Here is a 49,261-nt window from a genome sequence, read left to right on the forward strand (position 1 = left end):
TGACGCCCGTGGCGGACTTCCGGGCGTCGTTCGAGGCGTCGATGCGGCAGCTGCGGGCCGGGGCGCCCAAGGCGCAGGTGTACGTCTCCAGCGTGCCGGACCTGAAGCGGCTCTGGTCGACCGGGCGGCTGGACGAGGGGGCCAAGCGGATCTGGAGCCTCGGGATCTGCCGGTCGATGCTCGCGGAAGCGGATGACCTGGGGCCCGCGGCCGTGGCGCGGCGGGACGCGGTGCAGGAGCGGGTGGTGGCGTACAACGGGGTGCTGCGGGACGTCTGCGCGAAGGACCGGCACTGCCGGTACGACGGCGGGGCGGTCTTCGGCTTCCGCTTCACCGGGGCGCAGCTGAGCCCGTGGGACTGGTTCCACCCCAGCCGCGATGGCCAGGCCCGGCTGGCGGAGATCGCCTACCGGAACATCACGGCGGCCGAACCTCCCGCGTAGCCCGGGGCCCCGGGCCGAACCCTCTGGCCGCTCCGGCCTCGCACCCGCCCCTACGGGTGGCGCGAACCCGCTCTCCCCCTTCACCATGGACAGCGTGATGTGCCGGTCCGCGACCGAGGGTGGTTGATCATGACGACAGTGGAGCGGAGGCCCGGTGCGCCGGCCGCCGAGGACACCGCCCCGCTCGTCTCACCGGTCGGCTCGCACAACGAGTGGGACCCGCTGGAGGAGATCATCGTCGGGCGGCTCGACGACGCGACGATCCCTTCCAGCCATCCGGTGGTCTCCTGCAACATCCCGCCGTGGGCGGCCCGCATCCAGGGGCTCGCGGCCGGCCGCACGTACCCGCGCCGGCTGATCGAGCCCGCGCAGCAGGAGCTGGACGGGTTCGTCTCGCTGCTCCACTCGCTCGGCATCACCGTCACCCGTCCGGACGCGGTCGACCACCGGCGGCGGTTCGCGACCCCCGACTGGGCCTCGCGGGGCTTCTGCAACACCTGTCCGCGCGACAGCATGCTGGTGATCGGCGACGAGATCATCGAGACCCCGATGGCGTGGCCGTGCCGGTACTTCGAGACGCACTCCTACCGCCGGATCCTCAAGGACTACTTCCGGCGCGGGGCGCGCTGGACCGCCGCTCCGAAGCCGCAGCTGACGGACGAGCTGTTCGAGAAGGATTTCCGCACCCCCGGGGCCGATGAGCCCATGCGGTACATCCTCACCGAGTTCGAGCCGGTGTTCGATGCGGCCGACTTCGTGCGGGCCGGGCGCGATCTGTTCGTGACGCGCTCCAACGTCACCAACGGCATGGGCATCGAGTGGCTGCGCCGCCATCTCGGCCCCGGCTACCGCATCCACGAGATCGAGAGCCGCTGCCGGACGCCCATGCACATCGACACGACGTTCCTCGTCCTGGCGCCCGGCAAGGCGCTGGTCAACCCCGACTACATCGACGTCGACCGGCTGCCCGCCGTCCTGGACTCCTGGGACATCCTCGTCGCCCCCGAGCCGGAGCCCGTCAAGGATCTCGTGCTCCGGACCACCTCGATGTGCGGCAAGTGGCTCAGCATGAACATCCTCATGGTCGACGAGACCCGCGTCATCGCGGAACGCCACCACACCGGGATGCTGCGCGCCCTCGAACGGTGGGGCTTCGAGCCCATCCCGTGCGACCTGATGCACTACGCGCCGTTCGGCGGCTCCTTCCACTGCGCGACGCTCGACGTGCGGCGGCGCGGGACGCTGGAGTCCTACTTCGACTGACCGGCGGTGACCTCCACCGTCGTGGTCGCGCGGACGTCCGTCAGGGAGCGGGCGGCCTGGACCGTGTAGGTGCCGGGGAGCGTCTTCCAGCCGTACGCCTCCTCGTCCCAGACCTGGTACGCGCGCCGCTCGACCGGGACGGTCACCTCCACGCTCTCGCCGGGGGCGGCGGTGACCCGGGCGAAGCCGGCGAGCCAGCGGGCCGGGCGCGCGGGGGCGGTGGGGGCGGGCTCCGGAGCCAGGTAGATCTGGACGGTGTCGCTGCCGGGGCGGGGGCCGGTGTTGCGGGCGCGCACGGTGACCGAGTCGGGGGTGGCGGTGACGGTGTCGTACTCCCAGGTGGTGTAACCGAGTCCGTGGCCGAAGGCGTACGCGGGGGTGGTGCCCGCCTGCTCCCAGGCGCGGTAGCCGATGAAGACGCCTTCGGTGTAGGGGAGTTCGCCGTTGGTGGGGGTGGTGGCGGAGACCGGGACGTCGGCCAGGGCGACGGGCCAGGTGGTGGGGAGGCGTCCGCCGGGCTCGTACTCCCCGCGCAGGACGTCGGCGAGCGCGTGGCCCGCCTCCTGGCCGGGGAACCAAGTCAGCAGGACCGCGGCGACCTCGTTCCGCCAGGGCAGCTCCACCGGGGAGCCGGAGTTGACGACGACGACCGTACGGGGGTTGGCGGCGGCGACCGCGTGCACCAGGGCGTCCTGGTGGCCGGGGAGCCTCAGGTCGGTGCGGTCGAAGCCCTCGGACTCGACGCGTTCGGTGGTGCCGACGACCACGATCGCGGTGTCCGCCGTACGGGCCGCCTCGACGGCCTCGGCGATCAGTTCGTCCGGGTCGCGGAGCGGGGCGAGGTGGACGAGCGAGAAGGCGACGCCCTTGAGGGGGTGGCCGGTTCCGGGGCCGGGGCGGTGGTTGAGGGAGACCCCGACGGGGGTGTGGGCGGCGAGGGGGAGGCGGCCGCGTTCGACCGGCTCGTTGAAGAAGGCGCCGAGCGGGTCGGTGCCGGGGGCGCGGTCCTGGGTGCCCTCGAAGAGGGGGCGGTCGTCGACGGTGAGGGCGAAGGAGCCGGTGCCCCGGGTGCCGAAGGTGTGCTCGCCGCTCTCGCGCGGGGTGAAGGTGCCGGTGATCTCGACGGTGTCCAGGGTGTCGTGGGTGACGCCTTCGGGCAGGTCGGCGCCGATCCACTGGATCTGGCCGCTGGGCAGCGGGACGGTGGCGAGGACGGTCCCCTCGGCGTCGCGGCAGACGGCGGTGAGGTCGAACCCGGCCTCGGCGATGGCCAGTTCGTCGCTGGGGTCGGCGCCGACGGTGTAGCTCAGAGCGCCTTCGGGGAGGGCGGCGGTCAGCCCGTCCAGCGGGGAGACCACATGGTCGGGGAAGACCAGGGCCGAGCCGCCGCCGAGCACCCGGGCGTCCCGGGCCAGTGCGCCGGAGAGGGCGACGGTGGTGCCGGGGGCGAGCGGGAGGACGGCGGCCCCGTCGCGTACCTCGTCGCGTACCCCGTCACGAACCTCGTCGCGGGCTTCGTCACGTACCCCGTCGCGTACCTCGTTGCGTACGAGCACGAAGGAGCGGCGGGCGATCTCGCGGGCCAGCGCCTCTCCGTCCACGGTGGCGGGGAGATCGGCGGGGGCCACAGCGGGCGGGGCGGACTCCAGGGCGCCGGTGCGGGCGGCGAGCAGCAGGATGTTCCGTACGGCGATGTCGACGATCTTCTCGTCCACCTCACCGGCCCGCACGGCGTCGGCCAGCGCCTCGCCGTAGACCGTGCGCGGGCCGGGCATCGCGGCGTCGAGCCCGCCGGTGATGGCGCCGACGGTGGTCCGGGCGGCGAGCCAGTCGGAGACGATGAAGCCGTCGAAGCCCCATTCGCCGCGCAGCACGGCGTTCTGCAGGTAGCGGTGCTCGGTCATCGTGGAGCCGTTGACCTGGTTGTAGGCGGCCATGATGCCCCAGGGGTGGGCGTTTCTGACGATCCGCTCGAAGGGGGCGAGGTACAGCTCGCGCAGGGGGCGCGGGGCGACCACGTTGTTCACGGTGAAGCGGTCGGTCTCGGCGTCGTTGGCCACGAAGTGCTTGACGGTGGTGCCGACGCCGCCGTCCTGGACGCCCCGGACGTAACCGGTGCCGATCTCGCCGGTGAGGTAAGGGTCCTCGCTGTACGCCTCGAAGTGGCGGCCGCCGAGCGGGGTGCGGTGCAGGTTGACCGTGGGGGCGAGCAGCACGTGGACGCCCTTGCGGCGGGCCTCCTGGGCGAGCAGCCGTCCGGCGCGGCGGGCCAGCTCCGGGTCCCAGGTGGCGGCGAGAGCGGTGGGCGAGGGCAGGGCGATCGAGGGGTCGGCGGCGGTCCAGCGGACGCCCCGGACACCGATCGGGCCGTCCGACATCACCAGGGAGCGCAGGCCGATCGCGGGCAGGGCGGGCAGCGACCACAGGTCCTGACCGGCCAGGAGGCGCGCCTTGTCGTCGAGACCGAGGGCCGCGAGGGCCGTGTCGACGGCCTCCCGGCGGAGCGCCTCGGAGTTGCTGGTGCTGGACGCGGCTGCCACGGCCGTACCTCCTGGTCGAGTCCGGTGGACCGGTGGACCCCTCCATGGTGACGCGCCGACCGGTAGCGCGGTAGGTTTTGTTATGCATTCGTTACATTACGGGGTGGCGGGTGCGGTGACGACGTACGGTTCGGGTGAGCGGGACCGGCGTGAGGCCGGGCGGCAGGGAAGGGGCCGGCGATGGCACGGGCCAGGAGCGAGGAGCGGCGGGCCGAGATCATGCGCGCCACCCTCGAAGTGATCGCCGAGCGCGGCTACCGGGGCGCGACGCTGGGGGCGGTGGCCGAGCGGGTGGGCCTGACCCAGCAGGGGCTGCTGCACTACTTCCCGACGAAGGAGGCGCTGCTGGTGGCGGTGCTGGAGGACCGGGACCGGTGGGACACGGGCGGGGGCCGGGGCGGTGACGAGGAGGGGGCGTGGCGGCTGGAGCTGCTGGGCTCGCTGGTGGAGTACAACGCGATGCGGCCGGTGATCGTGCAGACCTTCTCGGCGCTGCTCGGCGAGAGCGTGACGGAGGACCACCCGGCCCGGGAGTTCTTCACCCGCCGCTACACCCAGGTCCGGGCGGGCATGGCCGCCACCCTGCGCGCCGAGTACGGCGACACGCTGCCGGGCGGGCTGAGCCCGGAGCGGGCGGCGGTGCTGCTGGTGGCGGTGATGGACGGGTTGCAGTACCAGTGGCTGCTGGACCCGGAGGCGGTGGACATGCCGGGGGCGTTCGGGGACTTCCTGGGGCTGCTGAAGGGGCCCTCGGACGGGCCGGAGGCCCCGTAGAGCATCAGGGGTTCAGCGCGCCAGGCCCAGGGTGACGCCGAGGCCGACCAGGACCGAGCCGATGGACCGGTTCAGCGCCTTCTGGCGGCGCAGCATCGCGCCGCGCAGCCGGGAGTGCGAGAAGAAGAGCGCGACCAGCGCGAACCAGCCGAGGTGCGCCGCCGACATGAAGAGTCCGTAGCCCGCCTGCTGCCAGAGGGCGGTCTCCGGGCCGACGACCTGGGTGAAGGTCGCGACGACGAACAGGGTCGTCTTCGGGTTGAGCGCGTTGGTCAGGAAGCCGCTGCGCAGCGCCCCGAAGCGGGTGAGCCCGGGCCGGTCGGTGAGGTCGACGTCAAGGTCGGCGCGGGCCAGGAAGGTGCGTACGCCGATGTAGATCAGGTAGGCCGCACCGGCGAGCTTCACCGCGGTGAACAGGGCGGTGGAGGAGGCGATGAGCAGCCCGACGCCGAGCATCGTGTACGTGACGTGGACCAGGACGCCCGCCGCGACCCCGGCCGCCGCGAGGACCCCGGTGGTGCGCCCGTACAGATAGCTGTTGCGGACGACCATGGCGAAGTCGGCGCCCGGGCTGATGACGGCGAGAACGGTGATGGCGGCGACGGCCAGCAGCTCGGTCATACGGCCCACTCCTTCGGGGCGGTCGTGTCACCGCTGCCGGCCGGGTCGACCAGCTCGCGGGCCAGGAGGGTGGCCCCGGCGACCGCTCCCGGCATCAGGAACACCGCGACGAACGGGACCAGGAACGAGAGGGCGAGCGGGACGCCGAAGCCGAGCACCAGCAGCCGGCGGGTGCGCAGCAGGCCCAGCCGCTTCTTCAGGTGCAGCCCCCGGCGTTGGAGGGCCACGCCGGTCAGCTCCTGGGTCAGGAAGTAGCCGGAGACGCAGAGGCCGAGCGCGGGCACGACGGTCTGGCCGACGACCGGGATGAAGCCGCAGGCGAAGAGGACGATCCCGAAGAGGGCGACGCGCAGCAGGATGCGTACGGAGTCCCGGGCGGAGATCCACAGTTCGCGCCAGAGCGGCAGCCCGGACTCGTGGACCTCGCCGCCCTCGCTGCGCTCGACCTCCTCGGAGAGCGACTCGTAGAACGGCTGGCCGACCAGGAGCGTGACCGCGGTGAAGGTGATGACGGCGAGGAAGAGGCCGAAGACGAAGACCAGCGCGGTCAGCGTGGTGCGGAGCAGGCCGAGCCAGGGTGAGGACCAGTCGTCGGCGAACGGGGTGGCCCAGGCGACGAAGTCGTCGGCGCCGTAACCGAGTCCGACCAGGGCGCCGGCGTACACGACGAGGGTGATGAGTCCGGGCAGCAGCCCGAAGCCGAACCACCGGCCGTGCCCGAGGACCCAGCGCTGGCCCTTCATCAAGTAGCCGAAGCCTGCCCCGAGATCGTTCATGGGCGTCAGCGTACTGGCGTACGGAAGCAGTACGGAAACGGCGAGGACCGCACCCCGGAGCGGGGTACGGTCCTCACGCGCGAAGGCTGCTGCCGGGTCAGGCGACCGAGAGCTCGACCTTGATGTTGCCGCGGGTCGCGTTCGAGTACGGGCAGACCTGGTGGGCCTTCTCGATGAGCGACTGGGCGGTGGCGGCGTCGACGTTGGGGATGGTCGCGCTGATGGCGACCTCCAGGCCGAAGCCGCCGGCCTCGGTCTTGCCGATGGACACCGAGGCGGTGACCGTCGAGCCGGAGATGTCGGCCTTCTCCTGGCGGGCGACGACGCCCAGCGCGCCCTGGAAGCAGGCGCTGTAGCCCGCCGCGAAGAGCTGCTCCGGGTTGGTGCCCGCGCCGCTGCCGCCGAGCGCCTTCGGCGGGTTGACGACCACGTCGAGCTGGCCGTCGTCCGAGGAGACGCGGCCGTCACGGCCGTTCTCGGCGGTGGCGACAGCGGTGTAGGCGACGTCGATCTTCTGGATGGTCATGATGTGAGGATTCCTCCTGTTGGTGCGCCGCGACTCGCGCCCACGATCGCGACGGCCTGGCATGAGCCTAACGCGTGACCGGAACGGGCCGGGGGCGGGTCGGGGGCGGACCCGGGCCGGGCCCGGGGCGGGTCAGACGAGCGAAACGATCATCTTCCCGGTGTTCTCACCGCGCAGGAGGCCGACAAACGCGTCGTAGCCGTTCTCGATGCCCTCGACCGTCGTCTCGCGGTACTTCAGCTCGCCGGAGGCCAGCCAGCCGGCGACCTCCTCGACGAACTTCGGCTGGAGGTCGGCGTGGTCGCCGACGAGCATGCCCTGGAGGCGCAGCCGCTTGCCGATGATCAGCGCCATGTTGCGCGGGCCGGGGGTCGGCTCGGTCGCGTTGTACTGCGCGATCATGCCGCAGATGGTGGCGCGGCCGTGCACGTTGAGCGCGCCGATGGCCGCTTCGAGGTGGTCGCCGCCGACGTTGTCGAAGTAGACGTCGATGCCGTCCGGGGCGGCTTCCTTGAGCTGGTCGCGGACGGGCCCGTTCTTGTAGTTGAACGCGGCGTCGAAGCCGTACTCCTCGGTGAGGAGCTTGACCTTCTCGTCGGAGCCCGCGGAGCCGATGACCCGGGAGGCGCCCTTGAGCTTGGCCAGCTGGCCGACCTGGCTGCCCACGGCACCGGCGGCGCCGGAGACGAAGACCGCGTCGCCCTCCTTGAAGGAGGCGACGTCGAACAGGCCCGCGTAGGCGGTGAGTCCGGTCATGCCGAGCACGCCGAGGTAGGCGGAGAGCGGGGCGAGGTCGGGGTCGACCTTCACCGCGTGCTTCGCGGGCACGTCGGCGATCTCGCGCCAGCCGAGGCCGTGCAGGACGTGGTCGCCGACGGCGAAGCCCTCGGCGTTCGAGGCGATGACCTCGCCGACCGCGCCGCCGTCCATGGGGTGGTCGAGCTTGAAGGGCGGGGTGTACGACTTCACGTCGTTCATCCGGCCGCGCATGTACGGGTCGACGGAGAAGAACTTGTTGCGGACGAGGATGCGGCCTTCGGCCGGAGCGGCCACGGCGGCCTCACGCAGTGCGAAGTCCTCGGCCTTGGGCCAGCCGTGGGGGCGGGCGACGAGGTGCCATTCGCGGCTGGACGTGGGAAGTGCTGCAGACATGGGCTCGGGGTCTCCTCAATGTCCTACGGGGGAAGCCTTGGGGGAAAGCTTCATGACATGAAACAACCGTGCACCTGAATATTTCATATTGTCAAGTAAATCGGTACGCTGGTGCCCATGGCCACCCGCACAGACCCCCTGACCCTTGAGGTCGTCGAGCTCATCGGCACCGTCGTGGCGCGCTACCACGAGGAGTACGACCGGGCCGCCGCCGAGCACTCCCTCACCGGGGCACAGGCGCGGGTCCTCGGGCTGCTCGCGCTGGAGCCGACCCCGATGCGGAAGATCGCCGTCAAGCTGAAGTGCGAGCCGTCGAACGTGACCGGCATCGTGGACCGCCTGGAGACCCGCGGCCTGGTCGAACGCCGGGCGGACCCGGTCGACCGCCGCGTGAAGCTGGCCGCCGCGACGGAGGCGGGGCGGCGGACGGCCCGGGAGCTGCGTGACTCGCTGAACTTCGCCCGGGAGCCGCTGGCCGAGCTGTCGGACGCGGAGCGGACCGTTCTGCGGGATCTGCTGCGGCGGATGCTGGGCGAGGGCTGATCCAGACGAGAGGCGCTACGTGCACCACCACAGGAAGCGGGTGCAGGTCGGCGACGGTGTCGGGGAGGGCGTGGGTGCCGGGTCCTCGGTCGGGTCGCCCGGCGGGGGCGGAGGCGCCGGTACGGTCGGCGGCTCCTGCGGGTCCTCCGGCTCGACCGGCCCGGACGGGTCGGCCGGCGGGCTGTCCGAGGCGTCCGGCGGAGAGGCGGGGGTGGTCGTCGCCTCGTCGGGTTCGGGGTCCTTCGAGGCCGTGGGGGCGGCCGTGGCGTCGGGGGCCGGTGACTCCGCCGGGTCGGCCGCCGTCGCGCTGCCCGACGGCGACGGGTCCACGGGTCTGCCCCGGCCGGTCGTGACCGGGCCCGGATCCTGCGGCGGCTCGCCGGAGACGGAGTCCGGGACGGCCGGATCGTCGGGGCCGCGCGGCGCATCCTCCACGAAGTCGGCGGCGGTGTCGTCCCGGCCCGGCTCCATGGCCAGCTCCGCCAGGCTCAGCGCGCCCGCCGCGAGGACCAGACCGCCCACCGCGAGAAGCACCGTACGGCCGCGTCTGCGGTGGCTGCCCCGCGCACGCCGGCGCGACCGGGCGGCGGGCGCCGGCGCGGCGGCATCGGCGGGGGCGTCCTGCGCGTGGCCCGCGAGGGTCGGCGCGGGTACCTCGAAGGGGCCCAGTGCCTCGGCGGGAGTCCCGCACCCGGCGCAGGCCAGGGCTCCGTTGAGATGCCGTCGGCACGGGTGGCAGTAATCCATGGCGCCCGCAGATTAGACGCGCGGAGATCGACTCAGGAAGCGGACCAGGTGAGGATCCTGTGAGGAACACGGGATTCCGCGGACGGCCGGTCCGATACGCCTGACCTGCGGGAGGATGGGCGGCATGACCGCTCCCACCCCCTTCGGCCCCCTGGAATTCCAGCTCGTCCTGCTGCGCCGGATGGCCGACCACCAGCCCGATCTGGTCGAGGAGGCACGGCAGGAGCTGAGCGCCTCGCTCGCCGACATGCGGGAGGCCAACCGCCGCTGGCAGGCCATGGTCCGCGCGCCCCGGGGGCGGGGATCGCTGCGGCGCTACCGCTCGGTGCTCGGTGAGCCGGAGCTGACGCTGAAGCGCCGGGTGGGCGACCTGGAGTGCGAGGCGCTGCTCTGGCCGGTGCCGCTCTGGCCGGACCTCCGGTTCGAGGTGATGGCCGCGCCGGGCGGGGCCGTGTGGAACGAGTGGCTCGTCCGGGCGCCGGGGGCGGCGGGCCCCGAGCTCACCTCCGTACCGTCTCTGCGTCCCTGGTCGTGCACCGTGGACGAGGTGGCCCGGGCCTTCCCCCCGGCCCGGCCGATGGAGGGCAGCGCACCGACCCGGTGGGCGCTGGCCCTCACCGACCCGGGCAGCGGGGAGCCGTACATCGCCGAGTTCACCTGGGGGCTGTTCCAGCGGCTGCTGCCCGGCTGAGGGGGCTGTGCCACCTGGCGGGGCGTCAGCTCGCGACCCTCGTACGGCGCATCCCAGCGCGCGCGGCCCGGTGGGGAACGCGACGATGCGATGAGAGGCCGGCTGCCGCCGGTACCCCCATCCGTGCTCTCGGGAGAACCTGCCGTGACCGTCAGCCTTGAGCAGTTGCAGCGTTGCCACATCGCCGTCGATCTCGGGGCCGCGAGGACCCGTGTGTACGTCAAGGGGCTCGGGCTCGTCGTCGACGAACCGAGCGTCGCCGCCGTCAACACCCGTACGGGATCGCTCATCGCGGTCGGTGTGCTCGCCGAGCAGATGACCGGCCGCACCCCCGAATACATCCGGGTGGTCCGCCCGGTCTCCGGCGGAACCGTCGTCGACATCGAGATGGCCCAGCGGATGCTGCGCCACCTGCTCGGCGACAAGCTCCGCCGCCAGCTGCGCCGCAAGCCCCGGCTGCGCGCCGCCGCCTGCATCCCGCACGAGGCCGATCCGCTGGCCCGGCGCGCCACGGTGGAGACGCTCACCGGGCTCGGCGCCCGGCGGGTCGAGCTGGTGGACACGCTGATCGCGGCGGCGGCCGGCTGCGGGCTGCCGGTGGAACAGCCGACCGCGACCATGATCATGGCGTGCGGCGCGGCCACCACGCAGATCGCGGTGCTCTCGCTCGGCTCGATCGTGACGGCCGTCCGGCTCCCGGTCGGCGGCAACGCCATCGACGAAGCGGTGATCCAGCACCTGCGCCAGCACCACGCGCTGATGCTGCCGAGCCAGTCCGTGCGCCCGCTGCAGCTGGCGCTGCACGGCAACGGCCTCCAGCTCACCGGGCCCGCGCTCACCGAGATCCACGGCCGGGACGTGGCGACCGGCCTGGCCCGCTCGGTGCAGGTCGACACCGCCGCCGTACGGAAGGCCATCCACACGCCACTCACCGCCGTCCTGGACGGCGTCGGCAAGGTGCTGCGCGAGTGCCCGCCCGATCTGGTCGCCGACCTCGCGGACCGCGGGATCATGATGGTGGGCGGCAGCGCGCTGCTCCCGGGGTTCGACGAGATGCTCCGGGACGCGACCGGCATGCCGGTGCACATCGCCGACCGGCCCGACGTCTGCTCGGTGCTCGGCCTCGGCGCGATGCTGGACGGCAGGATCCAGCCGATGGTTCTGAACCCGCTGGCGGGTTAGGGGCGCCTTGACCTCCGTCGGCCGACTGCCCCTCCTGCTGGAGGCCGTCCTCAGCATCGGCAGCGACCTCGGGCTGCGGGCCACCCTCCAGCAGATCGTGGACACCGCGACCACCCTGACCGGGGCCCGCTACGGCGCCCTCGGCGTGCTGGAACCCGACCAGGACCGGACCGAGGCGCTGTACACGACCGGGATGACCGAGGCGGAGCGGCAGCGCGTCGGCCGGCTCCTCCCGGAGCGACGGGCGGCTCTTCCTCCCGAGGAGGGAAGGAAGGCACCGCCCGCCCCGGCCTTCCTCACCGCCCCGATCCAGGTGCACACCCAACTGTTCGGCCACCTCTGCCTGGCGGAGAAGAGTTCAGGCCCATTCTCCGAGACGGACCGGGCCCTGCTGCACGTCCTCGCCTCCCAGGCGGGCATCGCCATCGGCAACGCCCGGCTCTACGAGAGCGCCCGGCAGCGGGAGCGGTGGATCGAGGGGGCGGCCGCCGTCACCACGGCCCTGCTGACCGGCACGGACGCGGCCGACGCCCTGATGACCGTGGCCGAGAGCGCCCGGGTGCTGGCCGGTGCCTCGGCCGGGGTGATCCTCCAGCCCACCGAGGCGGGCGGGATGGAGATCGTGACCGCCTCCACGCTCGACGACCCGGCGGGCATCGTCGGCACGACCATCGCCCCCGGCTCCCCCGTCCTGGTCCAACTGCTCGGCGGCGAGCCGGTCTTCATCGACGACTCCGCCACCGACCCCCGGATGACCACCGACGTACGGTCCCGGTTCGGGCCCAGCATGATGCTGCCGCTCCAGAGCGGCGGCCGGCTCATCGGCACCCTCGCGCTGCCCCGGCGGCGCGGCGCACCCCCGTACACGGCGGTCGACCGGCTGCTGGCGACCCAGTTCGCCTCGCAGGCCGCCCTGGCGCTGGTGATGGCGGACGCGCAGGCGGACCGGGAGCGGCTCGCGGTGTACGAGGACCGCGACCGGATCGCGCGTGACCTGCACGATCTGGTGGTCCAGCGGCTCTTCGCGACCGAGATGATGCTGGAGTCGACGCGCCGGCGGGCGGCCACGGAGGAGGACGCGAGCGAGCTGCTCGGGCGGGCCGTGGACGAGCTGGACTCCACCATCCAGGAGGTCCGCACCGCGATCTTCGCCCTCCAGCAGCCGCCGGCCGAGGCCCCGAGCACGTTCCGGGGCCGGGTGCTGCGGGAGACCGGGGGCGCGGCGGCGCTGCTGGGGTTCCCGCCGTCGGTGCACTTCACGGGGGCGGTGGACGCGCTGGTGGGCGAGGGGACGGGCCGGGAGCTGCTGGCCGCGCTGCGCGGGGCGCTGGCCGCCGCGCACCGCAGGCCCGGGATCTCGGCGATCGATGTGGCGGTGGACGCGACGGTGCGGCTGCCCGACGGGCGGAGCGCGGTGCGCCTGGTGGTGGCCGATGACGGGGACGACGCGGAGGCGGGGGGCGGGTCGGCGGCGGTGACCTGGGAGGCGCCGCTGTAAGCACCGCCGAGGAGGTGCGATCAGTGCTTCGGGGCCGCCCGCAGCGCGATCCGGGTGGTGGAGTGGGCCACCCCCGCCTCCCGTTTCAGCCGCCGCAGCAGCGAGTCCAGCGCCACCGGGTCGGCCGCCGTGGCGCGGATCAGGTAGTCGTGGCCGCCCGTCACGTGCACCACCTCCGTGATCCCGGGCAGCATCAGCACCGAACGCTCGAACTCCTCGTTCGTCGTGTCGAGCCGCAGCGTCACATCGATGAAGACGACCAGGCCCGAACGGGTGTCGGCGGCCGGGTCGACGATGACGGTGAAGCCGCGGATCACCCCGTCCTTGCGCATACGGCGGACCCGGTCGCCCGCCGCGTTGGCGCTGAGCCCCACGCGTACGCCCAGATCCCGGTACGAGATCCGCGCGTCCTCCTGGAGAATGCCGAGGATTTCCCTGTCCAGCCGGTCCATACCGCGATTGTCCCAGCTTGTGGCGATATCGGCTGAGGGGGGGGCGGAAAGGAGCCCTCGGGGAGCCTCGGGAAGCCGCTGTCGCCCGGTCGGCGCAGTCCGGCGGGCCGTGCGCTTCCCCGCGGCCTTGACTTGCCGTGTGGATACCGCCGTCAAGCAGTCCCCCGAGCCTCCGGACGCCTCCGCCCCGGCGGCCCCCGCGCCCTCCCCGGCCGCGTACTGCAATCTCGCCATGGCGACGATCGGCTTCGCCCTCACCTTCTGGGCGTGGAACCTGATCGCGCCGATGTCCGGCGACTACAAGGACCGGCTCCAGCTCAGCTCGTTCCAGCAGTCGTTCCTGGTGGCTGTGCCGGTCCTCGTCGGGTCGCTCGGCCGGATCCCGGTGGGCGCGCTGACCGACAAGTACGGCGCGAAGCTGATGTTCCCGCTGGTGTCGGCGCTGACGATCGTGCCGGTGCTGCTGCTGATCCCGGCGAAGAACTCGTACGGGGCGATGATCGCGGTCGGCTTCCTGCTCGGGCTCGGCGGGACGACGTTCGCGATCGGTGTCCCGCTGGTCAACTCGTGGTTCCCGCCCGCCAAGCGGGGGTTCGCGCTGGGCGTGTTCGGGATGGGCATGGGCGGGGTGGCGCTGTCCGGCTACTTCACCCCGCGCATCGCGAAGCACGGCGACAACCTGCCGTTCCTCGTGGTCGCGGGCGCGCTGGTGGTGTTCGCGCTGCTCGCCGCCGTCCTGGTCAGCGACCACCCCGACCGGAAGATCCCCACGGACACGTTGGTACACCGGCTGGGCGAGGCCGGGAAGCTGCGGGTGACCTGGGAGCTGTCGGCGCTGTACGCGATCGGCTTCGGCGGGATCGTGGCGTTCGGGGTCTATCTGCCGACGTACCTGAAGACCTGGTACGAGATGTCACCGACCGAGGCGGGCACCAAGGCGGCCGGGTTCGCGCTGGTCACGGTCGTCTTCCGGCCGATCGGCGGCTGGCTCTCGGACCGGATCCACCCGGCGCTGGTGACCGCCGGGGCGCTGCTGCTGGCGGCCCTGATGGCGGTCGCCCAGGCCTTCGAGCCGCCGCTGAATCCGGTCGGCACCATCGCTCTGCTGGCCATGGCGGCCGGGCTCGGCACCGCGAGCGGCAGCGTCTTCGCCCTGGTCTCGCAGGTGACCCCGCAGCCGAAGGTGGGCAGTGTGACGGGCATCGTCGGCGCGATGGGCGGGCTCGGCGGTTTCGTGCCGCCGCTGGTGATGGGGGCGATCTACAGCGCCAAGGACAGTTACGCGATCGGCTTCATGCTCCTGTCCGATCTGGCGCTGGCGGGGTGCGTGTACGCGTACGGGCGGATGCGGAACATCCAGCGCGACGGGTGAGGTCCTCGGACGTGAAGAACGGCCGCGTTCCCGCCGGAACGCGGCCGTTCGTCTGTGGGCCCGCCCGGTGAGGGCTTCCTGGGCTGCTACCCGCGCCGCTGTTCGAAGCGGTCCGCCCAGTACGCGGTCCGGTCCAGGTAGGCCGTCTCGGCGGCCGCCCCGGTCTTGCCGTAGGCCCCCTCGAAGGTCTCGTAGCCGTGGCCCGGGGGCGGGTCGGAGGCGGCCGGTTCGATGGAGCTGCCCTCGTGCCACTCGTTGAACGAGGTGACGGAGACCCAGGTGGGGTCACCGCCGATGGCCGGGTCCAGGGCGTTGTTCCACTGGCGGTCGTAGGAGGCGCCGTCCGCGCGGCCCAGGGTGGGGGTGGTGTTGCCGGGGACGGCCCGGTCGTCGATGTAGCCGGGGGCGACCGAGGGGGCCCAGACCAGGCCGTTGGCCTTGGCGTAGTCGCCGGCCTGCTTCCAGCCGGGGGCGGTGGCGCCCGCGATGCCGTCGTAGGTGTAGATCCCGCCGAAGTGGGCGACCTTGGTGGTGTCGGTGGTCTGGGCGAGGACGATGGCGGTGTCCTTGACGGCGTCCAGCGCCGACCAGTCCTGGATCCGCAGGCTCTCGAAGACGTAGTAGGCGTTGCGGTCGCCGTGGGCCGCGTCCCGGTAGAAGGCGGGATGGTCGCCGAACTCCCCTTCCAGGTAAGCGATGTCGTCGACGACGGAGGCGGCGGTGCGGCCGGTGTACGGCTCGATGTGCCAGGCGACCTCGATGCCGTGGCGGGCGGCGGCGTCCATCACGTCACCGGCGAGGCCGTCCTCGTAACTCCCCTGCCCCCACCAGCTGTAGACGATGACGCCCGCGCCGGACCGCTGCACCCACTTCATGTGCTGGTCGACCGCCCCGGCGATGTCCCCGGAGTCGTACGGGCCGAGCTTGGGGTAGAGGTCGGCGCCGATGGAGGCGGGCGGGGTGTGGCCGCCCTGCTGCCAGTGGCGCCAGCTCCCGGCCGGGCCTTGCGGGGTGCCGTACCAGGGGTAGTAGAAGAGGTGGACGCCCAAGGAGCCCTCGTCCTCGGTGGCCGGGGTGCGGGTGAGGGTGAAGCGGTCGACGTCGAAGAGGGCGCCCGCTCCCCCGGTGAACCGCAGGAACAGCGGGCCCGCGCCCGGTGCGGCGGCCGTGAGGGGGGTGGTGACCTCGGTGAAGGTGTCCCAGCCGCCGGTGGGCGTGACCTCCGCCGAGCCGAGGAGCGGACCGGTGGCGGAGCCGGCGCGGACCTCGATGGTGCCGCCCGCGCCGGCCGAGGAGACCCGCGCGGTGAAGGCGGTGGCCCCGGCCGGGTCGAGGGAGGCGTAGCCCGCCCAGTCGCCGTGATCGATGTAGCCGAGGGTGGCGCCGCCGCTCGCCGCCGCGTGCGGGGCGATCTGGACACCGGAGGAGGAGGTGTACGCCTCCGCCTCGGCGCTGTCCCCGCCCTGGCCGGGCTCCCCGGTGGAAGAGCAGTCCGCTTCGACGGCTCCGGCCGCGTACTGGATACCGCCCAGGAGGAGTTGGCGGATGTCCGGGTCGGCGAAGGACTCGATGGTGTGGCCGAGGCCGGTGTAGAAGGAGCGGCCGTCCTGCTGCGGGTGGCACCAGGTGATGGGGTGGTCGCCGGCCATCTCGCCGCCGCTGTAGCTGGATTCGTCGAGCGACTGGAGGACGTGGACGTCTCCGCGCGGGTTGGACCGGTAGTTGTACCACTCGTCCGTCCGCGTCCAGGTGTCGTCCAGGTGCGCGGTGGCCGGGTGGACGTGGTCCTCGGTGGTGAGGCGGGCCTCCTGGATCGCCGGGTGGCTCTGGAACCAGGCGCCCACCAGGTCCTCGTACTCCGGCCAGTCGTACTCCGTATCGGCCGCGGCGTGGACGCCGACGAAGCCGCCGCCCCCGTCGACGTACCCCTTGAGGGCGTTCTGCTGGCTGTCGTTCAGGACGTCGCCGGTGGTGGAGAGGAAGACGACGGCCTCGTACGCGGCCAGGTTCTGCGGGGTGAAGGCGGTCGCGTCCTCGGTGGCGGTGACGGTGAAGTCGTTGGCCGCGCCCAGCTGTTGGATGGCGGTGATGCCCGCCGGGATGGAGTCGTGGCGGAATCCGGCGGTCTTGGAGAAGACCAGGACCTGGTACGGGTCGGCGGCTGCCGCACTCGGGACGGCCGGGCTCAGGAGGGCCGCTCCGAGGGCGAGCGCTGCGGCGCAGGCCAGGCGGCGGATGCGGGATCGTCTCATCGGTTGCTCACCTGTGCTCCCTGCGTGCTGAATCCCTGTGTGGTGAAGGTGAAGGCGTCCAGGTCGAAGAGGCTGCCCTGGCCTGTCGGGCCGGTGAAGACGAAGAACAACTCGGTGGACCCTGAAGGCGCGTTGTTCACGTCGGCCGTGACATCCACGTAGTTCTCCCAGCCGCCGGTCGGGGCGACGGGCAGAGACGCGAGCAAGGTGTCCGTCGGAGAGCCGGCTCGTACCTCCAGGGTGCCGCCCGCGCCGCCCGAGGCGACCCGCGCCGTGATGGAGGAGGCGTTGGACAGGACGTACGGCTTGAAGGAGACCCAGTCGCCGTTGTCCGTGTAGCCGACCGCCGCGCCGCCTTCGGCCGGCCCGTGCGGAGCGACCTCGATGCCGGACTGGGCGGCGAAGTGCTCGCCCTGGCGGTGGCGGGGCTGGAGGATGGAGTCGCTGTGGGTGGTCAGCCCGCCCGCGTCGGTGTACTCGGCGTCGAAGACCCCGTAGATGTTGGCGGCGCTGTCGTGCTCGCCGTCCACGGGCACGTCGATGGTGCCGGAGCAGCCGTTCTTCGAGGTGATCTGGTGGCGGTGGCTGTCATGGCCGAGGAGGTAGGTGACCTTGACCTTGGAGCAGTCGACCGTGCCGTCCTCGGGGTCGCTGACGGTCACGGTGAACGGGACGGAGTCGCCGAAGGAGAACAGGGTGCCGTCGGCCGGGGTGGTGAGGGTGACCGTGGGCGCGGTGTTGCCCGCCGTCACGACGAGGCTCGCGGTGCCGGTGAGCCCTTCGGGGTCGGTGACGGTGAGGGTCGGATTGTAGGTCCCGGCGGTGGTGTAGGTGTGGCCGGGGTTCGGGTCGGTGGAGGTGGCTCCGTCGCCGAAGTCCCAGGCGTAGGTGAGGTTTCCGCCCTCGGGGTCGTTGCTGCCGGCCGAGGAGAAGGAGACCGCGAGCGGGGTGGGCCCGGAGGTCCTGTCGGCACCGGCCCGGGGGACCGGGGAGCGGTTGCTGCCCGCGAGGTACTCGATGCGGTAGAGGGCCTGGTTGCCGGCGCCGGTCCCGTAGTCGAGGACGTACAGCGCCCCGTCCGGTCCGAACGCGGAGTCCATCACCTGGGTGCCGGTCCACGGGAAGGTGTCGATGGTGCCGGGCGATCCGTCGGCCTTCACCTCGACCGGCTTGATCCACTTGCGGCCGTACTCGGTGGCGAAGAACCGGCCGTCGAGGGAGGCCGGGAACTTCACGGCGGAGTCGAGGTCCGGGTCGAAGTCGTATACGGGTCCGGCCATCGGGGACTCCGAGCCGCCGCCGAACTCCGGCGGGGAGCCCGCGTCACCGGCGTACCGGATCCAGGCGGGCTGGGCGGGAGGCAGGGTGGCGAGACCGGTGTTGCGGAAGGAGTTGTTCGCCGGGCCGGCCGCGCAGTCGTACTTCGCTCCGGCGGGGCCGCTGGGGAAGGCGTACTCGCCGTACGTCTCCGTGGGCGTGTTGGTGCCCGTGCAGTACGGCCAGCCGAAGTTGCCGGGCTCGGTGACGCGGTTGAACTCGACCTGGCCGCTGGGGCCCCGGTTCGGGTCGGTGGTTCCGGCGTCGGGGCCGTAGTCGCCGATGTAGACGGCTCCGGTCGACTTGTCGACGGACATCCGGAACGGGTTACGGAAGCCCATCGCGTAGATCTCGGGGCGGGTGTTCGCGGTACCGGGGGCGAAGAGGTTGCCCGCCGGGACGGTGTAGCCGCCGTCGGCGGTCGGCTTGATCCGGAGCAGCTTGCCGCGCAGGTCGTTGGTGTTGCCGGAGGACCGCTGGGCATCGAACTGCGGGTTGCGGTCGGTGCGTTCGTCGATGGGTGCGTAGCCGCTGGACTCGAAGGGGTTGGTGTCGTCGCCCGTGGTCAGGTAGAGGTTTCCGGCGGCGTCGAAGTCGATGTCCCCGCCGACGTGGCAGCACTGGCCCCGGTCGCTCTCGATTTCGAGGACGACCTTCTCGCTGGCGGTGTCGAGCGTGCCGTCGGCCTTGAGCACGAAGCGGGAGAGGTTCAGGTGCCCCTTCCACGGCTCGAAGTCGGCGGCGGATCCGGTGGTGGGGGCGTCGCCGGGCGGGGTGTCCAGGGCGGGCGAGTAGTAGAGGTAGACGTACCGGTTGGCCGCGAAGTCCGGGTCGACGGCGACGCCTTGGAGGCCTTCCTCGTCGTGCGTGTAGACGTCGAGCTTGCCCGCCGTCTTTGTCGAACCGGCCGCGCCGGTGAGGCGCAGTGTGCCGTCACGGGCGGTGTGCAGGACGGACCTGTCGGGCAGCACGGCGAGGGACATGGCCTCGCCCAGTTCGGCCGGGCCGAGGGCGAGTTGGACCTGCTGGTAGTCGGCGGCGGGGATGTCCGCGGTGGGGATGTCGACGGCGGCGCGTGGGGCGCGGGCGTCGGGGCCGTCGGCCGTGGCCGTGGCGGTGGGGACGGCCAGGGCGGTGGCCAGCAGGGCGGCGAGCGCGGTGGCGTATCTGGACCAGCGTGGGGGTGCAGGTGACATGGTGTGGGGTGGTTCCTTCCTGACGGTACGTGGGGTATGTCAGGCAAGGCGCGGTCGCGCTTTGCGACGTGCAGGGGGCACTCGGGCGCTCGGCTGCGGGCAGCTTTTTCCTTCTGGAGAGCGCTCCAACTCCCTTACTAAGCAAGCTTTTTGCATGCTGGCAACGCAAAATTAATTTGTCAATGCTGTGTCGAAATTGCGGTTCGATGCTCCGTGCAGCCATGTGGCGGACGGGGCCGGCCCTCCGGAAGCCCGACCCGGGGCTTGTCGAAAGCCCGACCTGGGGTGACGCTGCCCTCATCGGTCTCCGGGTCCCGGCGAGTCCCGCGCCGACGCCCTAGGCTTCCCGGCGTGACCCTCCTTCTTCCTGCGCTCCAGTCCCCCACCGGCCCGGCAGCCTCCCGGGAGGCCGTCCGCTTCGGTGCCCTCTCCCTGACCTACGGCGAGCTGGCCGCCGCCTCCACCGCTCTCGCCGCCCGGATCGCGGACGCGGGCCGGGTCGCCGTCTGGGCCACCCCGACGGCGGAGACGGTGATCGCGGTGGTGGCGGCGCTGCGGGCCGGAGTGCCGGCCGTGCCGCTCAACCCCCGTACGGGCGAAGCCGAGTTGGCGCACATCCTGGCCGACAGCGAGCCCACCGCCGTGCTGGCGGGCCCGGACGACGCGCCGCCTCCGGCGCTGGAGAAGCTGCGGCGGGTGACGGTGGACGCGCGGGCGACGTCGTCCGAGGCTCCGGAGGGGTACGGACCGGGCGAGGCGGCCGACGAGGCCCCGGCCCTGATCGTCTACACCTCCGGCACCACCGGCCCGCCCAAGGGGGCCGTGCTGCCCCGCCGGGCCATCGCCGCGTCGCTGGACGCGCTGGAGGACGCCTGGGGGTGGACCGGCGACGACGTCCTGGTCCACGCGCTGCCGCTGTTCCACGTCCACGGGCTGATCCTGGGCGTGCTCGGCCCGTTGCGGCGGGGCGGCTCCCTGCGCCACCTGGGGAAGTTCTCCACGGAGGGGGTGGCCCGGGAGCTGGGGTCCGGGGGCACGATGCTGTTCGGCGTACCGACGATGTACCACCGGCTGGCCGAGGTGCTGGACGCGTCGGCGGGTGGCGCCGAACGGGGGGAGTTGGCCGGGGCGCTGGCCGGGGCACGGCTGCTGGTCTCCGGTTCGGCGGCGCTCCCCGTCCATGACCACGAGCGCATCGCGGCGGCGACCGGGCGGCGCGTGATCGAGCGGTACGGGATGACGGAGACCCTGATGAGCACGGGGATCCGGGCGGACGGCGTACCGCGCCCGGGGACGGTCGGCCCGCCGCTCGCCGGGGTGGAGCTGCGCCTGGTGGAGGAGGACGGCACAGTGCTGGAGGGGCCGGAGGCGATCGGCGAGATCCAGGTGCGCGGCCCGAACCTGTTCACCGGCTACCTGAACCGGCCCGACGCCACGGCCGCCGCGCACACGGCCGACGGCTGGTTCCGTACGGGCGACGTCGGCACGGTGGACGGGGACGGGTACGTCACGATCGTCGGGCGCAAGGCCACCGACCTGATCAAGAGCGGCGGCTACAAGATCGGCGCGGGCGAGATCGAGAACGTGCTCCTCGGCCACCCCGGCGTCCGGGAGGCGGCCGTGACCGGCGAGGCGGACCCGGACCTGGGCGAGCGGGTCGTGGCGTGGGTGGTCGCGGCCGACCCGGACTCTCCGCCCCGGGCCGAAGAGTTGGCGGACCATGTGGCGGGCCAGCTGGCCCCGCACAAGCGTCCGCGCACCGTGCACTTCCTGGACGCGCTGCCCCGTAACGACCTGGGGAAGATCATGAAGAGGTCGCTCCATGCCCGCTGACCCGTCCTCGCGCATGACGGCCCGGGAGGCGATCGCGCTGCTCACGGGTGGTGCGGGCTTCACCGAGCACCGCCCGCCGCCGCGCACCCTGCCGCCGGACGGCCCGCTCGGCTGGGCGGGGTACGACGCGGCGCGGGAACGTGCCTCGGCCCGGACCGGCGAGGAAGAGTCCGTGGTGTACGGCACCGGGGTCGTCGGAGACCGCGCGTGCGTGCTCCTCTCCTTCGAATTCGGCTTCCTGGGCGGCTCGTTGGGCCAGCTGACGGGCGACCGCCTGGAAGCCGCGTACGAACTCGCGCTGTCCCGGCGGCTCCCGCTGCTCGCGCTCGTCGCCACGGGCGGCAGCCGGATGCAGGAGGGCATGGTCGCGCTCACCCAGCTCCAACGCGTGGCGGCAGCCTCCACCCGGCTGCGGGCGGCGGGGCTCCCGCAGATCGCCGTGGTCCGCGACCCCACGACCGGCGGCGGCTGGGCCACGGTGGGGGCGGGCGCGGATGTGGTGCTGGCCCTGCCGGGCGCCCAGGTCGGGTTCGCCGGGTCCCGGGTAAGGCCGCCGGACGCGGATCCGTACGCGTACGGCGCCGAGGGCCAGTTCGCGGCGGGCCAGGTGGACGCGGTGGTCCCGGCCGGGGAGCTGCGGGGGACGGTGGGGCGGTGGCTGCGGGCGCTGGGACCGCGTGAGGCACACGAGGCACCCCCGTCCGCCGCCCCCCTCCCCCGCGCCCAGCCGTCCTCCCCCTCCGGGCTGCCGGCGAGCGGCCGGGAGGCGGTGGAGCGGGCCCGCGCCGCGCAACGCCCGCGCGCGGAGGCGTACTTGGCCGACTACTTCACCGTACGGCTCCCCCTCCACGGGGACAGGTGCGGCGGTACGGACCCCGGGCTGCTGACCGGCTTCGGGCTCCGGGCGGACGGGCAGCCGGTCGCGTACGTCGCCCAGTGCGGGACCCCGACCCGCCCGGCCGGGTACCGCGCGGCGGCCCGCACGATCCGGCTCGCGGACCGGCTCGGCGTCCCCGTCCTCACCCTGGTCGACACCCCGGGCGCCGCCAACGACGCCGAGGCGGAACGGGCGGGCGCGGGCGCGGCCATCGCGGACACCTTCGCGGCGATCGCGGCGGCCCGGGTCCCGGTGACGACGCTGGTGATCGGCGAGGGCGGCTCGGGTGGTGCGCTGGCCCTCGCGGCACCGGGCAACACCCATGTCACGGCGGACAGTTACTTCTCCGTCATCGCCCCCGAGCCGGCGGCGGCGATCCTCAAGCGCGCGCCGTCCGAGACGGGAGCCACCGCAGACCAGCTCCGCCTGCGCCCGCAGGACCTGGTGGAGCTGGGGATCGCCCGCTCGATCGTCACGTAAGGCAGGGCAGGAAGGCACTCACGGCTGTGGGGCCGCCGCCGTCCCCACCAGGGAGTCCCACAGGGCGACGGCGCGGTCCACGGTGGCGCCGAGGCGCTCCAGGGACACGCCGTCGCGCGCCTCGACGGAGAGTCCGTGCAGGATGGTCGCGTAGAAGGCGGCGACGGAGGGGACGTCAACATCCGGCCCCAACTCCCCTTCCCTGACGGCCCGTTCCAGCCGGGCTTCCAGCTCCGCGACCGCCGCCCTGCGGCACTCGGCCAGGTACCCGGCGACCTCCCGGTTCTGCTGGGAGCAGCTGGCGGCGGCGAGGACGATCATGCAGCCGGTGGGGGTGGCGGGGTCGGCGAACGTGTCGATGTTGCCGCGCAGCATGGCCTCGACGGCGCCCCGGGCCGTCGGCTCCTCCCGCAGGGCGCGGCCGGTCGCCGAGCCCGCGGTGGCGCCGTAGAGGGCCACGGCCTCACGGAACAACTCTTCCTTCGAGCCGAAGGCGTTGTAGAGGCTGGCGGAGTTGATGCCCATGGCGGCGGTCAGATCGGTGAGCTTGGTGCCCTCGTACCCGGACTCCCAGAACGCCTCCATGGCACCACGCAGCGCCGTGGCGCGGTCGAACGCGCGCGGCCGCCCTTTTTCGGCCATCTCCGCCTCCTCCTAGGGGGGTTGCCTCGCACCCACCCCACCTGTTTAGTATTTCTGGATCGTCCAACCTAAAAATAGCTCAACGTGGCAGCGGAAGGAACGACATGGAAGGAACGACATGCCTCGATTAGCGGGCAAGGTGGCGCTGGTGACCGGGGGGAGCCGCGGGATAGGCGCCGCGATCACCCTCCGGCTGGCCGAGGAGGGCGCCGATGTGGCGCTGACCTATGTGAGCGCGGCCGACCGGGCGAAGGAGGTCGTGGCGGCGGTCGAGGCGTCGGGGCGCAGAGGCCTGGCCATCCGGGCCGACAGCGCGGACCCGGAGGCCGTCGTGCGCTCGGTCGCGGAGGCGGCGGGCGCGTTCGGGCGGCTCGACATCCTGGTGAACAACGCCGGGATCTTCCCGTACGGCCCGGTCGAGGACGTGACCCTGGCCGAGATCGACCGCACGCTCGCCGTCCATGTGCGGGCGGTCTTCCTCGCCACCCAGGCCGCCGTTCCCCACATGGGACACGGCGGGCGCGTCATCAGCATCGGGAGCTGCTGGGCCACCCGCGTCCCCGTGCCGAACGTGACGCTGTACGCGATGAGCAAGTCGGCGCTGATCGGCTTCACCAAGGGCCTGGCGCACGACCTGGCGCCCAAGGGGATCACGGCGAACATCGTGGACCCCGGTCCCACGGTCACCGACATGAACCCGGAGGGTACGGACGAGGCCGAGGAGGAGCGCCTGCGGACGGCCGCGAAGGTTCTGGGGGCCGGGGCGGACACCGCGAACGCCGTGGCCTTCCTGGCGGGCCCGGACGCGCAGTGGATCACCGGCACGTCGCTGGCGGTGGACGGCGGATACACGGCCTGACGGCGTCGCGTCCCGGCGTCCCGGCGGGCGCGAAGGCCGAGGCCTAGGGCGTGTCCGGCGGATCAGGGCCGGATAGGCCGCGGCGTCTGGTGCGGTGCATCGCAAGGCGCTGGAACGTCCTCATCGCGGAGCGATTCGGGCGTGGTCTGTGGCCGGTAAGCGCGGGTGAGCTTGCCGGTCGCGCCGAGGTCGGCCAGGGCGGCTTTCCAGGCCAGGCCCTTGCGGTAGGCCCAGGCGTTGTCCGTGAGCACGCGTTCGATGCGCGGGATGCCGTGTGCGCGGAAGAAGGCGGCCGCGCGGGTGAGGAAGCCTGCGCAGGTCGTGACCTTCTCGTCGGGGTGGATCTCGCTGTAAGCGAGGCGGGAGTGGTCGTCGACGGCGGAGTGGACGTAATCAAAGCCGACGTTGCTGCGGGTGGCCCGGCCGGCCTGGCGGCCCAGGGCCCGGTGGCCACCGCCGTCGGGAATCCGGCCGAGCTTCTTCACATCGATGTGGATCAGTTCTCCGGGGCGGTCGCGTTCGTAGCGGCGGATCACGGTCCCGGTCGGGCGGTCGAGCCAGGAGAGCCGGTTCAGCCGGTGACGGGTCAGAACGCGGTGCACGGTCGAGGTGGGCAGTCCCAGGGCCGGGCCGATCCGGGCCGGTCCGAGCTTGCGGTCGGTCCGCAGCCTGCAGATACGTGCCTCGATCTCCGCCGGGGTCCGGTGCGGTGTGCGCAGGGGCCTGCTGGAGCGGTCGGCGAGGCCTGCCTCGCCCTCGGTCCGCCAGCGGCGCAGCCACTTATGGGCCGTTGCTCGTGAGATGCCCATCTCGGCCGCGACATGCGCGACCGGCCGGCCGGAGCAGACACGTTCGACCAGCAGATTCCTCCCGAAAACGGTCAGCCGGGCATTACCGTGGGACATGAAGGCCTCCGTGCGGTGAAGATTCGACACCTCCACCACAAACGGAGGCCTTCGCCATGATCAAGCCCGGCCCGTGTCAACAACGCTCGTGATCAATACACCTAGGTCCTACGGCTGCGGGTCCCGGGCGTCGTAGCGGGCGAAACCGCGCCACTTCAGGGCGAGCAGAGAGACGGCGACGACACACGCGACACCTCCGCCGACGACGGCCACGGCGGGCGAGGCGAGGTCGGCGACCGAACCGGCCAGGAAGTCGCCGAGCCGGGGCCCGCCCGCGACGACGACGATGAACACGCCCTGGAGCCGGCCGCGCATCTCGTCGGGGACGGCCGCCTGGAGCATGGTGTTGCGGAAGACCATGGAGACGGTGTCGGCGCACCCGGCGAGCGCCAGGAAGAGCAGCCCGAGCCAGAGGTGCCGGGTGAGCCCGAAGACGGCGATGGCGGCGCCCCAGCTGCCGACGGCCAGCAGGACGGCGAGGCCGTGCAGCCGTACACGGCCGAGCCAGCCGGAGAACACCCCGCCGAGGAGCGCCCCGAGCGCGGGGGCGGCGACGAGCATGCCGGTGGTCCGGGCGTCACCTCCGTACCAGACGATGGCGACGACCGGGAAGAGCGCCCGGGGGTGGGCGAGGACCATGGCGCACAGGTCGGTCAGGAAGGTCATCCGGAGGTTGGGCCGGCCTCCCAGGAACCGCAGCCCGTCCAGTACGGAGGCCCGTTTGCGCGCCCCGCTGCCCTCCCGGTCCTCCCGGTCGGGCAGCATCGAGGGCAGCCGCCACATCGCGTAGAGGGAGGCGGTGAAGGTGAGGGCGTCGACGGTGTACGCGGCGCGGTACCCCCACCAGCCGACGATCAGCCCGCCCAGCATCGGCCCGATGAGCGCGCCGGTCGTGCTGGTCATGGAGCTCAACGCGTTGGCGGCGGGGAGCTGTTCAGGCGGTAGCAGCCGGGCGACCATCGAGGAGCGGGCGGGGGCGTTGAGCGCGAAGCAGACGGCCTGGAGGGCGACGATCGCGTACAGCAGGCCGACGTTCTGGATGCCCGCGAAGGTGGCGGCCATCAGGACGAGGGCCAGGGAGAACGACCCCGCCGCGCTGAACAGCCCGAGCTTGCGCCGGTCGACGGTGTCGGCGACGGCACCGCCGTAGAGCCCGAACACCACGAGCGGCACGAGCGAACAGAACCCGATGAGTCCCACGGAGAACGCGGAGCCGGTGATGTCGTACACCTGGAGCGACACGGCGAGGGCCGTCATGCCCTGCCCGATCCAGGACACGGTGTTGCCGAACCAGAGCCGCCGGTAGTCGGGCGAGGACCGCAGCGGGGTGAGGTCGGCGAATATCCGCGTGCGGTGTACAGGTGGTTCGCTGGTTTCGGTCACAGGGGATGGTAGCCACGGCCTGTTGCGGCGGGTCCGACGGGCTCCGGGGCGCGGGTCACCCTCCGTCGCGACAGTCTCGGTCCTTCGCCGCGGCGGGCCGCGTCAGCGTCACATCCTCCAGCCGCACGCTCATGGCCCTGCCCTGGTCGGACCCGCTTCCCTGCCGGGACGGGGCCCAGAGCCAGACGCGCTCGCCGGAGGCGCCGAAGGTGACGACGGGGCGATCGGTGACGAGCGGCCCGTTGTAGACCGGGATCTCCGGCCCCTTCGGCTCCACGCACATCAGAGTGCCCCGCAGTCCGTAATACCCGGGCGGCGTCCGGCCCTCGCGCACCGCGCCCACGGCATCCCCCCATGCGGATCCGGCGGAGAGCACTCCGAAGAGGAGTGCGGTGACGATGTACTGCAACGCGGACAGCCAAAGGAGGAAGGTCGGGGACGACTCACCGGGTATCCGGCCCCAATGGAGGTGACGGGCCCATCCGGCCACGCCGACGAAGAACAAGGCAAAGCCCGCCGCTACGGCCATCGGCTTCAGCGCCGCGTACATCATCGAGTACGTCGTCACGGGCACCGATTCCACCGGGATCCCGAACCCCATGGTCAGGTAGACCGTGTAGAGCAGCCGGCCGAACCAGGGCAGGAGCAGCAGCAGGGGTGCCAGGAGCGCGGGCACCAGCCAGTTGGCGTGCCGGCTGAACCACGAGGGCACCAGCGACCGGTAGACGCCGTACCCGACGGCCAGGGCCAGGAGCCCGAACAGAGGCATGATCACCGCCCTCAGCACGATGGTGCCGCCGGTCTCGTCCGTGACGGCGAGCAGCTGATGGCCGGCGTAGACCAGCACCGCACCCACCGCGGCGCTGCCGAGCAGAGCGAGCGGCCATGGGCGGCGCGGGGGTGTTGCGGCGATGAGTGCCGCACTTGCCACCGCCGCGCCTGCCACGGGCACGAGGCCCAGCCACCGCCAAGGTGTGTCGAGCGCCTGGATGAGCCCGCCGACGGCCAGACAGACCAGCATGCTCAGGAGGACTCCGACCACGGTGAGCGCCAACGACCAGAGGCCACCAGGCGTCTCGGGGTCGAGCCACGGATCGGGCGGGACCGCGTCGCCCGGCAGGTCGGGTGGACCGGTCAGCTCCTCCCGCTCGGGATCGAAGGGCCGTCCACCCAGCCGGCTCGCTCCCAGCTCGTTCAGGGCACGCGCCCGGTCGGGCGGACCGGGCAGGGACAGCGCACGCTGATCGTGCGAACCGTCGATCTGCCGTACGAGGCGGAGCAGCCGCCGGGCCGCGAAGGTCCCCTGGTCCGGCGGACGCAGGCGGGTCCGGTAGAGCGTCCGGCGCTCCCTCGGGTGCTCCAGCAGGACCGACTGCCGCACCCGGAGCGGTGCCTTGGCCCGGGAGGCCAGCGACTCCACCCTCCGCACCGCGGCCTGGCGCGCTCCTCTGCGCGCACCCCGCAGTCGTACCTCGACGATCCTCCCGGTACGGGGAAAGGCTATGGAGGCCCGCTCCTCGACGGTCGCCTCCCGCACGGGCCACCCCTGGGCCGTGAGCAACTCCTCGACCAGTGCGGTCTCGTCCGGTTGGTTGGGAACCTCGATGAGGAGGCGGACGCGTCGGTTGAAGGAATGACCCGGTTCTTGGTCCATGAAGGGATTCTGCCGGGCAGCCCCTTGAAACACCGATCCCCAGGTCAGAACGATTCTGCCTGGGGTCACTCGGTGGGGCGGGTGGGACTCGAACCCACGGCCGACGGATTATGAGTCCGCTGCTCTAACCGGCTGAGCTACCGCCCCGTCTCGGCGTGGCGCGTACAAGTGTGCGCACCGTCTGCCGCAGCATAGCCGGTCATACGATCTCTCGCTTCGGATGGTCGACTTCGCCTGATCTTGAGGACGGCGCTGTGTGCTGCCCGGTTGCAGGGGAGATCAAGAAGACCCGAAAGAGTCGTTCCGGGGTCCTTCGGGGGTCCCGGAGCGGCATCGGCCGGGCACGCGAAAGAGGACCCCGAAGGGTCCTCTTCCGTTCCGCTCCCCCGACTGGACTCGAACCAGTAACCCTCCGGTTAACAGCCGAATGCTCTGCCAATTGAGCTACAGGGGATCGCGCTCCCCCGACTGGACTCGAACCAGTAACCTGCCGGTTAACAGCCGGCTGCTCTGCCAATTGAGCTACAGGGGATTGCTGCGTTGCTTCGAAATCGTACCTGCCTGGCGGCTGCCGGGCGGCGCGCGTTCGCTGCGACACATACATTAGCGCAAGCAGGGGGGTGCTCCGCCAATCGGTATCGCCCGGGGTGATCTCGGGTGCTCGCGGGTAGGCGGGCTGCACACGTCGTACCAAGCGTAGGAAGGGTGGCAGCCATGCGGTACCGGCTCACGTTCATCGCCGGAGTGGCCCTCGGTTACGTGCTCGGCACGCGAGCCGGGCGCGAGCGTTACGAGCAGTTGAAGAAGTCGGCCCGGCAGTTCACGGAGAACCCCGCCGTGCGCAACGCCGCCGAGAGTGCCGCGCACAGCGGCCGGGACATCGCCGGGAAGGCGTACCACTCGGTCAGCGACAAGGTCGGGGACAAGGTGCCCGCCTCCGTCGCCGAGCGCGTCCGGTCGCTGAAGGAGCGCAGCAGCCAGAACGGCGGCGCCGAGGACGACTGGGGGACGACCAACACCTAGGAAGCCCGTCGCACAAGGCGGCTGTTACGGGAAAGTCCCGCGGTGCGGCAGAATCTCCCTATGGGCATAGTCGCGGGGCTGGACAGTTCTTCCGCCTTCACTCACATCGTCGTCTGCGACACGGACTCGGGCGCCGTGCTCCGGGAGGGGTATGCCGCCCACCCGGTCGAGGCCAAGGCCTCCGAGGTCGATCCGCAGGCCTGGCTGCTCTCCCTCGGTGAGGCGGCCTCCGGCGGGCTGCTCGAAGGAGTGCAGGCCATCGGTGTCTCCGCCCAGCAGCACGGGCTCGTCCCGCTGGACCGGCAGGGCAACCTCGTGCGTCCCGCGCTGCTCGGCAACGACCGGCGGGCGCAGGTCGCCGCGGCCGATCTCGTCGACGCGCTCGGGGGCCGGCAGGCCTGGGCCGAGGCGGTCGGGGCCGTACCTCAGGCCTCGCAGCCCGTGGCGAAGCTGCGGTGGCTGGCGCGGACCGAGCCGGAGAACGCCCAGCGGGTCGCCGCCGTGATGCAGCCGCACGACTGGCTCGTGTGGCAGTTGCTGGGGCGGCCCGCCCGGCGGACCACGGACCGGGGCGCCGCATCGGGGACCGGTTACTGGTCGGCCGGGTCCGCCGCCTACCGGCCCGATCTGGTGGAGCTCGCGCTCGGCCACCCCGCCGCCCTGCCCGAGGTGCTCGGCCCCGCCGACTCCGCCGGGACCACGCCCGAGGGGCTCCTGATCTCCGCGGGGACCGGCGAGACCATGGCCGCGGCCTTCGGGCTCGGGGTCGCCGTCGGCGACGCGGTGGTGTCGCTGGGGGCCTCCGGCTCCGTCATGGCGGTGCACCACGAGGCGCTCGCCGACCCGCACGGCATGATCACCTCCTTCGCCGACGCCACCGGGATGCATCTGCCGGTGGTGCATGTGTCCAATGCCGTACGCGCGTTGCGCGGGACCACCGAGATGCTCGGCCTGGACGGGCTGGAGGAGTTGTCGGCGCTGGCCCTGAAGTCCACGCCGGGCGCCTCCGGGCTCGTACTGCTGCCGTACCTGGAGGGCGAGCGCACCCCGCAGCTCCCGCACACCGCCGGCACCCTCAGCGGGCTGCGGCGTGAGTCGATGAGGCCGGAGCACCTGGCGCGGGCCGCGTTCGAGGGGATGCTCTGCTCACTGGCCGACGCCCTGGACGTCCTGCGCGGGCGGGGGGTGGAGGTGCGGCGCGTCTTCCTGCTGGGTGCGGCCGCCGAGCTGCCCGCCGTACAGGCGCTGGCCCCGGCGGTGTTCGGCACGCAGGTCGTCGTACCGCAGCCCGCCCAGTACGCGGCGCTCGGCGCGGCCCGGCAGGCGGCGTGGGCGCTCGGGGTCTCGCAGGGCACCCTCGACCCGCGCACTCCCCCGGCCTGGCAGGGCGCCTCCGCCCAGGTGCTGGAGCCGGGCGAGGAGCTCGCGGTCGGGCGGGCGGTGCGTCAGCAGTACGGGGCGACGCGGGATCAGATCCATCCCGGCGCCTTCGGTGGCGGCCAGTAGGAGGACGGGACCCGCCCCAGCCTTGACCGGAGTTTGGGGAAAAGGGTTCGCCCTGGAGTACGGCGTACGCGAAACTTGGTCGGCCTCTGCCCTTCGCCGACTCCGAGAGACACGCGTGCTCATAAAACTCCTGCGGGCCCACCTGAGCCCGTACAAGAAACCCATCGCGCTGCTGGTCCTCCTCCAGCTGCTCCAGACCTGCGCGACCCTGTATCTGCCCAGCCTGAACGCGGACATCATTGACAACGGTGTCGTCCGGGGCGATACCGGCTACATCCTGGAGTTCGGCGGTCTCATGATCGCCGTCAGCGTTCTCCAGGTGCTCTGCAATGTGGGGGCCGTCTTCTACGGGGCCCGCACCGCGTCGGCGCTGGGCCGGGACGTGCGGGGAGCCGTCTTCGACCGGGTGCAGTCGTTCTCGGCCCGGGAGCTGGGGCGCTTCGGGGCACCCTCGCTGATCACCCGGACCACCAATGACGTCCAGCAGGTCCAGATGCTGGTGCTGATGGCGTTCACGCTGATGGTGTCGGCGCCGATCATGTGTGTCGGCGGCATCATCATGGCGCTCGGGCAGGACGTCCCGCTCTCGGCCGTGCTGCTGGCGGTGGTGCCGGTGCTCGGGATCTCGGTGAGCATCATCGTGGTGAAGATGCGGCCGCTGTTCCGGACGATGCAGGAGCGGCTGGACACCGTGAACCGGGTGCTGCGCGAGCAGATCACCGGTAACCGGGTGATCCGCGCGTTCGTCCGTGACGGTTACGAGGAGAAGCGGTTCCGGGGGGCCAACACCGAGCTGACCGATGTGTCGGTGGCGACCGGGCGGCTGATGGCGCTGATGTTCCCGACCGTGATGACGGTGGTCAACCTGTCGTCCGTCGCGGTGGTGTGGTTCGGCGCGCACCGCATCGACAGCGGCGGGATGCAGATCGGTGCGCTGACCGCGTTCCTCGCCTATCTGATGCAGATCGTGATGGCCGTGATGATGGCCACCTTCATGTTCATGATGGTGCCGCGCGCCGAGGTGTGCGCCGAGCGCATCGAGGAGGTGCTCGGTACGGAGTCGAGCGTCGTGCCGCCCACCGCGCCCGTCACCGAGCTGCGCCGGCATGGGCATCTCGAGGTGCGGGGCGCGGAGTTCCGGTACCCGGGTGCCGAGGAGCCGGTGCTGCGGGCCGTGGATCTGGTGGCGAGCCCCGGGGAGACCACCGCGATCATCGGGTCGACCGGCAGCGGGAAGTCCACGCTGCTCGGTCTCGTACCCCGGCTGTTCGATGTGACGGACGGCGAGGTGCTGGTCGACGGCGAGGACGTGCGGACGCTCGATCCGGTGCTGCTGGCGAAGACGGTGAGCCTGGTGCCGCAGAAGCCGTACCTCTTCTCGGGGACGGTCGCGACGAACCTGCGGTACGGGAATCCCGACGCGAGTGACGAGGAGCTGTGGCACGCGCTGGAGGTGGCGCAGGCCAAGGGGTTCGTGGAGGGGCTCGAGCACGGGCTCGACGCGCCGATCGCGCAGGGCGGCACCAATGTGTCGGGCGGTCAGCGGCAGCGGCTCGCCATCGCCCGGACGCTGGTGCAGCGGCCGGAGATCTATCTCTTCGACGACTCGTTCTCGGCGCTGGACTACGCGACCGACGCCGCGCTGCGGGCGGCGCTGGCGCGCGAGACGGCCGGGGCGACCGTGGTGATCGTGGCGCAGCGCGTCTCCACCATCCGCGACGCCGACCGGATCCTGGTGCTGGACGAGGGGCGGGTCGTGGGCAGCGGCAGCCATCACGAGTTGATGGACGGCAATGAAACGTACCGGGAGATCGTGCTCTCCCAGCTGACGGAAGCGGAGGCCGCGTAATGGCCGGTCCGGGCGGACGGATGATGGCCGGGGGCGCGCCCACCGAGCGATCGATGGATTTCAAGGGGTCGAGCAAGCGGCTGCTGAGACGGTTCGGCCTGGAGAAGGCCTCGCTCTGGCTGATGCTGGGCGCGGTGACGGCCAGCGTGGCGCTGTCGGTGGCCGGGCCGAAGATCCTCGGGAAGGCGACCGACCTGATCTTCGCCGGGGTGGTCGGCCGGCAGATGCAGGCGGGCACGACGAAGGCGGAGGCGATCGAGGGGCTGCGCGCGGAGGGCAGCGGATCGATGGCCGACATGCTCTCGGGGGTGGACTTCACCCCGGGGCAGGGCATCGACTTCGGTGCGGTGGGCGGTGTTCTGCTGGCGGTGCTGGTGATCTACATCGCCGCCGGGGCGCTGATGCTGGTCGCCACGCGGCTGTCGATCCGGGTGATCAACCGGATCGTCTTCCAGCTGCGGGAGGACCTCCAGACGAAGCTCGCGCGGCTGCCGCTGTCGTACTTCGACCGGGCCAAGCGCGGTGAGGTGCTGAGCCGGGCGACCAACGACATCGACAACATCTCGCAGACGCTCCAGCAGACGATGGGGCAGCTCATCAACTCCCTGCTGACCATCGTCGGCGTACTGATCATGATGGTCTGGATCTCGCCGCTGCTGGCCCTGGTGGCGCTGGTGACGATCCCGCTGTCGGTGGTCGTGGCGACGCAGGTCGGCAAGCGGTCGCAGCCGCAGTTCGTGCAGCAGTGGCGGGTGACGGGGAAGCTCAACGCCCATATCGAGGAGATGTACACCGGGCACACCCTGGTGAAGGTCTTCGGGCGGCAGGAGGAGTCCGCGCGGGACTTCGCGGAGCAGAACGACGCGCTGTACGAGGCCGGGTTCAAGGCGCAGTTCGCCAGCGGGCTGATGCAGCCGCTGATGTTCTTCATCTCGAACATCAACTATGTGCTGGTGGCCGTCGTCGGTGGTCTGCGGGTCGCGTCGGGCACGCTGTCGATCGGTGACGTGCAGGCGTTCATCCAGTATTCGCGGCAGTTCTCGATGCCGCTGACGCAGGTCGCCTCGATGGCCAACCTGGTGCAGTCCGGCATCGCGTCGGCCGAGCGGGTCTTCGAGCTGCTGGACGCGGAGGAGCAGGGTCCGGACCCGGAGCGCGGTGAGCTTCCGAAGGAGCTGACCGGGCGGGTCTCGCTGGAGAAGGTCTCCTTCCGTTACGAGGCGGAGAAGCCGCTCATCGAGGATCTGTCGCTGAGCGTGGAGCCGGGGCAGACGGTCGCGATCGTCGGTCCGACAGGCGCGGGCAAGACCACGCTGGTCAATCTGCTGATGCGGTTCTACGAGGTGACCGGCGGGCGGATAGCGCTCGACGGGGTCGATGTGGCGACGATGTCCCGGGACGATCTGCGGTCGCGGATCGGCATGGTGCTCCAGGACACCTGGCTGTTCGGCGGGTCGATAGCCGAGAACATCGCGTACGGCGCTGCGCGCGAGGTCAGCCGGGAAGAGATCGAGGAGGCGGCCCGGGCGGCGCACGCCGATCGCTTCATCCGGACGCTGCCCGACGGGTACGACTCGGTGATCGACGACGAGGGTTCCGGGGTCAGCGCGGGCGAGAAGCAGCTGATCACCATCGCCCGGGCGTTCCTCTCCGACCCGGTGATCCTGGTCCTGGACGAGGCGACCAGCTCGGTGGACACCCGGACCGAGGTGCTGATCCAGAAGGCGATGGCGCGCCTGGCCCACGGGCGTACGTCGTTCGTGATCGCGCACCGGCTCTCCACGATCCGGGACGCGGACGTGATCCTGGTGATGGAGAGCGGGTCGATCGTGGAACAGGGCACGCATGACGAGCTGTTGGCGGCGGGCGGGGCCTATGCCCGGTTGTACGCCGCGCAGTTCGCGGAGGCGCTGGCGGAGGTGGACTGAGGCCGGGGTGCCTAGCCGGGATCAGTCGAGGTAGCCGCGGAGTTGGTCGGCGAAGGCGTGGTCCCGCAGCCTGCTGAGGGTTTTGGACTCGATCTGGCGTATGCGTTCGCGCGTCACGCCGAAGATCCGTCCTATCTCCTCCAGGGTGCGGGGCCGCCCGTCGTCCAGGCCGTAGCGGAGCTGAACGACCTTGCGTTCGCGCTCGCCGAGGGTGGAGAGGACCGCCTCCAGGTGTTCGCGCAGGAGGAGGAAGGCAGCGGACTCGACGGGTGAGGCGGCGTCGCCGTCCTCGATGAGGTCGCCGAAGGAGACGTCGTCCTCCTCGCCGACGGGGGCGTGCAGGGAGACCGGCTCCTGGGCCAGGCGCAGGACTTCGGTGACCCGCTCCGGGGTCAGGTCGAGCTGGGCGGCGACCTCTTCGGCGGTCGGCTCGTACCCGCGCTCCTGGAGCATCCGGCGCTGGACGCGGACCACGCGGTTGATCAGCTCCACGACATGGACGGGGACGCGGATCGTACGGGCCTGGTCGGCCAGGGCGCGGGACATGGCCTGGCGGATCCACCAGGTCGCGTACGTGGAGAACTTGTAGCCCCGGGCGTAGTCGAACTTCTCCACCGCCCGGATCAGGCCGAGGTTCCCCTCCTGGACCAGGTCGAGCATGGTCAGGCCCCGGCCCACGTACCGCTTGGCGACGGAGACGACCAGGCGGAGGTTGGCCTCGATGAGCCGGCGCTTGGCAGTGCGGCCCATGACCACGAGCCGGTCCAGGTCGCCGGCGAGCCGGGAGTCCAGGTCCGGGGTGTTGGCGAGGCGCTCCTCGGCGAAGAGCCCGGCCTCCACGCGGCGGGCCAGCTCGACCTCGTCGGCGGCGGTGAGCAGCGGGATGCGGCCGATCTCGCGGAGGTACTGCCGGAAGAGATCGGAGGTGGGGCCGCCGCTGTCCGTCCGGCTCCGCGCCTCGCGGGGTTCGGGGGCGTGCTCCGCTTCCTCCATGACGGCCTCGGGTGCGCTCGCTCGCGGGTGGGCCGCGGTCTCCGGGAGATCCTCCGGACGGCTCTCCGGGTGGTGGACGGCCCGGTTCTGCACGGGAATCGCCGACATGTGCTCGGTCGTGGTCGACACGGTCCGGGTCTGCACGGGGGCGACCTCCAGGTGATCGCTGCCGGATGACTCTGGCAGCCCCAGTGTGGGGCACGGCACAGGGTTGCCACGAGGGGCGTGCGGGGACTTTTTGATTCCGGTCGGTCACCGGCCGGTTACTGCTCCCGAGGTCCGTCCCGGAGGGACCGGTACGCGCTCAGAGGGCGTCGGCGCCCTTCGCCCGCAAGGACTGGGCGTACTGCTGGAGCACCCAGACCTCGTTCTGCGCGGCCGCCAGGTCGTCGGGGGCCACGTTGCTGCCGAGGCGGGCGAGGCTGCCCTGCACCTCGTTGATCCGGCGGTCGACGGCGCGCAGCCGGACGTGGACGAGCTGCATACCGGCGTACGTCTCGTCGATCGTCCGGCCCATGAAGACCTCGACGGCCAGCTCGGTGACGAGGGAGCGGACGGTGTTGTTGGGGGCCGCGTCCATCACGGCGACCAGATACTCGCGGTTGTCGCCGAGGCCCCGCTCGGCGCCGCCCGCCTCCGCGATGCACTGGCGCACCGCCGCGTAGGGCGGGGCGGTGAACTCGTCCGCGCCGTACGCGTCGAAGGCCGGGGAGACCAGGGCGGGCTTCTGGAGGGCGAGCTTGAGGAGCTCGCGCTCGGTGCGGTGGGCGGGGCTGCGGAGGTTGAGCGCGGGGCCGGAGGGGGCGGCGGGGGTCTGGACGGGCTGCTGGGGGGTGCCGCCGCGCCGGTCCTGGGGGCCGCCCGGTCCGCGGCCGCCGCGTGGGTCGCCCCGCCCGTCGCCGCCCTTGTCACGGGCCCAGCGGGCGAGCTGGGCGACGCGGCGGACCACGAACTCCTGGTCCAGGATGCCGACGAATCCGGCGAGCTGGACCGCCACCTCACGCTGCACACTGCTGGTCTTGATCTTGGCGACCACAGCCGCGGCCTCGTCGAGCGCGGCCGCCCGGCCCGCCGGGGTCTCCAGGTCGTACCGGCCGACGATCTGGCGCAGCGCGAACTCGAAGAGCGGGGTGCGCGGCTCGACCAGGTCGCGTACGGCGTCGTCGCCCTTGGCGAGCCGCAGGTCGCACGGGTCCATGCCGTCCGGGGCGATGGCGATGTACGTCTCGGCGGCGAACTTCTGGTCGTCCTCGAAGGCGCGCAGCGCGGCCTTCTGACCGGCCGAGTCGCCGTCGAAGGTGAAGATCACGCGGGCGCTGCCGTTGTCCATCAGGAGGCGGCGCAGGATCTTGATGTGGTCGTTGCCGAAGGCGGTGCCACAGGTGGCGATGGCGGTGGTGACCCCGGCGAGATGGCAGGCCATGACGTCGGTGTACCCCTCGACGACGACGGCCCGGCTGGCCTTGGCGATGTCCTTCTTGGCCAGGTCGATGCCGTACAGCACCTGGGACTTCTTGTAGATCGGGGTCTCGGGGGTGTTCAGGTACTTCGGGCCGTTGTCGTCGTCGCGGAGCTTGCGGGCGCCGAAGCCGACGATCTCCCCGGCGGTGTCGCTGATCGGCCACATCAGCCGGCCGCGGAAGCGGTCGATGGGGCCGCGGCGGCCGTCCTGGGAGAGGCCGGAGGTGATCAGCTCCTTGTCGCTGAAGCCCTTGCCGCGCAGATAGCGGGTGAGGTGGTCCCAGCCGGCCGGGCTGTAGCCGACGCGGAAGTGGGTCGCGGCGTCCTGGTCGAAGCCGCGCTCGGCGAGGAACTTCCGGCCGATCTCGGCCTCGGGGCTCTCCAGCGCGCGGACGTAGAAGTCGGCGGCGGCCTGGTGGGCCTCGATCAGCCGGATGCGTTCGCCGCGCTGGTGGGAGGGGTTGTAGCCGCCCTCCTCGTACCGCAGGGTGATGCCCGCCTTGGCGGCGAGGCGCTCGACCGTCTCCGAGAAGGAGAGGTGGTCGATCTTCATCACGAACGCGATGGTGTCGCCGCCCTCCTGGCAGCCGAAGCAATGGAACAGGCCCTTGCCGGGACTGACCTGGAAGGAGGGGGACTTCTCGTCGTGGAAGGGGCAGAGTCCCTTGAGGTTTCCGCCGCCCGCGCTGCGCAGCTGGAGGTATTCGGACACGACGGAGTCGATCGGGACCGCGTCCCGTACCGCCTTCACGTCGTCGTCGTTGATCCTGCCAGCCACGGATGAAGTCTACGGGTGGGCGACGACAACCCCGACGCCCGCAGGGCTCCGCCCTAGGCCGAAGCGCGCGGTCAGCCGGTCCGGCGGGCGGCCCAGACAGTGCGTTCGGTGCGTACGGCGAGGTCGTCGCGGCGCAGGAGCGAGTTGGGGCCCTCGGTGTCGAGCAGCCGGTCGAGCGCGGCCAGGTCCTCGAGCACGAGCGTCCCGGCCACGCTGTGGCGCAGGCGGCGGAGGCTGCCGAGGGCGTAGGCGCCGACGGCCTCGCTGCGGGAGCCGTCGGTGGTGCCGATGTCCACGGTGATGCTGCGCTCGTCCTCGACGGTGAATCCGGCCCCGGTCAGCTTCGGGCCCCAGTCGGCACCGCGGTGCGGCACGTGTTCGGCGTGGAAGCGGTCGCTCGCCTCGTGGCAGCGCTCCTCCAGGCCGGGGCGGTCCTCGGGGGCGGTCCCGGGCAGGAAGCGGGGGAAGCCGGACAGCTCCACCACGGCGAAGAGTCCGCCGGGGACGAGCAGGTCGTGGACGGCCTTCAGAGCCCGGTCGGGGTCGGCCATGTGGTGCATCGAGGCCGACGCCCACACCAGGTCCGGGGAGCCGAGGTCGGGCCAGTCGGCGGCGTCGAGGTCGGCCTGAACGGTCCGTACGCGCCCCTCCGCACCCCGGGCGCACGCCTTCTCGCGCAGGCGCTGGAGGTGGGCGGCCGAGGTGTCGACGGCGGTGATGTGCGCCTCGGGGAAGCGGTCGAGGAGGGCGAAGGTGCCCGTTCCCGTACCGCAGCCCAGGTCGACGATCCGGCGGGGCGGCGCCTGGACGGGGAGCCATCCGGTGAGGGCGGTGAGGTGTTCGGCGAGGACCTGGGCGTCCAGGTCGAGGATCTCGGCTTCGCCGTGGTGGTCGTGGTCGTGGGTGTGGGTGTGGGTGTGTGCGTGGGTCATGCGGCCACCGTAGGACGGGTATGCCTCAGCAGCACGGTCCCTCCCGGTATTGGCAAGAAGGTGGCCACCTGCTGTGCCGGGCGCGCAACGACTTGCGCCGTCATGTCGTGTGCGACAGGTCCGGTGCGCAGTCGTTCCCGGTGCGCCGGGTGTCGCGCAGGTGGCCTCGGCGGGCGTCGCGGTCGAAGATGCCGAGGATCTCGCACGGGCCGCCCTCGGCGCCGATCGCGTGCGGCAGCATCGTCGGGAACTCGGCGGCCTGGTTGGTCTCCACCCGGAAGCGGCGGTGGCCCAGCATGAGGACCGCGGTGCCGGAGAGGACGACCAGCCACTCCCGGCCGGGGTGCGCGCGCATCCGGGCCGGGTTGTCCGGCGGCGGCTCGGTCATCCGCTGCCGTACGACGGTCATACCGGGGTCGCCTTTGACTGCCCAGCGCATCAGCCCGTGGGCGCCGTCGATCATCGGGCTGGTGATGACGTCGTCGGAGGCGGTCTCCACCAGCTGGTCGAGGGTGGTGTCCAGGGCGCGGGCGAGCGTGACGAGCTGGTCCAGGGCGAGGCGGCGCTGCCCGTTCTCGATGCGGCTGAGCGAGGACTGGCTGAGGTTGGCCCGGCCGGCCAGCTCCTCCAGCGACCAGCCCTGCGCCACCCGCAGGGCGCGGATGCGTTTGCGTACGAGGCTGTCCAGCTCATCGGTGCCGTGCTCCATGCGCAACACCGTATGCCCATGGAGCAGCGGATCACCCGGATCGCCCCGGGTGATCCGCTGCTCTCCGGCAGGTCGTCAGAGCAGGGAGGACAGCTCCACCGACGGGTCGGCCAGCGCCTCCGGGTCGTGCTGCTGACCGGCCCGGATCAGCTCCTGGATCGTCTCCGTCACGTCCCACACGTTGACGTTCATCCCGGCCAGGACGCGGCGGTCCTTGAGCCAGAACGCGATGAACTCCCGCTTCCCCGCGTCGCCCCGGATGATCACCTCGTCGTAGGAGCCGGGCGGCGCCCAACCGGAGTATTCGAGGCCCAGGTCGTACTGGTCGGAGAAGAAGTACGGCACCCGGTCGTACGTCACGTCCTGGCCGAGCATGGAGCGGGCGGCGGCCGGTCCGCTGTTGAGGGCGTTGGCCCAGTGCTCGACGCGCAGCCGGACGCCGAGCAGCGGGTGGGCGACGGCGGCGACGTCCCCGGCGGCGTAGATGTGCGGGTCGGAGGTGCGCAGCGCGGCGTCCACGGCGATGCCGCCGCCGTGCGCCCGGTCGGCCATCTCCAGGCCCGCGGCCTCGGCGAGGGCGGAGCGGGGGGCGGCGCCGATCGCGGCGAGCACGTCGTGGGCGGGGTGCTCCTCGCCGTCGTCGGTGCGGGCGGCCAGCACCATGCCGTCCTGGCCGACGATCTCGGTGAGGCGGGCGCCGAAGTGGAAGCGGACGCCGTGCGAGCTGTGCAGCTCGGTGAAGATCTGGCCCAGCTCGGGGCCGATGACCTGGTGCAGCGGGGTGGGCTCCGACTCGACGACGGTGACCTCCGCCCCGTACCCCCGGGCGGCGGCGGCGACCTCCAGGCCGATCCAGCCGCCCCCGGCGATCACCAGGTGGCCGTTGTCGCGGCCGAGGGCGGCCAGCACGTTGCGCAGCCGGTCGGCGTGGGCGAGGCGGCGCAGGTGGTGGACGCCCGCCAGGTCGGTGCCGGGGACGTCGAGGCGGCGGGGTTCGGAGCCGGTGGCGAGCAGCAGCTTGTCGTAGTGGATGACGGTGTTGTCGCCGAGCTGCACGGTCTTCGCGTACCGGTCGAGGACCGTGACGGGCTGGCCGAGGTGGAGTTCGACGTCGGCGCCCGCGTACCAGGGGCGCTCGTGGACGAAGACGCTGTCGCGTTCCTCCTTGCCGCCGAGGTAGCCCTTGGAGAGCGGCGGCCGCTCATAGGGGTGGTCGCGCTCGTCCCCGATGAGGATCACCCGGCCGGTGAACCCTTCCGCGCGGAGTGTTTCGGCCGCCTTCGCCCCTGCGAGTCCCGCTCCGACGATGACGAATGTCCGATGTGCGTCGACCACTTGATGCCTCCTCAGTGCTGTGCTGCGCGGCGCCTCCGGCTGCGAGCGTCCCGCACGCAGCGTGATGGCGAAAGAGGGTGTGCCCCGGACAGGTCACACCCAGTGGTCATTTCTCCGGTCTTCTCCAGTCTGCCCCTCAGCCGCGGCGCGCGGTGAGCGCGGCGTGCAGGGATCGTGCGGAGGCGTCGGTGAGCGCCGCGATCTGGTCGACCAGGACGCGCTTACGGGTGTGGTCGTCGGGCGCCTGGTCGAACAGGGCCCGGAAGTGCGGCTCCAGGCCTTCGGGGGCGCGGGCGGTGAGCGCGGCGGCCAGTTCGGCGATGACGATGCGCTGGTCGGCGCGGAGTGTCTCCTGCTCGGTGCGCTGCATCACGTAACGGTCGGCGACCGCCTTGAGGACCGCGCACTCGTTGCGGACGGTGCGCGGAACGACGAGCTCCGCCCCGTACCGGGTGAGGCGACCGGGGCCGTAGAGCTCGCGGGTGGCGGTCTCGGCCTCGGTGCAGAACCGTCCGATGAGCTGGCTGGTGGCGTCCTTCAGGCGGGCCTGGGCCACGGCGGAGCCGTCGTACCCGTGCGGCCACCACTCCTGGTCGATCAGCCGGTCCAGCGCCTCGGCCAGCTCCTGCGGGTCGGTGTCCACGGGGACGTACCGGCCGATGGCGACGGCGAAGATCTCCTCGCGCTCCGGCTCGGCGTAGAGGCAGTTGGGGTCGATGTGCCCGGCGTGCAGCCCGTCCTCGAAGTCGTGCACGGAGTACGCCACGTCGTCGGACCAGTCCATCACCTGGGCCTCGAAGCAGGTGCGGCCCTCGGGTGCGCCCTTCCGCGCCCACTCGAAGACCGGCAGGTCGTCCGCGTACACGCCGAACTTCACCGAGTGCGGGTCGGTGGGGTGCGCGCCGCGCGGCCAGGGGTACTTGGTGGCGGCGTCCAGGGCGGCCCGGGTCAGGTTGAGGCCGACGCTGACCAGCTCGCCGGTGCGCGGGTCGTGGACGAACCGCTTGGGCTCCAGGCGGGTCAGCAGCCGGAGCGACTGGGCGTTGCCCTCGAAGCCGCCGCAGTCGGAGGCGAAGTCGTTGAGCGCCTGTTCGCCGTTGTGGCCGAACGGCGGGTGGCCCATGTCGTGGGAGAGACAGGCCGTCTCCACGAGGTCCGGGTCGCAGCCGAGGACCGCCCCCAGCTCGCGGCCGACCTGCGCGCACTCCAGGGAGTGGGTGAGCCGGGTGCGGGGGCTGGCGTCCCAGACGAGAGAACGGGTGCCGGGCGTGACCACCTGGGTCTTCCCGGCGAGCCGGCGCAGCGCGGCGGAGTGCAGCACCCGGGCGCGGTCGCGCTGGAAGGCGGTGCGGCCGGGGCGCTTGTCCTGCTCGGTGTCGAAGCGCTCGGTGTCGGCGGGCCCGTAACTGCTCCCGGTGCCCCGCTCACTGTGTGCGGCTGGTGTGCCTGATGTGGCTGGTGTACCTGATGTGCCGTGTGTCTGATCTGCCCCGCGTGCGCCCTGTGTGCCGTCCATGGTCCCGACAGTAGCGACCGGGACGGACAACGTGTCGTGAGCGGGCCGGGGAGTCAGGCGGAAGCGAGCAAGCTCACCATCTCGGAGGGCGCGGTGGCGGACAGTGCCTGGTCGTAGCGGTGGAGGAGGAGGCGGGCCATCGCCGGGTGGGCGCCGAGCGGAACGGCGGCGGTGCGGGGTGCGGCGCTCGCGGCGGCGCTCGCGAAGCGGCCGGGCGCGGTGAAGTACGAGGCGACGAAGGTACGGTGCCGGCCCCGGGCGGCCAGTGCGCGCAGCGCGGCGGGGACGGTGGGGGTGGCGGCGGAGGCGTACGCCGGGACGACGGGCACCCCGCCGAGCCGCTCGGCGAGCATCCGGGCCGTACGCCGGGTGTCCTGGGCGGAGTCGGGGTCGCGGGACCCGGCGGCGGCGAGGACCACGGCGGCGCGGCGGCCCCCCTCGTCGGCGGGGTCCCAGCCCGCCTCCACGAGCCGCCCGTACAGCGCCTCCACCAGCAGGGGGTGCGGCCCGAGGGGGGCGGCGATCCGGGTGCGTACGGAGGGGGCGGCGGCCGCGGCGGCGGGCAGGTCGTGCTTGACGTGGTGGCCGCGCCCCAGGAGCAGCGGTACGAGGACGGCGTCGGCGCCGCGCAGGCCGTCCAGGGTGTCCGGGAGGAGCGGCTGGTTCAGCTCGATGTGGCCGAGCCGGACGTCGAGGCCGGGGCGCAGGTCGCGGACCCGGTCCAGGAGCGCGAGGGCGGTCCGCAGGGCTTGCGGGTCGCGGCTGCCGTGGGCGACGACGAGGAGGGTGGGCGGGGCGGCCTCGGCGGGGGAAGGCCGGGGCGCGGCGGGGAGCCTGGGGGTGTCGGAGGGCCGGGTGCGGTGCATGGGCCTGCGGGTTCCGTTCCGGGAGACGAGGCTGAGCTGGGTGGCGAGCTGGGCGGTGACACGGGTGAGGAGCTGCGCGGTGCTGTCGAGCGGCACGGTGGAGCGGCCGCCGCTGTCCGTGTCGGTGGCGGTGGGCGGAAGCGGTGACCGGCGAGGCTGCTGCGTGGACGGCTCCGTCATGGACCGATGGTGCCGGGCGGAGGTTGCCGGGCCGTTGCGCGAGGGTCACGGAGGTTTTCCACCCCCTCACGGCGGGGTGGTGGCCGGTGTGCGGGGCGGGGGCCTGCACCCGTTTCTGCCGGTCGGCGAACCTTTCGGGCGTTTCGCTCGTCAGGTGGGGTGGGACCGAACGACGGTACGGACAATGAGGGGGGCTCTCGTGCGAGGGATGCGAGGGATGCGAAGGGCGCGGGATACGCCGGGGGCGCGGGCGGCGTCGGGAGCGCGGGCGGCGTCGGGAGCGCGGGCGGCGTCGGAGGGTGGCGCGAACGCGAAGAAGCCCAGACCGTGGTTGCGGCTGCCGCGCTCCCGTCGCCGGCGGCTCGCCGTGCAAGGGCTGATGGCCCTCTGCGTGCTGGCGCTGCTGCCCGCGACCTGGATGCGGCTGGGCGCCGACGCACGGGTGGGGACCACGGCGGACGCCCCGGCCCGGGAGGTCGCCATGGTGTTCGGCGCCGGGCTCTGGAAGGGTCGGCCGACCCCGTATCTGGCCCACCGCCTGGACGCGGCGGCCGAGCTGTACCGCACGGGCAAGGTGAAGGTCGTCCTGGTCACCGGGGACAACAGCCGGGTGGAGTACGACGAGCCGGACGCGATGCGCACGTATCTGACCGAGCGCGGGGTGCCGGACGACCGGATCGTCAGCGACTACGCCGGGTTCGACAGCTGGGACTCGTGTGTGCGGGCCAAGAAGATATTCGGGGTCGACCGGGCGGTGCTGGTGAGCCAGGGCTTCCACATCCACCGGGCGACCACGCTGTGCCGTTCCGCCGGGATCGACGCGTACGGGGTCGCGGTCGACGAGCCACGGGACGCCACCTGGTACTACGGCGGCACCCGGGAGCTGGCCGCGTCGGGGAAGGCGGCCCTGGACGCCCTGTTCCGCCCCGACCCGCGCTTCCTGGGGCCTCAGGAGGCGGGCGTGACGGAGGCGCTGGCGTCGGCGACGCCGTGACGTGGGACCTCACAGCGCGCCGGGCGGCGGGCTGAGGGGGGCGTTCCGGCGGCGTAACCCGGTGCCCCCGTCCCCGTAATACCGCTCTCGCAGGCTGAGCCCATGACCGGTACCGAGACGCCCACCCACTGCCCGTACTGCGCCCTCCAGTGCGGGATGAGCCTGCGCCCGGTGGCGGGCCCGGAGGTGGCCGAAGTGGTGGAGCGCACCGGGTTCCCGGTCAACCGGGGCGCGTTGTGCGGCAAGGGGCGGAGTGCGCCCGCCGTGCTGCGCCGGGGGGTCCGGCTGACCTCCCCGCTGGTACGGAGGCGGCCCGGCGGCGAGCTGGAGGAGGCGGGCTGGGACGAGGCGCTGGGGCGGATCGCCGGAGGGCTCGGCGGGGTGCGGGCGGCGCACGGGGCGGACGCGGTGGGGGTGTTCGGCGGGGGCGGGCTGACCAACGAGAAGGCGTACGCGCTCGGGAAGTTCGCCCGGGTCGTGCTCGGGACCTCGCAGATCGACTACAACGGCCGGTTCTGCATGTCGTCGGCGGCAGCCGCGCACCAGCGGGCGTTCGGGCTCGACCGGGGGCTGCCGTTCCCGCTGGAGGACATCCCGCGGACGGGGTGCGTGATCCTCGTCGGGTCGAACCTCGCCGAGACGATGCCGCCCGCCCTGCGGTATCTCACCGAACTGAAGGCGAACGGGGGCCGGCTGATCGTCATCGACCCGCGCCGCACCCGCACCGCCGAACAGGCCGACCTGCACCTGGCGCCCCGCCCCGGCACCGATCTGGCCCTGGCGCTCGGGATGGTGCACCTGGTGGTGGCGGAGGGGCGGGTGGACGAGGAGTTCGTACGGGCTCGTACACGCGGGTGGGAGGAAGCGCGGGCCGGGGCGATGGCGCACTGGCCGGAGCTGGTGGAGCGGATCTGCGGGGTGCCGGTGGCGCGGCTGCGCGAGGCGGTGGAGCTGTTCTGCGGGGCGGAGAGCGGGATGGTGCTGACCGCGCGGGGACCCGAGCAGCAGGCCAAGGGGACGGACACGGTGGGCGCGTGGATCAACTTCTGCCTGGCCACCGGGCGGGCGGGGCGGCCGCTGTCCGGGTACGGGTGCCTGACCGGGCAGGGCAACGGGCAGGGCGGCCGGGAGCACGGCCAGAAGGCCGACCAGCTGCCCGGCTACCGCAAGCTGACCGACCCGGCCGCCCGCCGCCATGTCGCGGAGGTGTGGGGCGTGGATCCGGAGAGCCTGCCGGGGCCGGGGCGGAGCGCGTACGAGCTGCTGGACGCGCTGGGCCAGGACGTGCGGGCGCTGCTGGTGATGGGCTCCAACCCGGTGGTCTCCGCCCCGCACGCCTCGCACGTCGAACGCCGCCTGGCTTCCCTGGACTTCCTGGCGGTGGCGGATGTCGTCCTCTCCGAGACGGCGGCGCTGGCGGACGTGGTGCTGCCGGTGACGCAGTGGGCGGAGGAGAGCGGGACGACGACCAACCTGGAGGGCCGGGTGGTGCTGCGGCGGCGGGCGCTCGACCCGCCGGAGGGGGTGCGCAGCGACCTGGAGGTGCTGCACGCCCTGGCCGGGCTGCTGGGCCACGGCAAGGGGTTCCCGGCCGACCCGGCCGAGGTCTTCGAGGAGCTGCGGCGGGCCTCGGCGGGCGGTGCGGCGGACTACGCGGGCATCACCTACGAGCGGATCGCGGCCGAGGACGGCGTCTTCTGGCCGTGCCCCGACGCGGACCACCCGGGTACGCCGCGGCTCTTCCTGGACCGGTTCGCGACGGAGGACGGGCGGGCCTCGTTCGTGCCGGTGGTGCACCGGGCGGCGGCCGAGGAGACGGACCGGGAGTATCCGGTGGTGCTGACGACGGGGCGGGTGGTGGCGCAGTACCAGTCGGGGGCCCAGACCCGCCGGGTGGACGAGCTGAACGCGGCGGCGCCCGGCCCCTTCGTGGAGCTGCACCCGCGCCTGGCGGAGCGGATCGGGGTGGCCGAGGGCGAGCCCGTCGCGGTGACGTCCCGGCGCGGGCGGGCGGTGGCGCCGGCCCGGATCACCGGGGCGATCCGGGCGGACACGGTGTTCATGCCGTTCCACTGGCCGGGTGAGGGCCGGGCCAACACGCTGACCAACCCGGCGCTCGACCCGGTCTCGCGGATGCCGGAGTTCAAGGTGTGCGCAGTCCGCCTGGAGGCCGCCCGGTGACCCACCGCCCCTCGGCGATGACGCTGCCGCTCGTCCGCAGGGAGCGGGTGACGGCGGCCGCGGCGAGGTAGACCCAGGCCCGGGTCCCGGGAAGTCCCTGACCCTCGCGGGCCCCGGGAGCCACCTCCCCCGGCAGCTCGACCTCGCGGACGACCCGCTCGTACAGATTGCGCGGGTGGCCGGGCCCGAGGTACTCCTCCAGGTGGTCCAGGAGCCCGAGCAGCTCCCCGTACACCCCGGGCGCTGCGGTGAGCAGGGTGCCGTGGACGCGGCCGTGGCCGTCGATGGCGTACGGGTAGCCGGGCCCGTCGTACAGCAGGGCCCGGGGCAGGACGGCCGCTCGCTCCGCCGACGTACGGCCGCGGAGGAACAGGTCGTGGTTGGGTTCGCCGGGGAGCAGCGTCCCGTACACGAAGAACGGCAGCTCGTCGGTGGGCGGGGAGCCCGGGTCCAGGGTGCTCATGGCCGCCGTCACAGGGCGGCTGCGGGAGCCGTCTCCGCCGTGACCCAGCCGAGGTAGCGGGCGCTGCCCCGGATCACCGGGATCGCGATGATCTCGGGGGTGTCGTAGTCGTGCGCCTCCTGGAGGTACTCCTCCAGCTCCTCGTAGCGCCCGGACGCCGTCTTGAACAGCACCTGCCACTCCTCGGACGACTCGATGGCGTTCTGCCACCGGTAGACCGAGGTGACGGGCGCGGAGATCTGCGCGCAGGCCGCCAGCCGGGCCTCCACCGCCCCCTGCGCCAGCTCGTGGGCCTTCTCCTCGCTGTCGGTCGTGGTCAGTACGGTCAGCCATGCCGGCGGCGCTGTCATCGTCGGTCTCCTCGGAGTACGGCGGGCTCCTGCCCGGACGGCGGGGGTGCTCCCGCCCGTGCACCGATTGTCGGCCCGGAGGGGGTCAGGCGCTGTACGGATGGCGGTTTCGCGCGTCGCGCAGGGCGTTGCCCCACCAGGCCAGCTGGTCCAGGAGCGCCTTGGCCGCCGCGTCGACGTCCGCCGGGTCGCGGTGGTTGCCCTCGTCGTCGAAGAGGGCGCCCGCGTTGTGGAAGGAGACGGTGTCGCGGACGGTGACCGTGTGCATCTCGGCGAAGACCTGGCGGAGCTGCTCGACGGCCCGCAGACCGCCCGACCTGCCGCCGTAGGAGACGAAGGCGACGGGTTTCGCCTGCCATTCGGCGCGGTGCCAGTCGATGAGGTTCTTCAGCGGGGCGGGGAAGGAGTGGTTGTACTCGGGGGTGAGCACGACGAACGCGTCGGCCGCCGCCAGCCGTGCCGAGACCGCCGCGACCCGGGCCGCCTCCTCGGGGCCGGGGCTGAAGGAGAGTGCGTCGGGGAGCCGGGCGGTGACGACATCGATGAGCTCGGTCTCGATGCCGTCGTACCGGGCGGCCCGGCCGAGGAACCAGTCGGCGATGACCGGCCCGAAGCGGCCTTCCCGGTTGCTGCCGAGGATGACGGCGACCTTGAGGGGGGCGGGGGACGTCGTGGGTGCGGATGTGGTGTCCATGGCGTCGAGCTTTCAGCCTCAAGCATGGTTGAGGTCAAGTAGTCGCCGGAGGATGCGGCGATCTACGGTTGCCCCATGACGAGCGCACCGCCCCCGCCTCTCCCCCACCCCCTCCCCTACGTCGAGATGGACGGCCACCCCGCCACCGAGGAGGACCTCCGCGTCCCCGCCCTCTTCGGGTTCGGCCACTTCACCGCCCTCCAGGTCCGGGACCGGAGGGTGCGGGGGCTCGGGCTGCACCTCGAACGGCTGGACGGCGCGAACCGGGAGCTGTTCCAACTGCCCCTGGACGGGGGCCGGGTGCGCGAGCTGATCCGGGGCGCCCTGGACCGAGCCGGGATGCGGGACGCGTCCGTGCGGGTGCACGGGTTCCTGCCGCCCGGGGAGAGCCGTACGCGGGTGATGGTCACCGTCCGCGAGCCCGCCTCGATGGCGCCCGGGGGCCGGAGCCTGATGTCGGTGCCGTACGCCCGGGCGGTGCCGCACATCAAGCGGCCGGGCGAGTTCGGGCAGACGTACTACGGGATGCTCGCCGCGCGGGCCGGGTTCGACGAGGCCTTGCTGACCGCGCCGGGCGGAGTGGTGACCGAGGGGGCCACCACCAACATCGGCCTCTGGGACGGGAGTTCGGTGGTGTGGCCGGACGCTCCCGCGCTCGTCGGCATCACCATGGCGCTGCTGGAGCGCGGCCTCGCGGCGGCCGGGGAGCCGTCGGCCCGAAGGGCGGTGACGCTGGACGGGCTGGGCGCGTACCGGGGCGCCTTCATCTGCAACTCGCAGGGGATCGCGCCGGTGCGGCGGATCGATGCCGTGGAGTTCGCGGGCGGGGACGAGGAGATGGCGGAGGTGGTGGGGCGGCTGGAGGCCGTGTACGGGAGTGCGCCCGCGGACCTCCTCTAGAGCTTGGCCGGAAATCGACCTTCACGGGGCCGTTCCGTCGCGGTGACGGACCATGGGGAGCATGCAGATCCTTATCGAGGCCTCAGCGCTCCCCGGCCGCACCTGCGGGCCGGACTCCGACTTTCCCGGGTTCGAGAACATCCACGTCGGCGTTCAGCGCAAGGACCGGCCGGGTGAGCTGCTCGGGATCTGCCCCGGGGATGCTCCGAGCGCTTCCTGGACCTTGGAGTGCGCGGCGGAAGCCACGGCGGACGGGGTCGAAATCTCGGGGCCGTACATCCAGAACCGGCTGGGCGGGCGGTTCGTCTATCTGTCGTGGGGGACCGTGGACGAGGCCGGGCTCTTCTCCATGTTCCGCCGCGCCAAGCTGATGTTCAGCGACATCGAGCCGGGGATTCTCGAAGCGGCCGCGCGTTCCGGGCAGCTCATCGGGCGGCTGGGGCTGACCGACGCGAAGGGGCAGCCGCTGTGTTCGCGGGTGCGGCCGCCGGCGATCTCCTGGAGTGCGAGGGCGGGTTCGGACCCGGGCGAGGCGCCCACCGGGTGACCCCTGGCCCACCGGATCCGACACCGCCCCCACCGGTCCCAGGGGGGGGTGGGACCGGTGGGGGCGGGTGCCGTGGGG

At 72.4% G+C, this 49,261-nt stretch carries 42 protein-coding genes and 3 tRNA genes (1 of these 45 running past the window's edge); 19 read left to right on the forward strand and 26 right to left on the reverse strand.

Features of this window, described 5'->3' with window-relative positions; genetic code table 11:
* Both IF17_RS0111140 and IF17_RS0111145 read left to right on the forward strand, forming a co-directional pair.
* Positions 1 to 443: the 3' end of an SGNH/GDSL hydrolase family protein gene (locus IF17_RS0111140; protein WP_030564695.1), read on the forward strand. It extends 463 nt beyond the left edge of the window; only the last 443 of its 906 coding nucleotides appear in the window; its start codon lies off the left edge, out of view; the stop codon is at positions 441 to 443.
* 129 nt (positions 444 to 572) lie between these two features.
* Entirely contained in the window at positions 573 to 1,706 is a 1,134-nt protein-coding gene (locus IF17_RS0111145) for an amidinotransferase (RefSeq protein ID WP_030564697.1), read from the forward strand.
* Here IF17_RS0111145 and IF17_RS0111150 read toward each other — a convergent pair.
* On the reverse strand, positions 1,694 to 4,246 hold the full coding sequence (locus IF17_RS0111150; protein ID WP_030564699.1) for a glycoside hydrolase family 3 protein: 2,553 nt from the start codon (positions 4,244 to 4,246) through the stop codon (positions 1,694 to 1,696). The two genes, IF17_RS0111145 and IF17_RS0111150, sit on opposite strands and share 13 nt — an antisense overlap.
* A gap of 180 nt (positions 4,247 to 4,426) precedes the next feature.
* Here IF17_RS0111150 and IF17_RS0111155 point away from each other — a divergent pair, with 180 nt between their 5' ends.
* Positions 4,427 to 5,020 (forward strand): TetR/AcrR family transcriptional regulator, encoded by a 594-nt coding sequence (locus tag IF17_RS0111155; RefSeq protein WP_030564700.1) that lies wholly within the window; start codon positions 4,427 to 4,429, stop codon positions 5,018 to 5,020.
* A 12-nt stretch (positions 5,021 to 5,032) separates the two neighbouring features.
* Here the strand turns inward: IF17_RS0111155 and IF17_RS0111160 are convergent, their stop codons facing one another.
* From IF17_RS0111160 to IF17_RS0111175, 4 genes are all read right to left on the reverse strand, one after another.
* On the reverse strand, positions 5,033 to 5,641 hold the full coding sequence (locus IF17_RS0111160; protein WP_018511673.1) for a LysE family translocator: 609 nt from the start codon (positions 5,639 to 5,641) through the stop codon (positions 5,033 to 5,035).
* Positions 5,638 to 6,417 carry an EI24 domain-containing protein gene (locus IF17_RS0111165; RefSeq protein ID WP_030564701.1) on the reverse strand — a complete coding sequence of 260 codons (780 nt, stop codon included), beginning with the start codon at positions 6,415 to 6,417 and terminating at the stop codon, positions 5,638 to 5,640. Before IF17_RS0111165 ends, IF17_RS0111160 begins: the two co-directional genes overlap by 4 nt.
* Before the next feature lie 97 nt (positions 6,418 to 6,514).
* Positions 6,515 to 6,943, reverse strand: a complete 429-nt coding sequence (locus IF17_RS0111170; RefSeq protein WP_030564702.1) for an organic hydroperoxide resistance protein — start codon at positions 6,941 to 6,943, stop codon at positions 6,515 to 6,517.
* A gap of 132 nt (positions 6,944 to 7,075) precedes the next feature.
* Positions 7,076 to 8,095 carry an NADP-dependent oxidoreductase gene (locus IF17_RS0111175; protein WP_030564703.1) on the reverse strand — a complete coding sequence of 340 codons (1,020 nt, stop codon included), beginning with the start codon at positions 8,093 to 8,095 and terminating at the stop codon, positions 7,076 to 7,078.
* Between the two features lie 117 nt (positions 8,096 to 8,212).
* On the opposite strand from IF17_RS0111175, the gene IF17_RS0111180 reads away from it, so the two are divergent.
* Positions 8,213 to 8,638 carry a MarR family winged helix-turn-helix transcriptional regulator gene (locus IF17_RS0111180; protein WP_030564704.1) on the forward strand — a complete coding sequence of 142 codons (426 nt, stop codon included), beginning with the start codon at positions 8,213 to 8,215 and terminating at the stop codon, positions 8,636 to 8,638.
* Between the two features lie 15 nt (positions 8,639 to 8,653).
* On the opposite strand, the gene IF17_RS0111185 is transcribed toward IF17_RS0111180, so the two are convergent.
* Positions 8,654 to 9,385, reverse strand: a complete 732-nt coding sequence (locus IF17_RS0111185; protein ID WP_030564705.1) for an SCO2400 family protein — start codon at positions 9,383 to 9,385, stop codon at positions 8,654 to 8,656.
* Between the two features lie 124 nt (positions 9,386 to 9,509).
* Between IF17_RS0111185 and IF17_RS0111190 the strand changes: the two genes are divergently transcribed.
* The 3 genes from IF17_RS0111190 to IF17_RS0111200 all read left to right on the forward strand — a co-directional run bounded on the left by IF17_RS0111190 (position 9,510) and on the right by IF17_RS0111200 (position 12,756).
* Positions 9,510 to 10,076 (forward strand): hypothetical protein, encoded by a 567-nt coding sequence (locus IF17_RS0111190; RefSeq protein WP_030564706.1) that lies wholly within the window; start codon positions 9,510 to 9,512, stop codon positions 10,074 to 10,076.
* A gap of 144 nt (positions 10,077 to 10,220) precedes the next feature.
* On the forward strand, positions 10,221 to 11,258 hold the full coding sequence (locus tag IF17_RS0111195) for a rod shape-determining protein (protein WP_030564708.1): 1,038 nt from the start codon (positions 10,221 to 10,223) through the stop codon (positions 11,256 to 11,258).
* A 7-nt stretch (positions 11,259 to 11,265) separates the two neighbouring features.
* Positions 11,266 to 12,756, forward strand: coding sequence for a GAF domain-containing sensor histidine kinase (locus IF17_RS0111200; protein WP_030564710.1), 1,491 nt, complete (start codon positions 11,266 to 11,268; stop codon positions 12,754 to 12,756).
* Between the two features lie 20 nt (positions 12,757 to 12,776).
* Here the strand turns inward: IF17_RS0111200 and IF17_RS0111205 are convergent, their stop codons facing one another.
* A complete protein-coding gene (locus IF17_RS0111205; protein WP_018511664.1) occupies positions 12,777 to 13,208 on the reverse strand; it encodes an Lrp/AsnC family transcriptional regulator in 432 nt (143 codons plus the stop codon).
* A gap of 139 nt (positions 13,209 to 13,347) precedes the next feature.
* Here IF17_RS0111205 and IF17_RS0111210 point away from each other — a divergent pair, with 139 nt between their 5' ends.
* Positions 13,348 to 14,580 (forward strand): nitrate/nitrite transporter, encoded by a 1,233-nt coding sequence (locus IF17_RS0111210; RefSeq protein WP_030564712.1) that lies wholly within the window; start codon positions 13,348 to 13,350, stop codon positions 14,578 to 14,580.
* Between the two features lie 86 nt (positions 14,581 to 14,666).
* Here the strand turns inward: IF17_RS0111210 and IF17_RS0111215 are convergent, their stop codons facing one another.
* Complete coding sequence (locus IF17_RS0111215) at positions 14,667 to 16,832, reverse strand: glycoside hydrolase family 99 protein (protein WP_030564714.1); 2,166 nt, start codon at positions 16,830 to 16,832, stop codon at positions 14,667 to 14,669.
* Positions 16,829 to 19,345, reverse strand: coding sequence for a PQQ-dependent sugar dehydrogenase (locus tag IF17_RS0111220; protein WP_030564716.1), 2,517 nt, complete (start codon positions 19,343 to 19,345; stop codon positions 16,829 to 16,831). The genes IF17_RS0111215 and IF17_RS0111220 overlap by 4 nt, the downstream gene beginning before the upstream one ends.
* Before the next feature lie 351 nt (positions 19,346 to 19,696).
* Between IF17_RS0111220 and IF17_RS0111225 the strand changes: the two genes are divergently transcribed.
* The gene (locus tag IF17_RS0111225; protein WP_030564718.1) at positions 19,697 to 21,178 is read left to right on the forward strand and encodes an acyl-CoA synthetase; all 1,482 of its coding nucleotides are present in this window, start codon (positions 19,697 to 19,699) and stop codon (positions 21,176 to 21,178) included.
* A complete protein-coding gene (locus IF17_RS0111230; RefSeq protein WP_030564721.1) occupies positions 21,168 to 22,535 on the forward strand; it encodes a carboxyl transferase domain-containing protein in 1,368 nt (455 codons plus the stop codon). The genes IF17_RS0111225 and IF17_RS0111230 overlap by 11 nt, the downstream gene beginning before the upstream one ends.
* Before the next feature lie 18 nt (positions 22,536 to 22,553).
* Here the strand turns inward: IF17_RS0111230 and IF17_RS0111235 are convergent, their stop codons facing one another.
* The gene (locus IF17_RS0111235) at positions 22,554 to 23,177 is read right to left on the reverse strand and encodes a TetR/AcrR family transcriptional regulator (protein ID WP_030564722.1); all 624 of its coding nucleotides are present in this window, start codon (positions 23,175 to 23,177) and stop codon (positions 22,554 to 22,556) included.
* Between the two features lie 118 nt (positions 23,178 to 23,295).
* On the opposite strand from IF17_RS0111235, the gene IF17_RS0111240 reads away from it, so the two are divergent.
* On the forward strand, positions 23,296 to 24,036 hold the full coding sequence (locus IF17_RS0111240; protein ID WP_030564724.1) for an SDR family NAD(P)-dependent oxidoreductase: 741 nt from the start codon (positions 23,296 to 23,298) through the stop codon (positions 24,034 to 24,036).
* A 62-nt stretch (positions 24,037 to 24,098) separates the two neighbouring features.
* On the opposite strand, the gene IF17_RS0111245 is transcribed toward IF17_RS0111240, so the two are convergent.
* The 6 genes from IF17_RS0111245 to IF17_RS0111270 all read right to left on the reverse strand — a co-directional run bounded on the left by IF17_RS0111245 (position 24,099) and on the right by IF17_RS0111270 (position 28,510).
* The gene (locus tag IF17_RS0111245) at positions 24,099 to 24,941 is read right to left on the reverse strand and encodes an IS481 family transposase (protein ID WP_244890453.1); all 843 of its coding nucleotides are present in this window, start codon (positions 24,939 to 24,941) and stop codon (positions 24,099 to 24,101) included.
* A 108-nt stretch (positions 24,942 to 25,049) separates the two neighbouring features.
* Entirely contained in the window at positions 25,050 to 26,324 is a 1,275-nt protein-coding gene (locus tag IF17_RS0111250) for an MFS transporter (protein ID WP_030564728.1), read from the reverse strand.
* A 55-nt stretch (positions 26,325 to 26,379) separates the two neighbouring features.
* Complete coding sequence (locus IF17_RS0111255; RefSeq protein ID WP_030564729.1) at positions 26,380 to 27,978, reverse strand: hypothetical protein; 1,599 nt, start codon at positions 27,976 to 27,978, stop codon at positions 26,380 to 26,382.
* A gap of 73 nt (positions 27,979 to 28,051) precedes the next feature.
* Positions 28,052 to 28,125 (reverse strand) — tRNA-Ile (locus IF17_RS0111260).
* A 234-nt stretch (positions 28,126 to 28,359) separates the two neighbouring features.
* Positions 28,360 to 28,432, reverse strand: a tRNA-Asn gene (locus tag IF17_RS0111265).
* A gap of 5 nt (positions 28,433 to 28,437) precedes the next feature.
* Positions 28,438 to 28,510, reverse strand: a tRNA-Asn gene (locus tag IF17_RS0111270).
* A 182-nt stretch (positions 28,511 to 28,692) separates the two neighbouring features.
* On the opposite strand from IF17_RS0111270, the gene IF17_RS0111275 reads away from it, so the two are divergent.
* From IF17_RS0111275 to IF17_RS0111290, 4 genes are all read left to right on the forward strand, one after another.
* Complete coding sequence (locus tag IF17_RS0111275) at positions 28,693 to 29,001, forward strand: hypothetical protein (RefSeq protein ID WP_030564731.1); 309 nt, start codon at positions 28,693 to 28,695, stop codon at positions 28,999 to 29,001.
* Between the two features lie 60 nt (positions 29,002 to 29,061).
* Positions 29,062 to 30,507, forward strand: coding sequence for an FGGY family carbohydrate kinase (locus IF17_RS0111280; protein ID WP_030564733.1), 1,446 nt, complete (start codon positions 29,062 to 29,064; stop codon positions 30,505 to 30,507).
* Between the two features lie 115 nt (positions 30,508 to 30,622).
* Complete coding sequence (locus IF17_RS0111285) at positions 30,623 to 32,356, forward strand: ABC transporter ATP-binding protein (protein ID WP_030564735.1); 1,734 nt, start codon at positions 30,623 to 30,625, stop codon at positions 32,354 to 32,356.
* Positions 32,356 to 34,284 (forward strand): ABC transporter ATP-binding protein, encoded by a 1,929-nt coding sequence (locus tag IF17_RS0111290; protein ID WP_030564737.1) that lies wholly within the window; start codon positions 32,356 to 32,358, stop codon positions 34,282 to 34,284. The genes IF17_RS0111285 and IF17_RS0111290 overlap by 1 nt, the downstream gene beginning before the upstream one ends.
* 21 nt (positions 34,285 to 34,305) lie before the next feature.
* Here the strand turns inward: IF17_RS0111290 and IF17_RS0111295 are convergent, their stop codons facing one another.
* The 7 genes from IF17_RS0111295 to IF17_RS0111325 form a co-directional block, all read right to left on the reverse strand.
* On the reverse strand, positions 34,306 to 35,421 hold the full coding sequence (locus tag IF17_RS0111295) for an RNA polymerase sigma factor (RefSeq protein WP_030564739.1): 1,116 nt from the start codon (positions 35,419 to 35,421) through the stop codon (positions 34,306 to 34,308).
* Positions 35,422 to 35,581: 160 nt separating this feature from the next.
* Positions 35,582 to 37,516, reverse strand: coding sequence for a DNA primase (gene dnaG, locus IF17_RS0111300; RefSeq protein WP_030564741.1), 1,935 nt, complete (start codon positions 37,514 to 37,516; stop codon positions 35,582 to 35,584).
* 71 nt (positions 37,517 to 37,587) lie between these two features.
* Entirely contained in the window at positions 37,588 to 38,448 is an 861-nt protein-coding gene (locus IF17_RS0111305; RefSeq protein WP_030564743.1) for a class I SAM-dependent methyltransferase, read from the reverse strand.
* Between the two features lie 100 nt (positions 38,449 to 38,548).
* On the reverse strand, positions 38,549 to 39,157 hold the full coding sequence (locus IF17_RS0111310; protein WP_030564745.1) for a helix-turn-helix domain-containing protein: 609 nt from the start codon (positions 39,155 to 39,157) through the stop codon (positions 38,549 to 38,551).
* 75 nt (positions 39,158 to 39,232) lie between these two features.
* The gene (locus tag IF17_RS0111315; protein ID WP_030564747.1) at positions 39,233 to 40,492 is read right to left on the reverse strand and encodes an NAD(P)/FAD-dependent oxidoreductase; all 1,260 of its coding nucleotides are present in this window, start codon (positions 40,490 to 40,492) and stop codon (positions 39,233 to 39,235) included.
* 136 nt (positions 40,493 to 40,628) lie between these two features.
* Positions 40,629 to 42,008, reverse strand: coding sequence for a deoxyguanosinetriphosphate triphosphohydrolase (locus IF17_RS0111320; protein ID WP_030564749.1), 1,380 nt, complete (start codon positions 42,006 to 42,008; stop codon positions 40,629 to 40,631).
* A gap of 53 nt (positions 42,009 to 42,061) precedes the next feature.
* Positions 42,062 to 43,054: a sirohydrochlorin chelatase gene (locus tag IF17_RS0111325; protein WP_030564752.1), complete on the reverse strand. Its 993-nt coding sequence runs from the start codon at positions 43,052 to 43,054 to the stop codon at positions 42,062 to 42,064.
* Between the two features lie 184 nt (positions 43,055 to 43,238).
* On the opposite strand from IF17_RS0111325, the gene IF17_RS0111330 reads away from it, so the two are divergent.
* The gene (locus IF17_RS0111330; RefSeq protein WP_425315162.1) at positions 43,239 to 44,048 is read left to right on the forward strand and encodes a SanA/YdcF family protein; all 810 of its coding nucleotides are present in this window, start codon (positions 43,239 to 43,241) and stop codon (positions 44,046 to 44,048) included.
* 102 nt (positions 44,049 to 44,150) lie between these two features.
* Positions 44,151 to 46,229 carry a molybdopterin oxidoreductase family protein gene (locus tag IF17_RS0111335; RefSeq protein ID WP_030564756.1) on the forward strand — a complete coding sequence of 693 codons (2,079 nt, stop codon included), beginning with the start codon at positions 44,151 to 44,153 and terminating at the stop codon, positions 46,227 to 46,229.
* Here IF17_RS0111335 and IF17_RS0111340 read toward each other — a convergent pair.
* From IF17_RS0111340 to IF17_RS0111350, 3 genes are all read right to left on the reverse strand, one after another.
* Positions 46,192 to 46,692 carry a gamma-glutamylcyclotransferase family protein gene (locus IF17_RS0111340; RefSeq protein ID WP_106980166.1) on the reverse strand — a complete coding sequence of 167 codons (501 nt, stop codon included), beginning with the start codon at positions 46,690 to 46,692 and terminating at the stop codon, positions 46,192 to 46,194. The two genes, IF17_RS0111335 and IF17_RS0111340, sit on opposite strands and share 38 nt — an antisense overlap.
* An 8-nt stretch (positions 46,693 to 46,700) precedes the next feature.
* Positions 46,701 to 47,042, reverse strand: a complete 342-nt coding sequence (gene cutA, locus IF17_RS0111345; RefSeq protein ID WP_030564760.1) for a divalent-cation tolerance protein CutA — start codon at positions 47,040 to 47,042, stop codon at positions 46,701 to 46,703.
* 85 nt (positions 47,043 to 47,127) lie between these two features.
* Positions 47,128 to 47,736 carry an NADPH-dependent FMN reductase gene (locus tag IF17_RS0111350; protein ID WP_030564762.1) on the reverse strand — a complete coding sequence of 203 codons (609 nt, stop codon included), beginning with the start codon at positions 47,734 to 47,736 and terminating at the stop codon, positions 47,128 to 47,130.
* 75 nt (positions 47,737 to 47,811) lie between these two features.
* Here IF17_RS0111350 and IF17_RS0111355 point away from each other — a divergent pair, with 75 nt between their 5' ends.
* Together IF17_RS0111355 and IF17_RS0111360 are read left to right on the forward strand one after the other, a co-directional pair.
* Complete coding sequence (locus tag IF17_RS0111355) at positions 47,812 to 48,636, forward strand: aminotransferase class IV (protein ID WP_030564764.1); 825 nt, start codon at positions 47,812 to 47,814, stop codon at positions 48,634 to 48,636.
* A gap of 61 nt (positions 48,637 to 48,697) precedes the next feature.
* Entirely contained in the window at positions 48,698 to 49,183 is a 486-nt protein-coding gene (locus tag IF17_RS0111360; protein ID WP_030564766.1) for a DUF5990 family protein, read from the forward strand.
* Positions 49,184 to 49,261: the final 78 nt, after the last annotated feature.

It is taken from the genome of Streptomyces cyaneofuscatus, assembly GCF_000718135.1.
GTDB classification, from domain to species: Bacteria; Actinomycetota; Actinomycetes; order Streptomycetales; family Streptomycetaceae; genus Streptomyces; species Streptomyces cyaneofuscatus.

What these genes read in the sequence shown, in the direction of transcription:
- IF17_RS0111145 (WP_030564697.1), top strand. Translation starts at nt 573, where the DNA reads ATGACGACAGTGGAGCGGAGGCCCGGTGCGCCGGCCGCCGAGGACACC.
- IF17_RS0111155 (WP_030564700.1), top strand. Translation starts at nt 4,427, where the DNA reads ATGGCACGGGCCAGGAGCGAGGAGCGGCGGGCCGAGATCATGCGCGCC.
- IF17_RS0111160 (WP_018511673.1), bottom strand. Translation starts at nt 5,641, where the DNA reads ATGACCGAGCTGCTGGCCGTCGCCGCCATCACCGTTCTCGCCGTCATC.
- IF17_RS0111165 (WP_030564701.1), bottom strand. Translation starts at nt 6,417, where the DNA reads ATGAACGATCTCGGGGCAGGCTTCGGCTACTTGATGAAGGGCCAGCGC.
- IF17_RS0111170 (WP_030564702.1), bottom strand. Translation starts at nt 6,943, where the DNA reads ATGACCATCCAGAAGATCGACGTCGCCTACACCGCTGTCGCCACCGCC.
- IF17_RS0111175 (WP_030564703.1), bottom strand. Translation starts at nt 8,095, where the DNA reads ATGTCTGCAGCACTTCCCACGTCCAGCCGCGAATGGCACCTCGTCGCC.
- IF17_RS0111180 (WP_030564704.1), top strand. Translation starts at nt 8,213, where the DNA reads ATGGCCACCCGCACAGACCCCCTGACCCTTGAGGTCGTCGAGCTCATC.
- IF17_RS0111185 (WP_030564705.1), bottom strand. Translation starts at nt 9,385, where the DNA reads ATGGATTACTGCCACCCGTGCCGACGGCATCTCAACGGAGCCCTGGCC.
- IF17_RS0111190 (WP_030564706.1), top strand. Translation starts at nt 9,510, where the DNA reads ATGACCGCTCCCACCCCCTTCGGCCCCCTGGAATTCCAGCTCGTCCTG.
- IF17_RS0111205 (WP_018511664.1), bottom strand. Translation starts at nt 13,208, where the DNA reads ATGGACCGGCTGGACAGGGAAATCCTCGGCATTCTCCAGGAGGACGCG.
- IF17_RS0111215 (WP_030564714.1), bottom strand. Translation starts at nt 16,832, where the DNA reads ATGAGACGATCCCGCATCCGCCGCCTGGCCTGCGCCGCAGCGCTCGCC.
- IF17_RS0111220 (WP_030564716.1), bottom strand. Translation starts at nt 19,345, where the DNA reads ATGTCACCTGCACCCCCACGCTGGTCCAGATACGCCACCGCGCTCGCC.
- IF17_RS0111230 (WP_030564721.1), top strand. Translation starts at nt 21,168, where the DNA reads ATGCCCGCTGACCCGTCCTCGCGCATGACGGCCCGGGAGGCGATCGCG.
- IF17_RS0111235 (WP_030564722.1), bottom strand. Translation starts at nt 23,177, where the DNA reads ATGGCCGAAAAAGGGCGGCCGCGCGCGTTCGACCGCGCCACGGCGCTG.
- IF17_RS0111240 (WP_030564724.1), top strand. Translation starts at nt 23,296, where the DNA reads ATGCCTCGATTAGCGGGCAAGGTGGCGCTGGTGACCGGGGGGAGCCGC.
- IF17_RS0111245 (WP_244890453.1), bottom strand. Translation starts at nt 24,941, where the DNA reads ATGTCCCACGGTAATGCCCGGCTGACCGTTTTCGGGAGGAATCTGCTG.
- IF17_RS0111255 (WP_030564729.1), bottom strand. Translation starts at nt 27,978, where the DNA reads ATGGACCAAGAACCGGGTCATTCCTTCAACCGACGCGTCCGCCTCCTC.
- IF17_RS0111275 (WP_030564731.1), top strand. Translation starts at nt 28,693, where the DNA reads ATGCGGTACCGGCTCACGTTCATCGCCGGAGTGGCCCTCGGTTACGTG.
- IF17_RS0111280 (WP_030564733.1), top strand. Translation starts at nt 29,062, where the DNA reads ATGGGCATAGTCGCGGGGCTGGACAGTTCTTCCGCCTTCACTCACATC.
- IF17_RS0111290 (WP_030564737.1), top strand. Translation starts at nt 32,356, where the DNA reads ATGGCCGGTCCGGGCGGACGGATGATGGCCGGGGGCGCGCCCACCGAG.
- IF17_RS0111305 (WP_030564743.1), bottom strand. Translation starts at nt 38,448, where the DNA reads ATGACCCACGCACACACCCACACCCACACCCACGACCACGACCACCAC.
- IF17_RS0111310 (WP_030564745.1), bottom strand. Translation starts at nt 39,157, where the DNA reads ATGGAGCACGGCACCGATGAGCTGGACAGCCTCGTACGCAAACGCATC.
- IF17_RS0111320 (WP_030564749.1), bottom strand. Translation starts at nt 42,008, where the DNA reads ATGGACGGCACACAGGGCGCACGCGGGGCAGATCAGACACACGGCACA.
- IF17_RS0111325 (WP_030564752.1), bottom strand. Translation starts at nt 43,054, where the DNA reads ATGACGGAGCCGTCCACGCAGCAGCCTCGCCGGTCACCGCTTCCGCCC.
- IF17_RS0111330 (WP_425315162.1), top strand. Translation starts at nt 43,239, where the DNA reads ATGAGGGGGGCTCTCGTGCGAGGGATGCGAGGGATGCGAAGGGCGCGG.
- IF17_RS0111335 (WP_030564756.1), top strand. Translation starts at nt 44,151, where the DNA reads ATGACCGGTACCGAGACGCCCACCCACTGCCCGTACTGCGCCCTCCAG.
- IF17_RS0111340 (WP_106980166.1), bottom strand. Translation starts at nt 46,692, where the DNA reads ATGAGCACCCTGGACCCGGGCTCCCCGCCCACCGACGAGCTGCCGTTC.
- cutA (WP_030564760.1), bottom strand. Translation starts at nt 47,042, where the DNA reads ATGACAGCGCCGCCGGCATGGCTGACCGTACTGACCACGACCGACAGC.
- IF17_RS0111350 (WP_030564762.1), bottom strand. Translation starts at nt 47,736, where the DNA reads ATGGACACCACATCCGCACCCACGACGTCCCCCGCCCCCCTCAAGGTC.
- IF17_RS0111355 (WP_030564764.1), top strand. Translation starts at nt 47,812, where the DNA reads ATGACGAGCGCACCGCCCCCGCCTCTCCCCCACCCCCTCCCCTACGTC.
- IF17_RS0111360 (WP_030564766.1), top strand. Translation starts at nt 48,698, where the DNA reads ATGCAGATCCTTATCGAGGCCTCAGCGCTCCCCGGCCGCACCTGCGGG.